This is a genomic window from Parafilimonas terrae, assembly GCF_900115755.1.
In the GTDB taxonomy this organism is placed as follows: Bacteria; Bacteroidota; Bacteroidia; order Chitinophagales; family Chitinophagaceae; genus Parafilimonas; species Parafilimonas terrae.
In genome coordinates this window covers 1-57671 of sequence record NZ_FOXQ01000016.1, presented here as the reverse complement: position 1 = coordinate 57671, position 57671 = coordinate 1, and the positions used below count along the sequence as shown (strand labels likewise).

The following is a 57671-nucleotide window of genomic DNA, read 5'->3' as shown; positions in this document are numbered from 1 at the left end:
ACATAGCTTATGAAATTGTTCCCGGTATTACAGCCGCATCAGGCGCATCTGCTTTTACAGGCGTGCCTTTAACGGCAAGAGGTTTTGCCAGCGGCGTGAAATTGCTAACACATTTTAATAACAGTATTATTGATAAAGAAAGCTGGAAGCAATTGGCAGCATTTAAAGAAACGCTTGTTTTTTATATGAGCAGTAACAATCTTGCTTCAATAATTGAACAGCTTATTAATGCAGGCGCTGATAAATCAATACCTTTTCTTGTGATTGAACAGGCTACAACGCCTAACCAGCGTGTGCATGCATTTACGTTGCAATCTTTTCCCGCAGAACCCATTCAGTTTAACAGCCCTTCCATAATAATAATGGGAAAAGTAGCAGGGTTACATGAAAACTTTTCATGGTATAAAAACAATAGCGTTGCCGGCGAAAATTATTTCCGCAGTGTTGAAGAAGCAACAGCATATCTCAAAATAAATCCATTTATCACCAGGCCTGTTGAAGGCGCACAAAAAATTACTGAAAATGTTGACTGAACAAAAATTCAAATCATTTAAAGATTTTATCCAGGATTCATCAAGGGATGAAATAATCTGGATGAGCGGCTACCTGGCAGGCGTGTCAGATAAAAATACAACGGCAACGCCACCGGCACAACCTGAGATTGTTGCATCAACAGAAAAGCTGGTTATTACAGTAGTATATGGAACAGAAACAGGCAACTCGAAAAAAATAGCTGCAAAGCTTGCATCGGTTTTAAAAAGCAAGCAGCATAAAGTAACGCTTAAAGCATTGGATCAATACAATGTTGCCAACCTGCAAAAAGAAAGCACGCTGTATGTTGTAATGAGCACACATGGCGATGGTGAAACACCATCTGCAGCTAAAAAATTCTACGACCATCTGTATGCAAAACAGCATGACCTTTCTAATTTAAAATATGCGGTGCTTGCGCTGGGAGATAGCTCATACCCATTGTTTTGCAAAGCAGGTGAAGATGTGGATACACGCCTTGATGAACTAGGCGCCATAAGGCTTTTGCCGCTTGAAAAATCAGATCTTGATTTTTATCCTGTTTCCGAAGCATGGATAAGTAATATCGTAAATCATCTTCCCACAACGGCTAATTTGCTGGCGCCAAAACCGCAGCCCAAACAGGCAAAAAACGGAAAGCATTTTTATAAAGGTGTAGTACAATCGCACATCAACCTGAATGATAAAGGCTCATTAAAAGAAACATTCCATATTGAAATTGGCACAGAAGAAGCCATTTATTATTTGCCCGGCGATTCTTTGGGTATTGTGCCTGTAAACACTGATGAGGACGTGCAGGAAATACTATCCCTGCTTTCAGCAGATAAAAACAAAACAGTAACATATAAAGATGAGCAATTCACGCTGCTTGATTTGTTTAAGACCAAGGTAAACATCCTGCACCTGCCTGTTCGCATTATAGAAAAATATGCAAAGCTTATTGAATCAGAATTACCATTGATAAGGCTTGATCTTAAAAATATTTTGGCGCTTTATCCTTTAACGAAAAATATTTTACTCGAAGATTTCATTGCTATCCTCGAGCCTATTACGCCAAGATTATATTCTATTTCATCATCGCCGTATGCGCATGGCAATAATGAAATCCATATTACCGTTGGCCGCAATAAATTTTGGGTGAATGATAAAGAAAAATATGGCTTTTGCAGCAGTCATTTTGCAGGCTTGAATGAAGGCGATGAAGTAACGTTTTATATCAACTCAAATGATAACTTCCGCCTGCCGCTGCAAGATAAAGATGTAATTATGATCGGGCCCGGAACAGGCATTGCACCATTCCGCTCATTTCTTTTTCACAGGGATGATGAAAGCGCACCGGGAAGAAACTGGCTGTTCTTTGGCGATCAGCATTTTCATAAAGACTTCTTATACCAGAGCGAGTTGCTTTCTTTATTCGACTCCGGTTTGCTTACCAGGTTAAACACAGCTTTTTCAAGAGATCAGAAAGAAAAAATATATGTGCAGCACCGCATGCAGCAGCAATCAAAAGAATTGTTTAACTGGATTGAAAGCGGCGCATACATTTATATCTGCGGCTGCAAAGACACAATGGCTAAAGATGTTGAAGCAACATTAATTAATATTATCAGCCAGGAAGCAAACATTAATGAAGAACAGGCAGCAGGCTATTTAAACAGGCTGGAAGATGAAGGAAGATTTGCAAAAGACGTGTATTAAAGCAGCCCGTTTTTTACATACGACTTACATTAAAAAATTTAACCGGTTAACATAACTCATACCACTAATGTCAGAATCAGTAGTAGAAAAAATCAAAAAAGAAAGTAAAGGCCTGCGCGGCTCTTTAAAAGAAAGTTTATTGGATGAACATACAGGCGCTATACGCGAAAGCGACAGGGCGCTTATAAAATTTCACGGCATGTATATGCAGGATGACCGTGACCGCAGGGATGAACGCGCTGAGAAAAAATTAGAGCGCTTATATTCTTATATGATCCGCTTACGCTTGCCGGGCGGCCTGCTTTCAGCAAAACAATGGATTGCTTTACATGAAGTAACCAATAGCTATACAACCGGTGTTATAAAAATTACAACAAGGCAAACGGTGCAGTTGCATGGCATTTTAAAACATCACATTAAACCCACCATAAAAGATTTTAATACCGTTAAGCTCGACAGCATTGCAGCCTGCGGCGATGTAAACCGCAATGTTATTGCAAGCGCTCATCCGCGTTTCAGCGCTGTATATGAAGAAATATTTTCTTATGCCGGAAAGCTGAGTAAGCTGTTATTGCCCAAAACACATGGTTATTATGAAATATGGCTTGATGAAGAAAAAATTTCTCCTGAACTTGAAAAAGATGAATTATACCAGGACAGGTATTTTCCGCGCAAATTTAAAATAGCTATTGCCATTCCGCCTTATAATGATGTGGATGTTTTTACAAACGATGTAGGCCTTATTGCTATTGTAGAAAACAACGAACTGGTGGGTTTTAATGTAAGCGCAGGCGGCGGCATGGGCGCCACACATGGTAATGCTGAAACGTATCCAAGACTTGCTTCCATGCTGGGCTATGTAAAAAAAGACGACTTGTTTAAAGTGGTTTATGAAATAGCGACAACCCAAAGAGATTTTGGCAACAGGAGCGACAGGAAACTGGCACGTCTTAAATATACCATTGACCGCATGGGCGTTGATGTATTTAAGAAAGAAGTGGAAACAAGAAGCGGCATACCATTCGAGCCCGAAAAAGAATATGCGTTAACCATACGCCACGATGAATATGGCTGGCATAAAAATCATGAAGGGCTTTATTATTACACTGCCTTTATTGAAACCGGCAGGGTATATGATGGCGATAAGGTGCAGTTTAAAAAAGCATTCTACGAGATAGCAAAGACGGGTAAAACACAATTCAGGTTTACCTGCAATCAAAACTTAATTATAAGCGATATAAAACCTGAAGACAAAGATGAAATTGAAAATATACTGCAGCAATATGGCGTGATACAGGCCACACAAAATGCTTCGCCCGTAAGGCGCAATGCCATTGCCTGCGTGGCTTTAAACACCTGCCCGCTTGCATTTGCAGAAGCGCAGCGCTACCTGCCTTCATTAATAGATAAAATTGAAGATATTCTTGACAGGTATAATTTAAACAACGAAGAATTGCATGTGCGCATGACGGGTTGCCCCAATGGCTGCGGCAGGCCTTATGCTGCGGAAATTGGTTTTGTAGGCACCGCATTGGGCAGGTATAATATTTATCTCGGTGCTGATGCACTTGGCAAACGTTTAAACAAATTGTACAAAGAAAACCTTGAAGAGCCGGAAATATTAAGTACGCTCGATGCATTGCTTAAAGATTTTTCTGCCAACAAAAACCTCAATGAATCTTTCGGGGATTACGTAATAAGAAAAAAGATTGTGTAACAACTTATTCCGGCGCCAGCCGGCGAATGCAGGAACCGCTTACAATTTTCAAACAATTTTTTTGCAGGTTCTTTCTCGTCGGCCTGGCTCAATTTTTTTTAAAAGAATAAAAGAATATTTATGAGCGCTGATAAAAACAATCTCTTCCCGGTATTCTTCAAGCTTGAAGAATTGCGCGTGCTTATAATAGGCGCCGGAGAAATTGGCTATGAAAAACTCAATACCGTTTTACATAATTCACCCGCAGCGAATGTTACTGTGGCTGCCAGTTTTATTAAAAAAGGAGTACGTGAACTTGCTTTCAAACATAAGCATGTGCAGCTAATACAAACATCGTATCATCCTGAATTATTAGATAACAGCGATTTAATTATAGCGGCAGTAAATGATATTGATCTGGCAGAACGTATAAGAAAAGATGCAAAACAAAAAGGCAAGTTGCTGAATGCCGCTGACAAGCCTTCGCTGTGCGATTTTTATCTGGGTTCTGTTGTCACCAAAGGCGATGTAAAAATTGCCATTTCAACCAATGGCAAATCGCCCACACTGGCAAGAAGGTTAAAGGAGTTTTTTAACGAAGTACTGCCCGAAGAAATTGAAAGCCTTACCAACAATCTTAATACAATAAGAAACAATATTCAAAGCGGGCTAAAGGAAAGAATAAAGAAATTGAATGAAATTACGGCATCACTGGTTGAAGACAATGAGCAGACTATATGAGTAATAAATGCAGCGCTGCTATGTTCCTACCTTTATTAAAACACCAATGCCAATAACTGATTTTAACTGCAATCGCGGCGAATTTGCTTTGGGGCCGAATACGCGTACATCGTCATCATATATCATATCCACATTCCACGTTACTGCAAATTTTTTACTGAACTTGGCTGCAAATAAATTCGTCATATATACATCCACATTAAAAGGGTTGTGCTCATAATTTGAAAACAGGTCTATCCTTGAATTATAGGTTATAGTTTTAGTGAAATTGCTGTTGAAAATAATTGTTCCAAAAGCACCCACCTGGCTTAAAAAATGCTTGCCGCTGTCAACGCCGTAAGCTCCAATTTTTGAAAGTGTTGGGTTCAGCATTACAATCCATCTTGATGATACGGGCGAAACGAATATAGACAGGTTTTTTACCGGCTTATAATCAAACCCCGGGCTAAATAAAACATAGCCTGGCGAAAATGCAGTTGAAGAAAACACAGGATACTCGGGGTTTGCATAAGTATATCCGTCAAAAAACTGCGTTCGCAAACTAAATAAGCCCGTAACAGAAACTTTAGAACCCAGGTAATATCCAAGCTTTGATAAAAAATCAAGCCGGTCATCACTTTTACGTGTGCCTAAAGTGGTTGTATGAATGTAGCCGATATTTATATCAAGATTATTATCCCAGGTTACCTTATTTTTTTTATAAAAGGCATGGGCATTAGCATACATATTCATGGTCACGGAGAAATTATCACCGCCTGCGGCCCAGTCTTTTAAAGCACTTTGCGCCACGTTTAAATTAAACATGCCGCCTTTTATCCATTTCTTCTTAAGTGTATCAGGCACATCCTTTTTAATAGTGCGGCCTGCTTCGGTTTTAAGAATCGTTATTGTAGGATCCTGCGCTTTTAAATTAAACTCAATAAACAATATGAGGAATGCAAGAAACCATTTTCTCATCATGCTGCGTGTGTACTTACGTTGCTTGGAATGCTTACAAAAGTCTTAAAATAATTCTTGTATAATGTTCTATACATGTTAAAAATTTAGCCACAATTCTTTAACAAAATTTCACCAGTTTGTTTATAATAATTTCTTGATTACTTTTGCACCACAAGGCGGATTTGTTTATTGTTCGGCCTTAAAAATTCAGAACTAATAAACGCACAAACTTCACTATTAAGTTTCCCTACGTTTATAATTCAGATTATTTTTTGGTTGCCGGCCAATGAACTCCGGTTGAGTTTCGTTGTGTCACTCCCTTGTACTGCAGTGCTAATGGCATCTGTGGTTTCAATTTCAAATCATCCTGTATGAACATTAAAGAACTTTTAAATCAACGCATCTTAATAATTGATGGCGCCATGGGCACTATGATACAGCGTTATAAATTATCAGAAACAGATTACCGCGGCGAACGTTTTAAAGACTGGGGTTCGGACATAAAAGGCAATAATGATCTGCTTTGTTTAACGCAGCCGCAAATTATTAAAGCCATCCATAAAGAATACCTTGAAGCCGGTGCAGACATTATTGAAACAAACACGTTCAATGCACAACGGGTTTCACTTGCAGATTATAATATGCAATCATTGGCTTATGAAATAAATTTTGAAGCCGCAAAAATTGCGAGGGAAGCCGTTGAAGAATTTTCGGCCAGCTCTCAACCGCCAACCGTCAACCGCTTTGTTGCCGGCGCCATAGGGCCCATGAATAAAACATTATCGCTTTCTCCCGATGTAAATAATCCAGGTTTCCGCGCCTTAACTTTCGATGAAGCCGTGGAGGCTTATTATGAGCAGGTAAAAGGTTTGGCAGAAGGCGGTGTTGACCTGCTCTTAATTGAAACCATTTTTGATACTTTGAATGCAAAGGCAGCAATATTTGCTATTAAAAAATATTTCAGAGATGAGAAGAAAGCATCATTACCAATCATGATCAGCGGCACTATAACTGATGCCAGCGGCAGAACTTTAAGCGGGCAAACGCTGGAAGCATTTTATAATTCCGTTGCGCATGCAAAGCCGTTAAGCGTCGGTTTAAATTGTGCATTGGGCGCAAAAGAAATGCGGTCACACATTGAAGAGTTATCCCAACTGGCTTCCTGTTATGTTTCTGCCTATCCGAATGCAGGTTTGCCAAACGCCATGGGAGAATATGATGAACAGCCCGAAGAAACGGCCTGCTTTATTGAAGACTGGGCAAAAGAAGGATTTGTAAATATTGTTGGCGGTTGTTGCGGTACAACACCCGACCATATACGATCAATAGCAGAGCACGTAAAAAAAATTCAGCCCAGAACATTGCCTGTTGTTGAAAATATTTATGCTTAATATATGGCTATCATAAATTCCCAATCCCTTTTCAAGAATATAAAAATTCTTATTGAGGCTTCAAGAGAGCATGTTCTGCAATCAATAAATACTGCCCTTGTTGAAACCTATTATAACATTGGGAAACTAATAGTAGAATATGAACAGCAGGGAAAATCCAGGGCTACGTATGCAAACAAAACTTTACCCTCTTTATCAAAGAAATTAACTGCAATATTTGGCCGTGGTTTTTCTGTAGATAATCTTGAGTATATGCGCAGGTTTTATCTTGTATACTCAATTTCCGAGACAGTGTCTCGGAAATTGGTTCCGGGTTTATCAAATGCTTCAAAATCCGAGACAGTGTCTCGGAAATCTTCCACTTCTACTTTTAAATTAAGTTGGTCGCACTATATTTTCTTAATGCGTATAGAAAACGAACAAGAAAGAAAATTCTATGAAATAGAATCTATAAATGAAGGCTGGAGTTTAAGAGAACTAAAAAGACAATACGACAGTGCATTATATGAAAGGCTTGCTTTAAGCAGAAATAAAAAGAAAGTAAAAGAACTTAGTTTAAAGGGGCAAGTAATAAAATCTGCGAGTGATGCAATTAAAGATCCTTACATTTTAGAATTTCTTTCGTTAGCAGAACATGAATCTTACAGCGAAAGCGAGTTTGAAACAGCCATTATATCAAAGCTCGAAGACTTTTTAAAAGAGCTCGGAAAAGGCTTTCTTTTTGTTGGAAGGCAATACAGAATAACACTTGAGGAAGATCATTATCACATCGATCTTGTTTTCTATCATCGTATATTAAGATGCTTTATTTTGATCGATCTTAAAATTGGGGAATTAAAACATGCAGACATCGGGCAAATGCAGATGTATGTAAACTATTTCGATAAAGAAATAAAAGAAGCTACAGAAAACAAAACAATCGGAATTATTCTTTGTAAGAACAAAAAAGAAAGTATAGTAAAATACACGTTACCCAAAAACAACAATCAAATTTTTACAAGTAAATACAAGATCTATTTACCAGACAAAAAGGAGCTTCAGCAATTAATGGAATCTGAAGTAGAATATAAAATAACATTGCATGAGTGAGAATATTATTAAGCCCTACATGCGGCTCGCGGGTTTGGAATCTTTGACCATCAGGCCCGAATCAAATTTTGTAAATATTGGTGAACGCACAAACGTAACAGGTTCAAAAAAGTTTGCAAGGTTAGTTCGTGAAAACAAATATGAAGAAGCGTTAAGCGTTGCAAGGCAACAGGTGGAAAACGGCGCACAGGTATTGGATGTAAACATGGATGATGCATTGCTGGATGGCGTTCAGGCAATGACAACTTTTTTAAACCTGCTGCAAAGCGAGCCTGATATTGCCCGCATTCCAATAATGATAGATTCATCAAAGTTTGAGATTATTGAAGCAGGCTTAAAATGCGTGCAGGGCAAGTGTATTGTAAATTCCATTTCATTAAAAGAAGGCGAAGAAAAATTTATACGCCAGGCCGAAACCTGTAAAATGTATGGCGCAGCAGTAGTGGTAATGGCTTTTGATGAAAACGGCCAGGCAGATACATTGGAAAAAAGAGTAAGCTTCAGCGAAAGGGCGTACAACATTCTTACAGAAAAAGTGGGTTATGATCCGCAGGATATTATTTTCGACCCCAATATATTTGCCATTGCAACCGGCCTTGAAGAACATAATAATTACGGCGTAGATTTTATAGAAGCCACCCGCATCATTAAACAAAAAATGCCCCTCACAAAAGTGAGTGGCGGTGTAAGTAATCTTTCATTCTCCTTTCGCGGTAACGATCATGTGCGTGAAGCCATGCATAGCGTATTTCTGTATTACGCCATCAAAGCAGGCATGGATATGGGCATTGTAAATGCAGGGCAATTGGTGGTGTACGATGAAATTGAGCCTGGATTAAAAAAACTATGTGAAGATGTTATTCTTAATCACAATAATGATAATAACGAAGCCACTGAAAAACTGATTGCTTTTGCAGACACCGTTAAACGCAAAGGAAAGGAAGAAAAGAAAGATGATGCCTGGCGCAACACACCTGTTGAAGAAAGGCTGAAACATTCGCTTGTAAACGGTATTACAGATTTTATTGAAGCGGATACCGAAGAGGCAAGACAAAAATATCCGAAACCTTTAACCGTAATTGAAGGCCCGCTGATGGATGGGATGAACGTTGTGGGTGATTTATTCGGAAGCGGTAAAATGTTTTTGCCGCAGGTAGTAAAAAGCGCAAGGGTGATGAAAAAAAGTGTTGCCTACTTAACACCGTTCATTGAAGAAGAAAAGAAGAATAACCCGCAGCCCGGAAACGGCAATGCGCCCCGTGTTCTTATGGCAACCGTTAAGGGCGATGTGCATGATATTGGTAAAAATATCGTTGGCGTTGTGCTGGGTTGTAATGGATATGATGTGATTGATTTGGGTGTGATGGTTCCGGCGGATAAAATTTTAGACACCGCCATAAAAGAAAACGTTGATATAATAGGCTTAAGCGGATTAATAACACCTTCATTGGATGAAATGGTGCACGTGGCGCACGAAATGAAACGCCGCAATATGCAGCAGCCTTTATTAATTGGCGGCGCTACCACATCAAGAACGCACACTGCAGTAAAGATTGCACCGCAATATGATAATGGCGTTGTTCACGTATTGGATGCATCACGCAGCGTAACGGTGGTTACAAATCTCCTGAATAAAAAACAGAAAGAAGAATTATTAGACAATACACAAAAGGAATATGAAGCGCTGCGCAAACAGTTTTTAAATAAACAGGCGCATAAAGTATTGATCAGTTATGAAGAAGCGGTTGTGCACAAAGAGCAACTGAACAGTGAAAATTATACACCGGTCAAACCTAATGTTGATGGCATAAAAGTGTTTAAAGATTTTGACCTTGCTACCATTGCAGATTATATTGACTGGGGACCATTCTTTATTGGCTGGGAAATGCCGGGCAAATTTCCCGCAGTATTATCAGATAAAAATTTTGGTACAGAAGCTACGAAACTGTACAATGATGCGCAGGCTTTATTAAAGAAAATAATTGACGAGCATTGGTTCACGGCTAATGGTATAATTGGTTTCTGGCCGGCAATGAGCAATAACAAAGACACAGTTACCTTACAAACAAAAGATGGAGAAGTTAAGCTTGAATTTTTAAGACAGCAATCGAAAAAGGCCGCAGGGCAATTTAACTTTTCACTGGCTGATTTTGTAAGCCCATACGCAGGAGAGGTTACTGATTACATGGGTGCCTTTGCCGTTACTATTTCAGGCGCAAGACAACACATTCAAAAGTTTGCAGCGGAGAATGATGATTATAACAAAATAATGGTGCAGATATTAGCAGACCGCATGGTAGAAGCTTTTGCAGAATGCCTGCATCATAAAGTGAGAAAAGAATATTGGGGTTATGACAAAGATGAAACGTTTTCCAAGGAGGAATTAATTCATGAAAAATATAACGGTATCCGCCCGGCGCCCGGTTATCCGGCCTGCCCCGATCATACTGAAAAAATAAAATTGTTCAATCTTTTAAATGCTACAGAAAATATTGGCATTACACTAACGGAAAGCCTTGCCATGGATCCGCCGGCATCTGTTTGCGGCTGGTACTTTGCACATCCGCAAAGTCATTATTTCGGGCTTGGAAAAATTGGTAAAGACCAGTTGGAAGATTATGCAAAAAGAAAAAATATGAGCATGGAAGAAGCAGAAAAATGGCTAAGCCCAAACCTGGAATAACATTATTTATTCTTTTGCGAATCTTTCCATTGCTGCACACCGGCAGGATCAATAATAATAGCTATAATACCAAAACGCCATAAATTGAAGGCGCTGTTATTATAGCAGTTATGGTTTGTTTTTGATCAATAATGCTAATAAGAAAAATACCGTGGCTACGCCGATATAAATTGCCATAGAAACAATACGGGCAACACCATATTGCTGCATTGCCATAAGAGTTCCGAGCAACAGTTGAACCGCTGCTAATACAAAAAGTATATTCCTTGTTTTTTTTACAGGTTTATCATAGCCTCCATTTGAAGGATCGTTTTCTTGAAGCAAATCAGTATTGGTTGAATTTTCAGCAGTTGTATTTTGGTTCATGATGGTTGATTTAAAACAAACTTAATTTTTTATTTTAAATATTATATTCACTTGTTTAAAATAGTTCAACATTTAATGAACGATACATTACAATCTGCCCTGGAAAAAGCAAAACATTATTGCGCTTACCAGGAAAGATGCCACAGCGAAGCGCGTGATAAATTATACTCATTGGGCTTGCACCGCAATGAAGTTGAGCAATTGCTCACGCAACTTATAGAAGAAAATTATTTGAATGAAGAACGTTTCGCCATAGCTTATGCAGGTGGCAAATTCAGGATAAAGCAATGGGGGAAAGAAAAAATAAAGTATGCTTTAAGGCAGAAAAGGATCAGCGATTATTGCATTCGCAAAGCATTATCTTCAATACCAAATACTGATTACAATAAAACATTTAATACTGTTGCCGGCAAGAAATTGGCTACCCTGAAAAGCGAGAAAAATATCTTCATTAAAAAGAGAAAAATAAAAGACTTTTTGCAGCAAAGAGGTTTTGAATTAAAGTTAATCAATGATTATTTAAAAGAAATATGATTTAGTCCATAAACAGAAACCTGCTGCACCATTTGATATTCCCCACTCCAGCCAACCAGCGATTCATTTAATGTTGAAAATAAAAACAGTATTTTAAATAAGAGCGGGAAGCCGGTTCTTTTATAAAGACATGATGGTAAGAGCCACGAACTAATATATCCAAAAATAAAATCCCCGGCATTTCAAAACACCGGGGATTTTATTTTTATAAGAAATAGTTTCCTTCCTCATTCACGTTCTACGATCCACGTTTCACGTACCCATATTCACCACTCACAATTCACTACTCACTAATTCAGCGGCCTTAACCAGATATTCCTGAAGCTTATCGGTTCGCTCGGATCGCCGTGAGACTGTAATTTAATGGGTGAAGGGCCATGCGCTTTATAATAAGGCAGGCCTATATATCTTGTAACACCGCGTAAAGCAAAATTGTCCTGCAGCAATACGCCGTTGTGCAAAACAGTAACATGCGCAGAATCGGTTAAATTACCGGATGCGTCAAAACGTGGCGCATGCCAGATAACATCATACGTTTGCCATTCGCCCGGTTTTTTGCAGGCATTAGCCAAAGGAATTCCTTGCTTATACATAGCGCCGGTTTGGCCATTCACGTAGGTTTTATTGTTGTAGCAATCCAGCACCTGCAACTCATAACCTTCATCGCCCATGCTGAGATTGGCAAGAAAAATTCCACTGTTGCCGCGTGCCTGCCCGCTGCCATGTATATCTGTTGGAATACGCCATTCTATGTGCAACTGGTAATCTTCAAAACGTTGCTTGGTTATAATGCCGCCCGATTTTTTATTCACGGTAAATGCGCCGTCTTTTACAATCCATTCAGCAGGTTTGGTGCTGTCTTTATCACTGTGCCAGGCATCAAGGTTTTTACCATCAAATAAAACAATAGCGTCAGAAGGAGCGTCGCCATAATTTTTTCCCGGTGTCACAACCGGCGGAACTGGCTTGTAAAATTCTGTGGCTTGCGGCTTCGTTGTATCGCCTACATAGCGGAGCGTCGCCGTCATCTCAGTAGTGGAATCTACCTGGGCATTAGCAATCATTATACATACAAAACAAGCAGCGGTTAAAAGGATTTTCTTATTCATTTGTAATTTTTGATTTTTTTATTTGTCAAATGTAATTCGCTATAAATTTATTTGCAGCAGCTTAATAGTTATAACAGCGTGGCTTATTTCATTCCTGGATATTTGTTTTTATGTGTTGCAACATACAACACAGTTATGATAAAATTCTTTCGAATTTGTTTGATATTTTTATTGCCAGCCAATTAATGCTATGAAACACGGTTGCGTCGCATTACCGTCATCTGCATCTTTTCATGGCATCTGCAGTTTCAAATTCAAATTTGCGTTATCAATGATGCGCCCTTCACATTCACGTTTCACATAATAGCTGCCGTATAAAACCTATTGATGACACAGCCCTGCTGAATTAATTACTGCAGCCGGTAATATAAACTACACTTTTGGCAATTCATATCCATTATGATATTTGGCAAGGAGCAAATCATTGGCCTCATTATCGGTAAAGTTTTTCTTTGCATCGTCCCAGTAAATTTTTTTGCCAACCCTGAAAGCAATATTGCCCATCTGGCAAACCGTTGCCACATGTGCCGCTGCCTGTACCGGGCAATGCAGGTCTTCTGTTTTGCGTGATTTAATTACATCTAAAAAATTCTGTGTATGCAATAAAAGGCCGTCATCAACTTTTGGCTGGCGGGCAACGGCTTCCATTTTATTGCTGCCATTTATTACTTCAGGAATTACTTCCCATCCGCCGCGGTCAACTACCAGCGTTCCATTGTTGCCAATAAAAGCCACACCATGATCGCGCTGGTAAGGCCCATCGTTTATACCGGTGGCATGTTCCCAGAGCATATTAAAATTGCCAAAATCATAAACCGTAGTAAGCGTATCGGGTGTTTGTTCGGCGTCATCGGGATAAGCAAATTTGCCGCCGCTGGCCATTATGCTTTTTGGAACAGTTGCTTTTGAACCAAGCAATGCATAGTCAATCATGTGCACACCCCAGTCGGTCATAAGGCCGCCGGCGTAATCCCAGTACCAGCGAAAATTAAAATGAAAACGGTTGGGGTTAAAAGGCCTTTTTTCAGCAGGGCCAAGCCACATATTATAATCAACACCGGCAGGCGCAGGGCCATCAGGCTGCACAGGAATTGATTTCATCCAACCCTGGTAAGCCCAGGCTTTTACGAGGCGCACATTGCCCAGCTTGCCTGAGTGCACAAACTCCATGGCATCAGCATAATGTTTATTGCTGCGCTGCCATTGGCCCACCTGCACTACCCTGTTATATTTTTTTTGGGCATCAATCATTCGTGCACATTCCACTATTGAATTGCCAACCGGTTTTTCACAATAAACATCTTTGCCTGCTGCACAGGCATCTATCATTATTTTGCAATGCCAGTGATCGGGCGTGCCGATAATGACTGCATCTATATCTTTATTCTCCAATAACTTCCTGTAATCGCTGTAAGCCGTTACGTTTATGTTTTTTGCTTTCAGCTCAGCAACACGTTTATCCAATACATTCTTATCAACATCACATAAAGCGATGCATTCTGCTTCAGGATGTTTGATCATGGTGGTGAGGTCGGCCCAGCCCATACCATTTATGCCTATGGCGCCCACACGGATTTTATCGGCTGCTGAAACTTTTTTTGTGGCTGCTGACAATGTTGTTGGAATCAATGCAGCGCCAGCAAGGTACATTGATGATGATTGAAGGAAATGCCTGCGTTTCATGTTTTTGTATTTGTTACATCAGGTTATGAAAAAAAGTATTACACACAATTATTGGTTTCAAACTTAAGTGCAGCAAGCATTTGAAGCTTATTTACAATTGCAGGCAATACATTTAATGATGGCTTAAATATACAGTTGAATTTATTTAAACAAGCATGTTTTAAATAATTCCCCGCTTTAAATATCAATTTTTAATAAGCAAAGGGAACGTTTGATCATTTTTCTCGTCTTATATTAACACGGCGTCAATAAGCTCAGGACCAATTATCAAAAAATAACCTTACTTATTGCTGCTATACAATGCTATATGTATAAGCAACTTACTTTTTATAGAATTGCTTGCTTAAACGCGTTGCTTGCTGTATCCCTATTCTTTATAAGTGATGCTTCTATTGCTGTTTATATTAAAATAGCCATCTGCCTTATAAACGCAGCTTTTATTATAATAAACTTTAACCTGCTTAAGATTATACAACAAGGCAATAGAAAGCTATTTACGCAAAGAAAAAAATTGCTGATGTTATTCATCTGCAGCATGTACCTGCTTACCACTTTATTATCGTTATATTTTAATCTTCCTGTTATAGCTTTTTTTATACTGGCATTAATTTACGCTTTAGTCGCTTTGGTAATTTATGCGCACGCTGCTTCCATTACCTTTTTCAAACAAAAAATATTAAACGGAAACCGGCGTATTGCAGTAATAGGTTATGATGATAAAGCCCGTGAATTTGCTAAAAAATTAAAACTAAGCCTTTATCATAACATGCCCGGGCATTCGGAGCATAACACCAAAAATGAAAGCGGTAAAGGCGAACTTTTATCAGAGTACATAAGCTTTGCCAGGAAAAACCGCATAAGGGCCCTGTATGTTTCCATGCAGCATGAAGAGCACGTTCCTATTGCCGCTTTAACCAGGGAAGCCGAGAAATATTGCATCAGGGTTAATTTTATTGCACCTGATAAAAATTTTGAAACAGGCGTTTATCATGTTAACCACTTGGGCGGGATGCCTGTATTGGAACAATATAAAGAGCCTCTGAAATCTTTTTATAAACGGCTGCTTAAGCGAACCTTTGATTTACTGGTGAGTGCCATTGTTATTGTTTTTGTGCTTTCATGGCTTATACCGCTGGTAAGCCTGTTAATTAAACTTGACAGCAAAGGGCCTGTTTTTTTTGCACAGGTCCGGTCGGGACGGGATAATAATCCTTTTACATGCCTCAAGTTCAGGAGCATGCATATAAATGAAGTTTCCAATACCTGCCAGGCCGCTAAAGAAGACAGCAGGATAACAAGGGTCGGCAGGTTTTTAAGAAAAACAAGCCTTGATGAATTCCCTCAATTTTTAAATGTATTTATGGGCGATATGAGCATTGCGGGGCCCAGGCCGCACATGCTTTATCACACCGAACAATACAGCAACGCAGTAAATCATTACATGGTAAGGCTTTATTTAAAACCCGGCTTAACGGGCTGGGCGCAGGTGAATGGATTCAGGGGCGAAATAAAAAATATACAATTCATGGAACAGCGTGTTGCACATGATATATGGTATATGGAAAACTGGAGCCTTTTGCTTGATATTAAAATTATGATCCTTACATTTATTGCTATTTTAAGAGGAGATAAAATGGCTTATTAAAATGCTTTCCAAAAGCTTTTATCGTTGCCGGGAAAATATATTTAATACACTAATAATTTTTATACAACCTTATAAATTTTTAAAAACTTTTTATTCATTTGTATTCGTACCCAATAGCAAAAACCGGCTAAAGAAATTACAGCAAACACAACGATTTCAACAAAGCCCTTGCTTGCTATAAAAGATTGCTTATCCACATGAACTCAAAACTACTGCTCATTGCAGGGAACTATTACCCTGAACCTACAGGCATTGGCCGTTATAACAGCGAAATGATAGACTGGTTAGCCGATAACGGGTTTGAATGCACCGTAATTTCTACCTATCCGTATTATCCTTATTGGAAAGTGCAGCCGCCGTATAATAAGCGCAGTAAAAGATTTACCAGGGAAGTAAAAATTACAGCGGGTAATAATAAAATAATGGTTTACCGCTGCCCGCATTACACGCCGGCAAACCCCACCGGTGCAAAAAGAATGTTGTTTGATTTTACATTTTTTATTTCCGTCATTTTTAAACTTATCAGCCTTACCGGCAAAAAGTTTGATTACGTAATGACGGTTGCGCCGCCATTGCCATTAGGCGTAGCCGCTGCTTTTTATAAATCTATATCAAAAGCGAAATTTTTATACCATATACAGGACTTGCAGGTGGATGCTGCAAAAGAACTGAATATGATTTCTTCTAAAATGCTGCTTGGCATATTGTTTAAAATTGAAAGTTTCATTTTAAGGAAAGCCGACAGGATAAGTACTATATCAAAAGGCATTCAGGAAAAAGCACAAACAAAAACAGATAAAAAAATATACCTGTTTCCTAACTGGACCAATACAAACCATTTCTATCGCATAAAAAATAATGAAGCCTTAAAGGAATCCTTCGGCTTAAAGCCTTATACACCGGTTATTTTATATTCAGGGGCTATTGGTGAAAAACAAGGGCTCGAAAATGTATTATGGGTTGCAGAGAAGTTTAAGCAGGAACAAAAGCAGGCCCAATTTATTATTTGCGGCACCGGCCCCTATAAAATGGAGCTGGAACAAAAAGCTGCTGAAATGAAGCTGGACAATATACGCTTTCTGCCGCTGCAGCCGGAAGAAAAACTGAACGAATTTTTAAACACGGCAGATGTGCATCTTATTATACAAAAGGCCGGTGTAGCCAATCTTGTTATGCCGTCAAAGCTTGGCAATATTTGTTCTGTTGGCGGGCTTGTTGCAGTAACTGCAGAAAAAGGCTCGGCTTTGTATAATACAGTTGTGAATAATAATCTTGGCCTTGTATGCTTGCCTGAAGATATAACGGAATTAAAGAAATGCTTTGAAAAAGCACTTGCAACAAATGATAATACGCTGCAAATAAACGCAAGAAGCTATGCAGAAAAGCATCTCTGTCTTGATAAAATAATGCAACAATATGTAACTGAAGTTTTAGCTGTTAACCTACTCATTCCTGAATTACAATTATCCCTGGCAAAATAATTCAGCAGGAAATCCCGTTTAAGTACTTATCATTTTTATAAGTACTTTTACCGCTTCAGCAAATCAGCCTCCTGAATGAGCAACACACAAAATGCTAACAAGCTGTTACTTTTATTCTGCCTTATTTTGCTTTTATCTGCTTTAAACCTAAACGCCCAGGCGCCGGTTTTGCGTGTTACCAATGATTTTAACCAGCAATCTGTTTTATACAATACCGACACTTTTGCGCATACCGCATGGAAACCGGTTCTTTACACAGATTCAACTTATCAAAAAAGTAATCAAACCTGGCTTTACCGTAAATTTTTTGAAGAGCATTTACTGCAGGTACAGCAGCCTGATTTTAATATTTTCGGCGATATAATTTTTGATGAATTTGCAGGCTCAACCCATCGTAAAATCCCAACGTCAACTAATAATTCCGACAAATCAGGATTTATTTATACCAATACAAGGGGCTTTCAATTAAACGGGAATGTTGGCGATAAATTTTATTTCCAGACGGAGCTGTATGAAAACCAGGCTAACTTTCCGGGCTACGTAGATAGCTTCATAAGAAAAAACCGGGTGGTACCGTTTGAAAACCGCTACAAAGGGTTCAATGATAAGGGTTTTGATTTCAGTTATTCATCTGCAAAACTTATTTACACGCCCAGCAAACACGTTCTCTTTGATCTTGGTTATGGAAGAAATTTTATAGGCGATGGCTATCGCTCTTTATTGCTCAGCGATTATAATATTAGTTATCCTTATTTCCGCACGGCTTTAACCTTTGGCAATTTTCAATATTCTGTGATGTATTCAGAATATATGGTTGAAAGAGATAACAGTATTTATGCCGCCGGGTTTCCGCGCAAATGGGGCCAGACTTATCTGCTCGACTGGCATGCCACCAAAAATTTAAATATCGGCATTTTTAATGCGGTGGTTTCTTCAATGGAAAATGCAGATCGCGAAACTAACTTGGGCTTAACACATTTTAGCCCCATCATTTTCGCCCATGCATCTGAATCGCCTTCAGGCTTAAAAAATAATGACATCTATGGTTTGAATGTAAAATATACAATCGTGCCCACCGTTACAGCTTATGCGCAATTTATGCTGGATAAAAGCGGCAGTGAAGACTGGGAAAAACGAAACGGTTTTCAAATAGGCGTTCGTGCAGGCAACCTGTTTAAGGTAGATAATTTAAATGCGCAACTTGAATTTAATACGGTAAGGCCATACAGCTATGCATCGGACACAATTACCACAGCCTACATTCATAATGGTCAGTCACTCGCCCATCCGCTTGGCGCCAATTTTAAGGAAGGCCTTTTGGTGGCTGATTATACTTATAACAGATGGTATGCAAGGGTGGAAACTATGGTGGCCCGTTACGGCAACGATTCATCAGCTTTAGTTAACTATGGCCGCGATATTTTTAAGCCGCTTGACACGCATACAACAAGCGGCAACGTTAAAACAGGCCAGGGCTTAAACACAAAGCTCTTCTATGGCGATGTTAGGCTGGCTTATATTTTAAACAAAAAAACGAACCTGAGATTAGAAACCGGCGCTGTTTACAGGAAGGAATCCAATAAATTAAGCAATTACAAAGACCTGTATTTTTATTTTGGCGTTCGTTTTACTTTCCGCAAGCTTATTTATGATTTTTAAATACAATGCTTTGAAAAAACTGCGGTATTTATCAATATGCTTTTTCGCTTTTTTGGGCACTGGCAGTTTACTGCATGCACAGCAAATACCCTTGAATCAAAACGTTCAAAACAGGTTAAATGAATTATTGATAGATGCCGACTCTTCTGTTTTCACCGGTTTTCGCTCTCAAAACTGGCTGGAACTCGAGCGGTTGAACATCATACATAAATCAACATTGCAAGACAGTGTTTTCGGTTTGGGATCAGCTTTAAAGGGCGACCTGATGAACACGAATATGGTAAGGGCAGTTGGCCCCAACAGCGTTTTTACGCTCGATCCATATCTTGATGCAGGCCTGGGTAAATCAAATGAAAAAGATGGTGTATTGGTAAATTTTGGCGCCGGTATAAACATGCAGGCCACTTTCAATAAAAAGCTGTCATTCAATCTTGGCATAATTACTAATCTGAATGAATATCCCCAATACTTAGATAGTATTATTTATGCAAAATATAACCGGTTTGACCCTGCATCAGGCAGGTATATTATCCCGGGAGAAAACTCGGCTAAACTTACAAATGGCAACAGGTTTGCTTATACCAATTTCAATTTCAATGTAACCTATACACCTAATAAATATCTTTTAATAGCCGGCGGCTATGGTAAAAATTTTATTGGTGACGGTTACAGAAGTTTGCTGTTATCTGACAATGCCAACAACTATCCTTATGTGCGATTGCAGGCGCGGTTATGGAAATTAACCTATAATGTTTTGTATAATCATTATACCAATAATTTCTGGTATGAAGTTGATGGAAGGCCGCAGCCTAAATACAGCACCATTCATTACCTCGGCTTTAATACAAAAAAACTGCAGGTAGGTTTGTTTGATGCAGTAACCTGGATTGCAAAAGATACCAATTTCAACAGGGGCTTTGATGTGCAATATCTAAACCCAATCATTTTTACAAGGCCGGTTGAGTTTACACTTGGCTCACCTGATAATGCGATGATGGGCCTTAATGTGAAATATAAAATATATAAAAAAGGATTTGTTTATGGCCAGGCGGCTTTGGATGATATATTTATAAAAAAATCGCTGGATAATCATTCTCAATTCTATGGCAATAAATATGCTTTCCAGTTAGGTATGTGGAATAAAGACATTTTTAATGTGCAGGGTTTATCGCACAGGCTGGAATGGAATAGTGTGCGCCCTTATATTTACGGTCATGGGGTAGGCAACAATATCAGCCTAAACTACACGCATTTTTATCAATCGCTTACCACACCTTTTGCGGCCAACTATAACGAAGTTATTTCGCTGTTTAATTATTCCAATAAACGCTGGTATGGTTCACTTGAGAATCTTTATACAGTACGTGGAGAAAACCCCGGCGTTCCTTATAATAATGGCGAAGATTTATGGGGAGGCGAAGAAGGCATTCCGCAATTTGGCACTAAAACAGGCCAGGGCATTAAAACAAAATATTCTTACAACCAGCTTATTGCAGGCTATCTTATAAACCCCGCAAACAGGCTGGGGGTACAGGCGAGTATAGCCTACCGCAGCAGGAAGTCTTCCATTGTAAACCAGTCTGAATTTTATTTTTCTTTTGGTATTAAAACCAGTCTTTACAATCTTTACCACGATTTCTAATAATCGTTACAGCTAATGCATTTTAGTTTTTCGTATAACAAAAAGAAAGTGCTCCAGGCGCTGCGTTACCACTTTATTGCTCAGCGGGAAATAAAGTTATTGTTCATTATTATTATTTTATTCGACATTATTTCCGGTGTATTATATTTTTCGGGGAAAATACATCCGCAGCCATTTTTATTAGGCGCTTTTATTTGGTTTTTCTTTCTCATTTCTTTCTGGTTTTTAATGCCGGCCATTGTATATAAACGTTCACTCACTTTTAAAGAAAGTTTTACTATTTACTTTCAGCCCTCATATATAGCGCTGGAAAATGATAAAGGAAGAGTAGAATGGGAATGGAACAGGTTCAGCAATTATTTTGAAACGCCTTATTTTTTTCATCTTTATTTTTCGCCAAAATCTTTTTTTCTTGTTCCGAAGAATAATCTTGGGAGCGATGAAACATCTGGCGTGAGAACGCTGCTGCAGGATAATATCAGGAAAGGAAAATCATAGGTCTTTTTCCATCAAATAATGCGGTATTGACACTTCAATAAATTCCTCGCTCATAATTGTGTACCCAAGTTTTTCATAAAAACCAGTGGCAGTTTTACGGGCATGCATAACCATCTTTTTATAACCTCTGTCCCGGGCTATATTTTCAGCAAACTGCAAAATAGCACGGCCCACGCCTTTGCCTTGCAGCCCCGAAATCACAGCCATCTGGCGCAGGCGTAAAACGCCTGGCGCACTTTCTGTGAGAAGGCAGCAGCCTTCAAGTTTATCTTCATCAAAACATCCTATTAAAATATCGCTTTCTTCTTCAGCCAGTTCATCATCACTAAAATTGAGGCCAAGCGGTTTGCGTAAAAGTAATTGTCTCAAAGCGATCATTTGTTTATAATCGTCAGACCCATGATCAATCACTTTTATAGCCATACACTTTTTATTTTAAGAAAGAAAGTTATACAAAATTTAATTTTATAACACGGTATAAAAGGCAGCAAAAAGATGTTGAAATAAAACTAAAACAAAAATTATCGAAAAAATTTATTTTTGGGTAAAAATTATATTTTTGCCCCGTAACAAAACTTTTTAAAATGTCAGACATCGCTACCAGAGTTAAAAAGATTATAGTAGATAAATTAGGCGTTGAAGAAGCTGAAGTAACTAATGAAGCTTCATTTACGAATGATCTTGGAGCAGACTCTCTTGATACAGTTGAGCTAATTATGGAATTTGAAAAAGAATTCAATATTTCCATTCCCGATGAGCAGGCTGAGACAATTACAACTGTTGGCCAGGCCGTAACTTACCTGGAAGAACACGCAAAATAATTTTACTCGTCACTAAATTTAATGCGCCTGTTGTGTGTTTGCATAACAGGCGAATTTTTAGTTTTACCCCTCTAACAAATGCCAAAATACGATAGGATTGTAATAACCGGAATGGGCGCCTTAACTTCAATTGGCAATAATGTTAATGAATATTGGCAAGGCCTCATAAATGGTGTTTCAGGAGCTGATTATATTAATACTTTCGATACATCAAAATTCAAAACGCAGTTTGCCTGCCAGGTTAAGAATTTTGATCCGCTGAATTATATCGACAAAAAGGAAGCACGTAAATTAGATCCTTATGCACAGCTTGCCATAGCTGCCGCAGACGAAGCGATGGCTGACGCCGGCCTTGAAACAGAGAATTACGATCCGGACCGTGGTGGTGTTATTTTCAGCAGTGGCATTGGTGGATTCCTTAGCTTCCAGGAAGAATGCATTAATTATGGCACAAATAGCAGGACGCCAAGGTTCTCTCCTTTCTTTATCCCTAAAATAATTTGTGATATAGGCGCAGGTCATATATCCATACGATACAATTTGCGCGGGCCAAATTTTGCCGTAGTAAGCGCCTGCGCATCCAGCAATAATGCCATGGTTGAGGGCTTATATCATTTACGGCTGAATAAAGCTGATTTCATATTATGCGGCGGCTCTGAAATGGGCGTTTGCGAAGCAGCTTTGGGTGGTTTCAGCTCCATGAAAGCGCTCAGCGAAAGGAATGATGACCCTAAAACCGCAAGCCGCCCTTATGATAGAGACCGAAATGGTTTTGTAATGGGTGAAGGTGCAGGCATCCTGGTGCTTGAACGCCTGGACCATGCCTTGAAAAGAGGCGCCAGAATTTATGCTGAATTAGCCGGAGGCGGCGCTTCTGCAGATGCCTACCATATTACCGCACCGCATCCTGAAGGCTTAGGTGCAAAAAAAGTAATGATATCTACATTGGATGACGCTGATATGTCGCCATCTGAAATTGACTATGTAAATACACATGGCACATCCACTCCACTGGGCGACCTTGCTGAAGTAAAAGCTATACAAAATGTTTTTGGGGAACATATCAAAAACATCAATATCAGCTCAACAAAATCTATGACCGGGCATTGCCTTGGTGCAGCCGGCGCCCTTGAAGCCATTGCCTGCATAAAAAGCATAAACGAAAGTATTGTACCCCCTACGATCAATCATTTTACAGACGACCCTGAATTTGATACCGATATAAATTTTACTTTTAACAAGCCGCAAGCCAGAAAAATAAGGGCTGCTTTAAGTAATAATTTTGGTTTTGGAGGCCATAATGCCTGTGTTGTTTTTAAAGAATATATACCGTAATATTTGATACAGCATTTGTTCAAATCAAGCAAAACAAGCCGCCTTGAAAAGCAGCTTAAAAACGTGCTTGGCATAAAGCCCGGTAATTATTTTTTGTACTACACGGCGCTAAGCCACCGTTCAGTAAAGGAAAATGCTGATGAAAATAATGAAAGGCTTGAATTTTTGGGCGATGCTGTTTTAAGCGCAGTTGTTGCAGACTATCTCTTTAAACGCTATCCTTACAAGGGTGAAGGCTTTCTTACTGAAATGAGGAGTAAGATGGTAAACCGGCAACAGTTAAATGATATTGCGCTTAAGATGGGTATAAAAAAACTTACCCTCTATAATAAATTCGACAATTTTCTTAAAGGAAGCCAGATTTTTGGCAACACGCTCGAAGCTCTTGTCGGCGCCGTGTATTTAGATAAAGGCTATAAAAAAGCCCAGCGCTGGATTATACGCCAGATTATTTTGCCCTATGTGTTTGTAGAAGACCTTGAGCAAATAGATATCAATCTTAAAAATAAGCTCATTGGCTGGGCAAGCAAAAACGGCAAAAAACTCGAGTTTGAAACTGTACATGAAAAACTGGACGGCAACAGGCGTGTTTTTACTATTGCCGTAGTACTGGATGGCAATGTTCTTTCCCAGGGAAAAGGTTATAATAAAAAAGACGCCAGCCAGCTGGCAGCACAGTCGGCAATAGAAAAACTTGGACTATAAGACACCCATTCCAAGCTTTTTTGTATCTTCAACCCGTTTATAATCAAAAGAAATCCACTATGAAAGCAATATTACCTGCACTCATTATACTATTGCTTTTTATAACCTGCAACAAAGATTATCATCCCCGAACAATCGATGACAATCAGCCCGGCGGTGAAGACACATCCGGCGTGCCAACTGATACGGTTTCCGACATTCCATTCGATACGGCTTCATCTATCCCTTTAAATGATCTTGGCAAAAACCTGTACATGGGTTATGTGGGAGGATTATACCCAAATGGCCTGAATGAACCATCGGGACAATATGCACAGGATTTACTGGAAGCCAGTAAAGCTATCATTCCCAGGGATGAAAATGGCAATCCTTCCGGCGATGGTTATATCGTATTTATTTCACTGGGTGCGAGCACTGGTGGTAAAAATATGACAGCGCTTATTGATAAAACGAAAGATAATCCTGCTGTAAATCCGAAGCTTAAGTTGATGAATGGCAACCAACCTGCAGGCCGGGCGCCACTTTTTATTATTGCCGACAGCACATCAGACTACTGGACGCATGTATTGAGCATAATTAAGTTGCACAATTCAACCCCTAAGCAGGTGCAGGTAGCGTACCTGGAAACTGACGACAGCGTAACCGCGAGAAAATTTCCTGAAAGGCCTGATCTTGTTAAACTTAAAATTGAAACCTGCATGCGCACCATGAAGGCAGTTTTTCCAAACCTAAAAGTTTTGTATGTTTTAGGCAGGCCGCGAACGTTTAATATTGGTCCCGCCTGGAATACCGAACCTTCACCTTATTATTTCGGATGGGCATGCAAATGGGCTATTGAAGATCAGATTAACGGGAAAGACAGCCTGAGTTATACCGGAGAAAAACCATTAGCGCCAATGATTACCTGGGGCTTTTATCAATGGGCCGACTCCCTTCCCCGCAAAACCGATGGCTTTTACTGGCGAAGAACTTTAAGCAGCGATGGCTTGCATGCCAACGATGAAGGCCAGGATTCACTTTCAAGCCGCTTTCAGCGATTTTTGTTTAGCGATCCCTATGCAAGCCTATGGTATGCCCGCCATTAGCCGATAAAAGAAATGTTTGTCAGAACTTTATTTTGCTTCTTATTGCTATTTTTAGGCCTGTGATTATTACTTATTAAACATTCAACATGAAAAAATCCACCTTTTTAGTCATTTGCATCTTTTCCGGCCTGGTTTTTACACAGGCTAAAGCCAATACATTATTCATGCAAAAAGATACGGTGGCCAATAACGAATTAACTCCGCAGGAAAAGGCTGACGGATGGCAATTGCTTTTTGATGGTAAAACATTAAGCGGGTGGAGAACATTTAAAAATAAACCGGGTGGCTGGAAAGCGCAGGACGGCATGCTTTGCAGTTTCACAGCAGATAACGGCAATGCCGACCTGATAACCGATGGGGCTTACAAAAACTTTGAATTGAGCATTGACTGGAAAATATCTCCTGAAGGCAACAGCGGTATCTTATACCTTGTAACGGAAGATTATGATCAAACATTTTTAAGCGGGCCTGAATACCAGCTAATTGATGATGATAACTTTCCTGAAAAAATAGAAGAATGGCAAAAAACCGGCGCCAATTATGCTATGCAGCCGCCTTCAATTAAAGCGGCCAATAAACCCGGCGAATGGAATACAACAAAAATTATTGTAAAAAATGGCAATGTGGAACATTGGCTGAATGGTAAAAAAGTGGTGGCTTATACCTTGTGGAACGACGAATGGAAAAAAGAAAAAGCCACAGGCAAATGGAAAGATGCGCCCGGCTATGGCGCTTCCAATACAGGACATATAGGGCTGCAATCGTCACACAGCAGCGTTGAATCCAGTGGCGTTTGCTTTAGAAATATCAAAATCAGGCAGTTATAATTAGACTTTGTTTTTATTAAAGGTTTTATCAACAACCGTGTATAAAATACATATTTTAATTTGGGTTACTTTTTCTTTGCAGCATTATTAACACTGAATCAAAAAAACATTTCAACATGGTACAAAAAACCTATTACAAAACAAAAGACTACTCAAAAGTAAAATTCACTGTAAATTTTGATAATGCAGAAACTGTTGAAATATTGGGTTTGAATGGCGACTGGCAAAATTCAGTTGTAATGAGCAAGAAAAAAGATGGCAGTTTTACCTGCGATATTACTCTTCCCAAAAACACCCATCACGAATTTAAATATCTCGTAAACGACAATATCTGGTTAAACGAGCCCGAAGCCGATGGTGAAAACCAAAATATCTTCGGAGGAAGCAACAGCGTGATAAACATTTAATTAAGCCGCTTTTCTTTTATATACACATTTTAACGGGTTAAGGCTGAAAGAATTTATTTGTATTGAGATACAATTTCTTAATTCATTAATTTCAGCCCATGATATCTTTTATCAGGAAGATGGCGCGTTATATGTTGCCTGCTACAGTGCTTTTTACAGCCTGTAATTCCAATAAGCAAAAAAATGAACCTACTGAAGTTATTGACAGCACATGGCTGCTGCCATTTAACAAATTAGATTCAGTAAACCCGGTAATGCAGCCTGGCGACCGTGTATTCAATTGTCCCATTCAGCAAAAACCGGTTAAATGGGAAGCAAAGAATGTTTTTAACCCTGCTGTTGCGGTTAGGAACGATACCCTATTTATGTTATACAGGGCACAGGACAGCGCCGGGTGTTCCCGTATCGGGCTGGCGAAAAGCGTTGATGGCGTACATTTCTTGCGAAATGATGCACCTGTTTTATATCCTGAAAATGATGCTTATAAAAAGTACGAATGGCCCGGCGGCTGTGAAGATCCACGCCTTGCAGAAGATAGTTCGGGAACTTATTATATTACTTACACAGCTTATGATGGAAAAGTAGCCAGGCTGATGATTGCCACATCAACAGACCTTGTTCATTGGGTGAAACATGGCCCTGTTTTCAGCGATAGCCTGTATAAAAATATATGGTCGAAATCTGGTTCAATTGTATCAGATTACAGGAACAATAAAATAATTGCTTCTAAAATTAACGGCCTGTATTATATGTATTGGGGCGATAAATATATATGGACCGCCACTTCAACAGACCTGATACATTGGACGCCTTTGGAGCAAATGCCCGACAATAATTTAGATTCAGTATATGCCGGCAACAACATTTCCACATTACAGGTTGCCGTGCCCGTGCGTAAACATACATTTGATTGTGACCTTGTTGAAAGCGGGCCACCGGCCATGCTTACAAGCAAGGGTATATTGCTTATTTATAACAGCAGGAATATTCCGTCGATTGGAGATACCAGCTTGCCGGAGGGCACTTACACTGTTAGCCAGGTGCTGCTGGATAAAAACAATCCTTCCAAAATAATTAACCGGATGGATACTTACTTTTTAAAGCCTGAACAGCCTTATGAATTTTCCGGCGAAGTAAATAATGTTTGTTTTGCCGAAGGCCTGGCTTTTTATAAAAATAACTGGTGGCTTTATTACGGAACAGCTGATTCAAAAATTGCGGTTGCACAAAAAAAGAATTGAAATGGCATTTAGTGCTGAAGTAAATAAAAACGGAAATTCTACCGTTGTTCTTTTATCAAACGATGCAGAAAAAACAAGCGCAGAGATATATGCATTCGGAGCATTGCTTAATAACTTCTCATTAAACGGCCTCAATGTAATTGATGGCTTTTCTTCTCCCGAAAATGCAAAAGAAGATATTACAAACGGATTTAAAAGCGCCAGGCTCAGCCCTTTTGTTTGCCGGCTGGCAGATAGTAAGTATAGTGTAAATAATGAGCAATATACCATCAACAAATTCTCGTTAGGGAATGAAGCAATTCATGGTTTGCTGTATGATGCTGTTTTTACTGTAACAGACTATGGCGCAGATGAAAATGCGGCTATCGTAACACTTCAATATGATTATAAACAAACAAATGAAGGATATCCGTTTAAATATTCCTGCATTATTATTTACAGGCTTGAAAGCAAGGGTAAATTATCCGTTGAAACAATTATACAAAACAATACTGCTGATGCAATGCCGCTTTGCGATGGGTGGCATCCGTATTTTACATTAGGTTGCAAAACAGATGAACTGCTGATGAAAATAAACAGCAATAGGATGGTTGAGTTTAATAACAACCTGCTTCCAACAGGAAAAATTATTGCTTACGATAAATTTCAGCAGCCGGAATTAATTGCCGGAACAGCACTTGATAATTGTTTTTTACTGAATGAAAACGATTTGCCGGCGTGCACCTTGCACAACAATACTTCCGGTTTGCAGCTAACCATCCTGCCGGAAAAATCTTATCCTTACCTGCAGTTGTATATACCGCCACACCGCACCAGCATTGCTATTGAAAATTTAAGCGCTGCGCCGGATGCCTTCAATAATAAAATGGGCCTTATAATGCTGCGGCCTGGGCAAAGCACTTCTTTTAAAACAAGTTTTAAAATTATAATTGAATAACGGCGGTAATACTTATTTCAACGTTTACATTTTTAGGCAATGTTTTAACCGCAACTGTTTCCCTTGCCGGGAAATCGCCATCAAAATAACCCGCATATATTGCATTCACTTCGGAAAACAAAGCCATATCGCTTAAAAAAATACTCGTTTTAACCACATGCTGAAAGGTGAGATTGGCTTCTTTTAAAATAGCATCAATATTTGCTAAAACCTGCCGGGTTTCTTCAGCAATACTGCCGGTAACCAGTTCATTTGTTTGCGGGTTTATGGCAACCTGCCCGCTTATAAATAAAAACCCACCGGCCTTTACCGCCTGGCTGTAAGGCCCTATTGGCGCCGGCGCTTTTTCAGTTTGTACAATTTGTTTTGACATGCTTATTTGATATTTAAGAACAACAAATTTACCGTCAAAACATTTATAGGTTATATTCTTTAAACATCTCTGTTAGCTGCATAGTATTTTTGTTTTGAAATTACGTTATGCATATTGCTATTCGCGCTGCTGCTGCACAGCAAAAAGAATTAATGGAAAAAGGCTTCCCGGAAAACATAACCGTGCAATGGATAGAACCGGCTGGCAAGCTTTCCGGCATTATTGCAGATGTTTTTTTTGACCTGTGTTTTGATGATACAAATATTTCAGCAAATGAATTAACAGATAATGCGCTGGTTTTTGTGCATGCTGTTAATTGTGTTGGCCCGCAAATAAATAAGCCTGATTATGTACGGCTGAATGCCTGGCCCGGCTTTTTAAACCGTTCTGTTATTGAACTGGCATGCAGCCATCCGGTAACAGTGCAAAAAGCTGAGGCTGTACTTAAAAAACTTAACTGGCAATTTATTTGGGCTGAAGATGATTATGGTTTTATTGCAGCACGCATAATTGCCATGATTATTAATGAAGCTTATTTTGCGCTGGAAGAAAATGTGAGCACCAAACAACAAATTGATATTGCGATGCGGCTTGGTACAAATTATCCTTACGGCCCTTTTGAGTGGGGCGAGAAAATCGGGTTGAAAAATATTTATAATCTATTAAGCCGGCTCGCAGAAAAAGATGCGCGTTATACAATAGCCACATTACTTGAACATGAATCTCAACAAACTTAAATATCTATTTTGGCTTTAATCCTCAGCATTAATACAGCATTTGAAACAGCCTCGGTTATCCTGAGTGCCGGAGAAGATATTTTGTTTGAAATGCAGCATGCCACTCAAAAAGACCATGCTTCGTTCTTAGAGCCGGCAATCAAATCAGTTGCCAGGCAGGCTAATATCAATTTAAAAGATATTGAAGCATTTGCAGTAGCAAATGGCCCGGGCAGTTATACAGGTTTAAGGGTTGGCCTTTCATCTGCAAAAGCGCTGTGTTATGCCCTGCAAAAACCACTTATTCTGCTCAACACACTTGACGTAATGGCGCTGGCGCTAAAACTCCAGGCGCAGGTTGCTGAAGAAAATGTTCTGTATTGCCCCATGATTGATGCGCGCCGGATGGAGGTTTTTACTGCTTTGTATGATAAAGACCTCTCCTTACTAAAAAGTTATTCATCCGAGATTTTAAGCGAATCTTTTCTTGAAAAGGAAATAAAAGAAGGATTTTTTTTAGTTATCGGAGGAAATGGAAGCGAAAAGTTCAAAAAAATAACAAATTATAAAAAAATAATTGATGTAAATCCGCTTTCTATTTCCAAACCCTTAATAATTTTGGCTAATAAAGCTTTTTTAAAAAAGGCGTTTTCAAACGTGGCTTACAGCGAACCTCTTTATTTAAAACCTGTTTATTTTAAAAAATAATAACCTATATACGAAACAGGCACAATTTTTATAATAATTTTCCCATATAATGTAATTAACCTCTTTATGAATGTTACACCCCAATTTCTTGTGATAACTGAAAAATCCACAGGTGAAGAACTAAGGCTCGATTTCCTGCGATTAAAAAAGGCTGCAACTATTTTGCGTGCCTTAAATCATAAACTAAGGCAGTTGTTGGTAAAACTGATCGATGAAAATCAAAAAATAACTGTTACAGAAATTTATGTAAACCTGCGGCTCGAACAGTCAGTTGTATCGCAGCACCTGGCCATATTGCGCCGTGCAGGAATAGTATTAACGCAGAGAGAAGGAAAATTTATTTTTTATTCGCTTAACTACAAGCGTTTGAAAGAAATAAACAATTTTATTGAACAACTGGTTAGTTAAACTTAAACGCTTTTTTTAGGACGGTTGTACCTTTGTTCAAATTGTATTTATGTACATTGAACAATTATATACTGGCTGTTTAAGTGAAGCCGCATACTACATTGAAAGCGAAGGCGAGGCGGCAATTGTTGACCCCATGAGGGATATTGAAGGTTATATTGCGCTTGCCAAACAAAGAAATGCCACTATAAAATATATTTTTGAAACGCATTTTCATGCAGACTTTGTAAGCGGCCACCTGGATTTAAGCAAGGCTACCGGCGCCCCCGTTATTTATGGCCCGAATACCAAAACAGCGCTGCCCGTTCATATAGCAAAAGACGGCGAAATATTTTCGCTTGGCAAATTACAGATTGAAGTATTGCATACGCCCGGCCATACGCTGGAAAGTTCCTGTTACCTTTTAAGAGATGAGAACAATAAAGACCATGCAATTTTCACAGGCGATACCTTATTTGTTGGCGATGTAGGCCGGCCGGATCTTGCTCAAAAAGATGAAAGCCTTACGGCAGATGACCTGGCAGGTATTATGTACGATAGTTTGCAGCAAAAAATTATGCCACTTTCGGATGAAGTAATCGTATATCCTGCACACGGCGCAGGCAGCAGTTGCGGAAAAAATATAGGCCCCCAAACATCCAGTACCATTGGTAATGAAAAGCAAAACAATTATGCTTTGCAGGCTGTCAATAAGGAGGAATTTATTAAAGCCGTAACCGAAGGCCTCTCTGCTCCGCCTCAATATTTTCCTATTAATGCCAAAATAAACAAGGAGGGTTATGAAAGCATAGACGCCGTGCTTGAAAAAGCTTTGAAACCATTAAGCGTGCAGGAAGTAAAAAACCTGGTGAATAATGATGAGATTATCCTGCTTGATACGAGGCCCGCAGCCCAGTTTACTGCCGGCTTTATACCCAATTCAATATTTATTGGCCTGGATGGCAGGTTTGCCGAGTGGGCAGGCAGCATTTTACCTTTTGATAAAACACTGTTATTAATTACAGAGCAGGGCAAAGAAAAAGAAAGCGTGGTGCGGCTTGCCCGTGTTGGCTTCAGCAGGTTTGCCGGTTATATTGATGGTGGTTTTGATGCATGGAAAGCTACCGGGGGAGATATTGATATGGTTATTAATGTAGAGGCCGATGAACTGGCAATGGATATTCCTTTTGATGAAAAGTTAGTGGTAATAGATGTAAGAAGAGAAACCGAATTTGCCGACGGGCATGTGAAGGATGCTGTAAACATTTCGCTGGACAGCCTTACCGACCCGGGAAGCATGGCCAATATTGAAGACGATCAAAACCTTTACCTGCATTGTGCAAGTGGCTTCAGGAGTGTTATTGCAGCTTCTTTGTTAAAAAGGCAGGGCATTCACAACCTGTACAATGTGCTTGGCGGCTGGAATAAAATTAAGCTTGAGGAAAAAATTGAGACAGAAAAGGAAAAAAGCATATTGAATTAAAGCCTGGCCACTATTCTTCAGCAAGGTTAAGGGGAACTTCTATGGTAAAAGTGCTGCCTTTTCCAAGCGTGCTCTCAACCCTTATTTTGCCTTTATGCGCATCTATAACACTCTTTACATAACTCATTCCCAGGCCAAACCCTTTTACATTATGGATATTGCCGGTATGTGCGCGGTAAAATTTCTCAAATATTCTTTTAACCGTTTCCTTGCTCATTCCTATTCCATTATCCTGCACCTGTATAATAAAATGCCTGGCAGTTCTGTGGGTTACCAGCTTAACCACCAGGTTTTCATTTGAATATTTAATTGCGTTATCAATAAGATTGGAAAGTATATTGGTAAAATGCACTTCATCCACTGTTACGGTGTCGTTGGTTGCATTCAGCAGCAGCTCTATTTTACCATTTTTTTCCTGCAGTTGCAGCTGATAGTTATCTGCAATTTGTGTTAATATTTCATGAATATGCACCGGCACAAGGTTAAGCCTGAACTCCTGTTTTTCCATTAATGCTGCCTGCAGTATGGTTTCAACATGCTTGTTCATTCTTTTGTTTTCATCTTTTATAATATTGTTGAAGTACTGCCATTTGGCTTTATCATTAATAACCTTATCGTTCTTTAAGGCATCTACGGCAAGCGAAATAGTAGCAAGCGGCGTTTTAAATTCATGCGTCATATTATTAATAAAATCGCTCTTTATTTCACTCATTTTTTTCTGGTTAAGCATGGTTCTTACCGTAATATAAAAAGCAGCTATTATGATTACCGTAAACAATACAGAAAAAACAATCATCCACGTGAGCGACTGCCATACCTGCGATTTAAAATCGGGGATAATAATAAAAAGATGTTCGTTTGCCAACAGGCCGTCAAAGTTTGAACCTGATTCGGGTATAATCGGGATAACCCTCCTGCGAAAATGGGTGGTATCGGCTGATTCTTTATCAAAGTGTTCGCTTTGCATTTCAACCACAAAATCATCTGAATTGGAAGTAACGGCAAATTCAAAACGCAGGTTCTCCAAACCTTCTTTATTAAAAGCCTTAACCAGTTTACTTTGTATATCGCCAATGGTATAGCGGTCAGAAATGGTTGGCATGCGGGAAATGCTGAACGATAAATCGTTTGGTAATAGCTGGAAACCTGGCCGCCTGGCGCCCAGCTTCATGCCGCCGCTCATTACATGCTTGCTTAAGTCTTCCGCCACATCAAGGCCAGCCTTATCAACCCTGTCAATAAAGCGCTCCTGCTGAATTAAAAGCTGGTTTTTAAACCAGTTAATCTGTATTAAAATTATGCCGGTAAGCGATAAAGAAATCAATACAATGATGATGGGGAAAACACGTTTCATTCGTGCACTTTTGTTTTTTAAATGCCTCATGTAACCTCGCCATAACATCTCCCTGTGTGAGAAAAATTTAGCATGCTCGGTTTCATTACTAAACAAAGATATTTGCTGTATCAGCCTGCTGAAAGTAGTAAATTATCTTTATCAGCAATTTAACTGATTAATTTTCTGTTTCAGAAAACAAAGTTTAGCTTGTTTTAATTACATTCAATTATGGAAAAATTAGAGCCGGGAACAATATTAATAGCTGATCCCTTTTTAAAAGACCCGAATTTTTTACGAACAACCATCTTTTTATGTGAGCATAAGGCAGAGGGAAGCTTTGGTTTTGTGCTTAACCGCCAGCTGGACTATGTAATAGGCGACCTCATCAGCGATCTTGAAGGCTGCAGTTTTCCCGTTTTTTATGGCGGGCCGGTGCAGCAGGATACCGTTCATTTTTTGCACCGCTGCCCCGGTTTAATCAGCGGCGGCGAAAGAGTTACCGGAGATATTTTTTGGGGTGGTGAATTTGATGAACTGGTGGAAATGCTGCAAAGCGGCAGGCTGTCAAGAAACGATGTGCGCTTATTTTTAGGATATAGCGGCTGGGCCGAAGGCCAATTGCAGGAGGAAATGAATATAAAAACATGGCTGGTAACTTCCGGCAATTCCGAACTGGTTTTTGACACCAAAGCAGATTCAGCATGGAAGCAGGCTTTAAAACAGTTGGGCGGCCAGTATGAACAACTAATAAATTATCCCATCGATCCGCAGTTAAATTAACGGAAGCGGAATAACCCACATTTTACAGGAAATTAGTTTTAATGAGCTTTGAGCACCAACATTCAGGCAAAAAGGGCAAACGTTTGAGCTTTGAGCAGAAACGTTCAAGCTAAAAGAGAGAATGTTTGAGCTCAGAGTATGAATGCCGGAGCAAAAAGGGCAAACGTTTGAGCTCAGAACTCGAACATTCAGGCAAAAAGAATAAACTTTTGAGCTTTGAGCACAAACGTTCAAGCTAAAAGAGAGAATGTTTGAGCTCAGAGTATGAATGCCGGAGCAAAAAGGGCAAACGTTTGAGCTCAGAACTCGAACATTCAGGCTAAAAGGGCAAACGTTTGAGCTTTGAGCACAAACGTTCAAGCTAAAAGAGAGAATGTTTGAGCTCAGAGTATGAATGCCGGAGCAAAAAGGGCAAACGTTTGAGCTCAGAACGCGAACATTCAGGCAAAAAGAATAAACATTTGAGATAAAAGCATGAATTATTAGCCTGGGAACAGTGTTTTCCGGCCTCATTGCAGCCAAAGTATAATTCCCAAAAACAACAATAGCAGCTACTCAGACACGGTTATCGTTTTCACATTTACAAACTCCATTATGCCGTGCTTGCTCAGTTCTCTTCCATAACCGGATTTTTTTACACCGCCAAAGGGCAGCGCCGGTTCAGATTTCACCATTGAATTAATAAACACAGAGCCGCTGTTTAATTTTTTTGACAACATAATGCCCCTTTCAAGGTCTTTCGTCCAGATATTTCCACCCAGGCCATAGCGGGAATTGTTAGCCAGTGCAATGGCTTCCTCTTCACCCTTTACCCTCGTAATGCTGAATAAAGGCCCGAAGGTTTCTTCATCAAAGGCAGGCATGCCGGGTTGCACATTCAATAATAAGGTGGGTTGATAATTGCAGCCGCTTCTCGTTCCGCCCAAAACAATTTCAGCGCCTTTTGCTACGGAAGCTTGTAATTGAACCTGCAGTTTTTCGGCCAAATCCAATCTTGCCATAGGCCCTGTGGTGGTTGAAGCATCAAAAGGGTCACCTTGTTTCAGTTTATTAATTTCCTGTTTCACGGCTTCTGTAAAATCATCCGCCACTTCATCTGCTACCAGGAAACGTTTGGCGGCAATGCAGCTCTGCCCTGTATTTTGCATGCGGGAAGCAACTGCAACAGTGGCTGCCTTTTGCACATCCGCATCGGACAAAACAATAAAGGCATCCGAACCGCCTAATTCCAAAACCGATTTTTTTATATGGGCCGAAGCAATAGCCGCCACGCTGCTCCCCGCTTTTTCACTGCCGGTTAAAGAAACGGCCTGAACAATATTGCTGGAAAGGATTTTTTCCGTTATATCCGTATCTGCAATTAAAGATTGAAAAACACCAGGTGCTGCGCCCGCATCTTCAAACAATTGCTGAATTGCCAGCGAGCAGCCGCAAACATTTGGCGAATGCTTGAGCAAAGCCACATTACCGGCCATTAGCGTGGGCGCCGCAAACCTGAACACCTGCCAGAACGGAAAATTCCAGGGCATGATGGCAAACACAGCACCGATGGGCTGGTAAGCAATAAAGCTTTTTTTGTAACCTGTTTTAACTATTTCATCCTGCAAAAACTGTTGGGCATTTTCAGCATAATAATTACAACCCAAAGCGCATTTTTCCACCTCCGCCACCGCTTCTTTTAGAACTTTGCCCATTTCACTGGTCATAAGCGCTGCGAACTTCTCCTTCCTTTCCAGCAACAGCCTTGCAACATTCTTCAGTATTTCGGCACGGTATTCAAACGGCTTGCCGCTCCAGTGCGGGAATATTTTTTCTGAAAGGGTCAATGCATTATCAATGGCTGCATTATCCATTATTTTATATTCGGCTATTTCCGTCTGATCGAATGGAAAGATGGATTTAAATGATTTCATTTTTCAAACAATTTTTAAATCAACCGGTAATGAAACAAATACAATAGCATGCAAGGCAGGTATGCCTTGCGATACATAAACCGGGCAATAACAATGCTAATAATCTATTACCTGCTCCACGATTGTTTCAGGCAATTCACGCCATTCGTATTGCTGGTTGCGCAACTGGGGTTCAAAACCAGCTTCTTTAATAGCCTCCTGCATGGTTTTGTAAGTAAACCGGTGCGGGGCGCCGGCAGCGCTTACTACGTTTTCCTCAATCATAATACTGCCAAAATCGTTGGCGCCGGCGTGCAGGCAAAGCTGCGCCGTTTGTTTGCCAACCGTTAACCAGCTTGCCTGTATATTTTTAATGTTAGGCAACATAATACGGCTCATGGCAATCATTCTTATATATTCTTCGGCTGTAGTAAGATTATGTACACCGCGTATGCGTGCCAGTAGCGTATCCACATCCTGGAAAGTCCATGGAATAAAGGCAAGGAAACCTTTGGCATTTTCCGGCTTCATGGCTTGCACTTCGCGGATACGCGCCAGGTGAATAAACCGTTCTTCTATAGTTTCCACATGGCCAAACATCATGGTGGCGCTGGTAGTAATATTCAATTCATGCGCCTCATGCATAATGGTCAGCCATTCATCCGCACCACATTTGCCTTTGCTTATCAGCCTTCTTACCCGGTCAATTAAAATCTCAGCGCCGGCGCCCGGCAGTGAATCAAGCCCTGCATTTTTTAATTCGGTTAAAACTTCACGGTGCGGCTTTTTTGACAGCTTGCATATATGGGCCACTTCGGGCGGCCCTAAAGCATGCAATTTTATAGTGGGAAACTCCTGTTTAATCTGCCTGAAGGTATTTGTATAAAAGTCCAGTGACAAGCCGGGATGATGGCCGCCCTGCAGCAGCAATTGATCGCCGCCATATTTTAATGTTTCCTGTATTTTTTTACGATACACAGGCATATCAGTTATATATGCTTCCGGGTGGCCGGGTATGCGGTAAAAATTACAGAATTTACAATTGGCCACGCATACGTTGGTGGTGTTTACATTACGGTCTATTTGCCAGGTAACCTTTCCGTGTGGCACCTGCTTTTTGCGCAGCTCATTGGCCACCTGCATTAAGTCGGTTAATGGCGCATGTTCAAAAAGATAAACGCCTTCTTCAACACTTAAAAATTCAAAACCTAAGGCCTTTTGGTACAACGTTGCAACATTCATCTTTAGGAGGTTGTCTTTTATTAAACGATTGCTGTTTTAAAATGCAACGGCAAAATTACTGAAGAATATGTTGTGCTGCTTAACGGTTTGAAACTAACCAAACGCAGCTTTATATTTACATCAGAGGTTTGGATTTGCCTTAAAGCTAACGTACTTTCATAACTGCAATAACACCAATGAACCATTATTACAGGAATAATACTAAACTATTGAAAAATGCCACGGATTTTAAGCGCAACATAAAATTTATCTATATTCTGATTCTTGTTTTTTCAGGTATTAAGCTCGCAGCACAGGAAGAATTTGTACCGCCACCGGCAAAAATCATCACCTCTTTCGCTTTTACACAATTAACCGGTGGTATTATTATTATACACGGCACATTAGACAGTTTGCAGGACACCCTGAATTTTGTGCTCGACACCGGCAGCGGCGGCATATCGCTCGATTCAACAACCTGCACATATTATAATCTTAAGCTTGAACCAAGCGACCGCATTGTGCGTGGCATTGCAGGTATGAAATATGTTTCATTTGCCAAAAATCACTCGCTTAACCTGCCCGGCCTTACCGTAACCAATCTCGATTTTCATATAAATGATTATGAAATTTTATCCAGCGCTTATGGCATGCATATAGACGGTATTATCGGCTATAGTTTTTTCCGCCGTTATATTGTTAATATTGATTATGATGAACAGCTGGTAAGAGTTTACACCGTAGGCACTTATAAATACCCGAGGGGCGGCCATCTTCTAAAACCTCAGTTTTCAACCTTGCCTATGCAAATGGCAAGTGTAAAAGACGCCAATAAAGTGTTCGCCAAATTTTATCTTGATACCGGTGCAGGCTTGTGTATATTGATGAATGATGACTTTGCAAAAGACAGCGTTATTTTTAAAAAGAAAAGAAAAATGTTTTTATCGCAGGCCGAAGGCCTGGGCGGAAAAACAGATATGATGCTCTCCGTGGTAAAAGAAGTTAAAATAGGGCCTTACCGGTTTCGTAAAGTGCCGGCCTATATTTTTTCAGACGATTATAATGTTACCAATTATCCTGTTTTAGGCGGCCTTTTGGGAAACGACCTTCTCAGGCGGTTTAATGCCTGGATAAATTATCCATTGCAGGAAATTTATATCAAACCAAATAAGCATTACCTTGATTCATTCGACTATTCTTACACTGGCCTCGGTATTTATTTAATAAACGGCGCCATTACGGTTACTGATATTATAAAAGGCTCTCCTGCTGAAGCTGCGGGGTTTCAAAGTGGGGATATTATAGTGGGTATGGAAGGTAACTTCAGCAATAACATACAGGCCTATAAAATTTTACTGCAAAATGCACGCACAAAACTGAGGATTGTTATTATGCGCAAGGGCCAGCCCCAGATAATTTACCTGAAAGTTAAGAGCATACTGTAAGTTTGCTTTGTTGCAAAAGCTGCAAGCTCAGTACAACTAAGCTGGAGCTTCCTTGCTGCTATGATTGCAATTTTTAAACTGTAGAAATTCCATGATACATTATAACCGTTTTGTTTTAGATAATGGCCTGCGCGTTCTGGTGCATGAAGATAATACAACGCCAATGGCTGTTGTAAATGTTTTATACGATGTGGGCGCAAGGGATGAAGAACCTTCAAAAACAGGGTTTGCCCATTTGTTTGAACACCTTATGTTTGGCGGCAGCATTAATATTCCTGATTATGATGAACCGCTGCAGCGTGCCGGCGGCGAGAATAACGCCTATACAACAAACGACCTCACCAATTATTACTGCCAGTTGCCCGCTGAAAATATAGAAACAGCTTTTTGGCTGGAAAGCGACAGGATGCTGAGCCTTGCATTCAGTAAAAAAAGCCTGGATGTGCAACGTAAAGTGGTAAGCGAAGAATTTAAAGAGCATTATATCAATAAACCTTATGGCGATGCCTGGCATAAAATGCGGGAGCTGGCTTATACAACGCATCCTTACAGGTGGATGACGATAGGAAAAGAGCTTGGCCATATTGAAGATGCCAAACTGGAAGATGTAAAGCATTTCTTCTTTAAGCATTACAGGCCCATGAATGCAATATTGGTAGTAGCCGGGAATGTGAAAACAGATAACATTAAACGCCTTGCAGAAAAATGGTTTGGCACCATTGAGCCTGGTGTTAAATACCTGCATCATTTACCTGCCGAGCCAAAGCAAACAATTAAACATGCGGAAGAAATAAAGGCCGATGTTCCTCTGGATGCATTTTATGCAACATGGCATATTCCGGGAAGGCTTGATGCCGGGTATCATGCAGCAGATTTAATAACAGAAATCCTGGGTGGTGGCGCCTCATCCCGTTTATACCAGTCGCTTATAAAAGAGAAGCGGTTATTCAGCAACATTGAATGTTATCATTTTGGCAGCATTGATCCGGGCTTGCTCTCCATTGAAGGGAAGCTTGTAAAAGGTGTATCGATGAAAGCTGCGGAAAATGCCATTGCCGAAGAATTAACCCGGTTAAAAGAAAATATCATAAGTGAAGAAGAACTTCAGAAAGTAAAGAATAAAACAGAAAGCATTATTGCATTTGAAGATATTTCGTTGATGAGCCGTGCCAGCAGCCTGGCATATTATGAATTGCTTGGAAATGCAGATTTAATGAACCAGGAGCTTTCAAAATACCAGGCTGTAACGGTGCAGGATATTCAGCATTACAGCCGGGAAATCTTTGAAGATAATAACAGCAACCTGCTGTATTATTATAGCAATAATTAAAGAATAAGTTGGTTGGTTGAATAGTTTATTAATTGAAAGGTTAAGGAACCAAAAATTTTGTAATTGGGTTAGGGTTGAAAATAAACCTGTGAACAAGTGAACCCGTGAACTTTTGAACTTTTTAATAACTACCTGAAGTTATCGTCATTCAAATCATCGTCATCATCGTTATAATTCATCTGGCCCAGGTTCATCATGCTGCCAATAAGGTCTTTAAATTCTATTTTCCCTTCAATAACTTTTTTACTGATAAGTGAATAAGCAGCAAGGCCATGCAAAACAAACTCCATTAATAAAGCATTTTCTTTTTCATTGGCATGCGGAAAATATTTTTTTACAAAGCCATATAAGCCATCCACTTTATACAAAGCATTTATTTTATCGGCATCTTTTGCATCCACCATTACATCTATATGATTGCCTGCATCAAACCATTTTGTTATAGCTTTATATGGATTATCATTTTCTCTTTCAGCCTGTGAAGCTTTGCCCGTGGTCCTGCGCTTTTTTAATGTTTCAGGATTTGGAAAATAAGTAATGAACTGCGAACGGATGGCTTTATCAAGCAAATTAACCGCCACCTGGTAAGGGCCTTCCTGTTCACCTTCATATACCAGTTCTATCTTACCGGTTATAGATGGAATAATGCCAACCAGGTCGCTTATCCAGATTTGTGTATGCTGCTCATTGTTACGAATACTTCTTCTTTCGGCGCTGCTGTAAGCATTTTCCATAGCAGCAATGGGCAACCTTGCGCTCACTCCGCTTTTCTTATCTACATACTCGTTGTTACGCGCTTCAAAAGCCACCTGTTCAATCAGGCGCTTCACCAGGTCACTTATAGTTATAAGCGATTTTTGATCTTCAAGAATATCCGCTTCCTGTTCCGTTATTTCCAGGGATGTTTCAATCGTTTTCGGATAATGCGTTAATATCTGGCTCTGAATCCTGTCTTTTAAAGGCGTAACAATACTGCCGCGGTTTGTATAGTCTTCAGGATTGGCAGTGAATACAAATAAGATATCTAAGGGCATTCTTAATTTAAAACCACGTATCTGTATATCGCCTTCCTCAAGAATATTAAACAGCGCTACCTGTATACGTGCCTGCAAATCTGGAATTTCGTTGATAACGAAAATGCTGCGGTTACTGCGCGGGATAATGCCGTAATGGATTACCCTTTCATCTGCAAAACTTAAACGGAGATTGGCGGCCTTGATTGGATCAATGTCGCCAATTAAATCTGCAACGCTTACATCGGGTGTTGCCAGTTTTTCACCATAACGCTCGCTGCGGTGCAACCATGTTATAGGCGTTTCATCTGCATGTTCTGCAATAAGGTCTTTAGCATATTTGCTTAAAGGGTGCAGCGGGTCATCATTTACTTCGCTGCCTGCAATTACCGGGATGTATTCATCCAGCAAATCGGTCATTTGCCTGGCCATACGTGTTTTTGCCTGGCCGCGCAAACCGAGGAATAAAATATTGTGGCGGCTCAACAAAGCTCTTTCCGTATCGGGAATTACAGAATCTTCATAACCGATAATTCCTTTGAAAGTATTTTCTTTATTGCGTATGCTTTCAATAAGATTCTTTCTTATTTCATCTTTCACAGAAATGGATTTATAACCACTTCTTTTTAACTCGCCTAATGTTTTTATCTTGTCTATATTCATTATTAATTTTTTTGCCACAAAGGCACTAAGACACTGAATTTAATTACCTTCTCTAATTATACAACAAATCTTTTAATTCCATTTTTAATCACAGGGGTATTAAAGTTGATCAGAAAACCTAAACGTTTATTTGTAAGCTTAAGATGACTTATTACCTGAGCCTGCCACAATGGATTTACTAAATCGACTGCTTTTAATTCGCAAATTATTAAATCTTCAACCAAAACATCTAACCTTAACCCTTCATTGAAAACAAGATTATCATAGAAAATGGGAATATCCACCTGCCTTTTATGTTCAATGCCTTTTTTACTCAATTCATGACAAAAACATATTTCATATACTTTTTCAAGTAACCCCGGCCCAAGCTGCTTATGCACTTTAAATGCACAATCAACTATTTCCTTAGCCAAATATTCTTCTTGTTCTGACAACATATCCTTAACTAATTTTGCCACTAAGGCACCAGGGCACTAAGTTTTTTTATTTTAAATGTTCAACCAAAAATCTTCGTGGCTTTGTGACTTCGTGGCATTTAATTTTGCCACCAAGGCGCCAGGACGCTAAGTTTTTTTAGTTAAGTCACCAACCAAACCTTCGTGGCTCTGTGACTTCGTGGCATTTAATTTAGCCACTAAGACACCAGGGCACTAAGTTTTTTTATTTAAGTGTTCATCCAAAACCTTCGTGGCTTTGTGGCAAACTTTAATACACTGTTTTTCTTTTACCGCTTTCAAAATCCCGGAAGATGAAGGCGCCTAGTTTGTCCAGCGATGCAAAGAATGCTTTACCATTATTGGTTTCCGTAAACTCTGTTACAAAACGCTGCAAATAAGGATCGCTTGCTATCATGAATGTAGTAATAGGGATTTTCAGCTTTTTGCATTGCGCGGCCAGGTTTAAACATCGATTGGTAATTTTCCTGTCGAGCCCGAAAGCATTTTTATAATAACGGCCTCCAATTTTTAAACAGGTGGGCTTGCCATCGGTTATCATAAAAATCTGTTTGTTGGGGTTTCTTCTGCGGCGCAGGATATCCATTGCCAGCTCAATACCTGCAACGGTATTGGTATGATACGGGCCCACCTGCAGGTAAGGCAAATCTTTAATTTCAACCGGCCAGGCATCGTTGCCAAATACCACAATATCCAGCGTGTCTTTAGGATATTTTGTAGTGATAAGCTCACTCAGGGCCATAGCCACTTTCTTTGCCGGCGTAATCCGGTCTTCGCCATACAAGATCATGCTGTGTGAAATATCAATCATCAGCACAGTGGATGTTTGCGCCTTAAAATCTGTTTCGCGGATCTGCAGATCATCCTCATGCATCTGAAAGCTTTCTACGCCATGATTGATCTGGGCGTTGCGAATGCTTTCCGTAAAATCAATCTGCTCCAGCATATCGCCAAACTGGAATGGCCGGTAATCAGGACTTATTTCATCACCCTGCCCGGGCTTATTGGTTGTATGATCGCCCTGTTTACTTTTTTTAAGTTTGCCGAATATTTCTTCAAGGCTTTTTTTACGAATGCTTTGTTCGCTCTTAGCGGTTATCTGTAAAGCGCCGGTTTCACTATTATCTTTTATGTAACCATTACGTTTCAGGTCATCAATAAAATCGCCCATACCATATTCATCATCTGTAAGCTGGTACTTTTTATCCAGCTCATTCATCCATTGCAGCGCTTCATCGGCATCGCCGCTGGTATAGGTAAGCAATTGCATGAAAATATCAAGCAACTGCTCAAATTTGCTTTTACCATTCGCTGCAGGATCAAATTTTACAAACCTGTTTCCAATCATAACGTGTAAGCTACATAAAAAAATGAAAGCCTTCAACCTTTGAAAGGGAGAATTTAGTTTTCTTTAATAAGAAAGGTACAGCAGCAACTTTCAGTTGTGCTGAAGAGAAAGATAGTTATGCCTGCGCGGTGGGGCCGCCGAAATTAAGAGGGATTTCAACCTGTTCAAGGTCTTGTATTTTCCCGTGAACATTTTCATAACGCTCAATATTTTCCTGCATGGCACGCATGAAACGTTTGGCATGCATAGGCGTAAGGATGATGCGGGATTTTACTTTGCTCTTGGGCGTGCCGGGCATTACATTCACAAAGTCTATTACAAACTCGGCGTGGCTGTGCGTTATAATGGCAAGATTGGCATAAGTTCCTTCGGACACTTCTTCACTTATTTCTATGTTGAGCTGGTTCTGCTGCTGCTGAGGCTGATCTGCCATAACCTGTAAATTTATTTCTGCAATGTTAGCGATTCTTCAACAATACGCTCATCACCGCTTAAATTTTTATAGCTGCTTTTAATATAAATATCTTTTGTAAGCGGGTTGAAGGTGGATGTTATAATGGTAAATGACCCGGGTTGTACCGAGTTTTTTGCCACGTCATTTACACCAACTATAAAAGTTCCGTTTGTATAGGTTAACAGGTATTTCCAGCCGTTTGAGCCAAGTTCTGCGTAGTCAAGCTGAGACTGTGTGGAAGACACCGGCGCCAGGTTTTTGATTAACTTGGTAGTGGCTGTATCGCTGATGGTACCGCCGGCGGCATCACCATCATAACTTGTTTTAAAACTGGTGGAAGCATAAATGCCGGCCAGTTTATTACCTGAAGTATGCAGGTATAAAACCCGCCTGCTTGTATCCAGCTTATACTGGCTTATGGAAGTTATAACTACAGGCAGCATATAGTCTTCGCCACCAAGAAACTGTTTATTAAGCTTTACGGGAATGGTATCGTAAACGCTTTCTGTAGTAGCAGTAATGCTGGTTTGAAAACTATAAGCAGTAGAAGGCATTTGTTGGTAATTGGTAAAATGCACGGAATTATAATACTGGCGGGATGAATCTTCCACGCTCAACATAATGGTAACCTCTTTTGAAGGCAGGTAGGTGGAGGATATAATCATATTGAAGGTAAGCGTATCGGCAGAGGGGAATAAGATCAGGTTATCATCAAACCCGGCCGGGCCTCCATTTACAAAATAAAAATTGGGTGTTGTATCTATAGAGTTAGAATCCTTTTTGCAGGAAGCAAACGCAATCATCAAAGCAGCGGCTGCAATAACAGGCTTGAAAAAACGCATGAGGGAATTTTCGGCAAATCTATGGTTTCTTGAATATGGTTGTAAAATCGGGTGATTTAAGATATGTTAAGATGTAGGTCAGTTATGGAAATCTTATAGATAATTATAATAATAAAAGCCGTTTCAAACAGAAACGGCTTTTATTAAACGAAGATTCATGATTACGGCCTTGGCCCAACGTATACATACTTTTCAGCGAATTTACAACGTACGGAAGTTCCGGGCTGAAGCATAAAATAGCTTACATTCAGCTCCTTTGGAGTGCCATCTGCATCGAATGTCATTTTATTTTCGCCTGCCGGATCAAGTTCTGCACTTCTTCCGTTGCTGGAAGGTTGACCATAATAATTCACAACACTCAAAACATTGCCATCCGCATCAAAGGTAAATACCGGTGCAAAACTGCCATAGTATGAGCCGCTGCCACCAGCATTGAATGCATAGCCAAATGTTCCACCATTCAAATCCGGTTCATAGTATGCATTTGAAGCTGGCCCGGTAGTAATCAAGTCAGCGGTTTTAGGATAGGTAGCTGTAAAAGTAGAATTCGTAAGATCAACAAAACTACCTGTTACCGTAAATTCACCATCATAAATATTTCTTACAGTTATAGAATATAAAGCAGATCCAAAATTACCGCTTACTTCACCAACAGAAGTTGAAGTGATTTTTAAAGGAAGCGCATAAGCAGCATTAAAATCGTAATCATTCGAAAGTTGCGCTTCTATTACAGCTTGTGCCGTTTGCTTACCTTTCGGTATAACCAACGTTATTGGAAAACTTGTTTTAAAAAGAGACGCTGGGGGTGCTATATAGTTAGCACCATCAACACTATGCGCAGCATTATAAGTAGCGAGTAATGATTCGTCTATATCTACAGTCACCGTAATATCCTGCGGCGCCATTTCATCACCTGCGTAATTAACGTTAACCTTAAACGACGCAGTATCACCGGTCTTTAATGATCCTAGATCAATTGCAAACCTGGGTGCGGCACCTCCACTGGGATTTGTAGCTATGGACCCGGTGTTTCCAAATTCAGTAACATTATCTGACAGGCCGGTATCAAGTGTTAACGAATCGTCTTTTAAACATGAAGTAAACATCATGCTCGTTAACAATAATAGCGACCCTCCTATTTTAAATAGTCTTTTCATAATATGTATTTTGTATGCATTAAATTTTATCAGTTACTTAAACAAATCAGTTAGGATCCCAGAAGATCATTGAATTAAATTCACTTATATCCTTGGGTAAATTCGCATTGTTATAAGACAATTCGCTGGTAGGATATAATACCCTTGAAGGCAGTTTATCCGGTCTTGTACTAACAGACTGTAAAGAGGCAAATGTCTTGGTCCCGTCAGTAGAGCCATTAACAATCTTTGGATATCCTGTACGCCTGAAATCATTCCAGCCCTGGTCAGAATTCACCATATTTAATGCAATATATTTTTGAGTGATAATTGCTTCGAGACGCTGATCATTTGAAGATGCATTTTCATAATGCACCAGGTAATTATCACCATTCAGATCTTCACTAAGATAAGCTTCATAGTCTACCTCAGGATCCCAGCCGTTTAAATCATAAGAACCATCACGCAATCTGTAGATGTATTTGTAAGAATCCAGTATGCCGTTATAAAAATAATCCTGGGCGCTTCCGCTTACGCCAAAACCGCCCTTCAATGCTGCCTCCGCTTGTAAAAAGTCCGATTCAGCCAGGGTGATAATTGGCATAGCCATACTTGAGCCTTTCAAAACACCAATATTGTTTTCCTGTTCTTCATAAGGCGTTATCCAGCTTCCCGCTGCCGGCGCTGAAGGTACGCTTGTGCTTTCGTAGCCCAATTGATTGGTGCCAAAAGAAGAGCCGCCAAAATTATTAAAAATGGCATATCCTCTGTAATCATTCAATTTTGAGCCGTCGTAAAATGCAGCTATAAACTCAGTTGGCATCCATGCCCTGTTAGCAGTGCTCCCGGTATAGGTATATCCCCAGGTATTCCATTTTGGGTTTTGCTTGCCGTCAGCCTTTTGATAGCCGGGGTTGATGACAGCATCGGTGGTCAGAAAGCCAACAGGATCATAGCTGTTGCTAAAACTGAGGCCGCCTGATTGTCCCCTTAAAGCAATACGCAGTTTTACTGTATTGGCAAACCTTTTCCAGTTGTCCATATTGCCCTTAAACATAACATCATTATCAGAAAATTCCTGGATGTTACCTACAGAAGCTCCGTCATTGATCAATTGGATCGCCTCATCCAGTAAAGCATAAATGCTTTGGTAAACATCCTGTGCTTTATCATAAGTAGGCGTCAGGTTTTCTGTTTCTTTAAAGGCCTCTGTATAAGGAACGTCATTATAAGTATCCACTAAAAGCTGAAATTCATAAGCTTTCATAATTTTCGCCGCAGCATTATAATAATCGTAATCTTCATTGCCTTCTGTATTATTAATTATCCACTGGTAATCGGCTAAATTATCGTAAGCCTGGTTCCAGCAATTCTGGTAATCATCATTACCCAGGTTATAGGTAACCGAAGAACCAAAGCCGCCGTATCCTCCTGCATTAGCCATGTATCCACCTAACTGGGCGCCCATTGAATTATAAGTGTTTACTACATTCGCTGTAGCGGTAAGTGCCTGTGAAAGCACCAATTCAGGCGTTGAGGTAGTTGCAGAATTTGGATTCTTATTTATATCAAGATATTTTTTACATGAGGTTAGGCTAAACACCAGTACCATGCCCCATACACCTATATTAATAATTCTCTTCATTTGTATTTTTTTTCAATTTTAAATGTCATTTACACTGAGATATCTCTTAGAAGTTTATGGCTATTGTTCCACCATAATAGCGTGAAGGCGGCGCTGAGCTTATGCCTGTGATACCGATACCGTTGCTGGTACTGCTAACCTCGCTGTATTCAGGGTCAGTGTAAAAGTTTGTTTTCGGAAGCCAGATAAACAGGTTACGGCCCTGCACGCTTACATCAATTCCTTTTATGAAAGAAGCTTTTCTAAACAAGCTTTGCGGAAGGTGGTATGCCAGTGAAAGCTCTCTTAACTTCCAGAAAGCGCCTGAAGAAACATAGTTGGAAGACACATCCCTGTTGTTTTCGCTGGTCCAGAAACCGGCATTACCGTTTCCGTCGGTAAGTGTAATGTTGGTATTCTTAATATAAGTACCAGGGTGTGCCGGATCTTCATAAACTGAATTAGGGAATACAAAACGGCCACGGTTAAACAGGGTTGTTCTTATACCTGTACCTGCCCAGTCAACATCTGAACCGGAACCAAAATACATATTATATCCACCCCTGTACTGGAAAAGTCCTGTAAGTTCAAAACCTTTGTACTGAACATTAAAATCGAGGGTAAGCCTTTGTTTAGGCTGAGAATTTCCAAGTATTTTCAGTGTGGCGTCCTTTGTTGGCTCACCTGTTGAGGCATCTACAATTACATGGCCTTCATCGTCCCTTACAAAATCAAAACCCATAATTACCGGGAATGCCTGTCCTGCTACTGCATAAATACCGGAGCCATCGCCGTAACCAGCCAATCTTATTTGGTCAACACCATTACCAATTTCGATAACCTTGTTATTCAGGTAGCTGAAGTTACCACCTACCGTTACACGCCAGTTAGCGGTTCTTATAGGAGTAACATGTAATTCCGCTTCCAGGCCTTCACTCATGGTTTCGCCCACATTGGTAAGGTAGCCGCTGCCACCGGAAGTATAGGAAAGACCTGTAGTAACAGTTTGATTGTTTGTAACAGAATGATACCAGGTTACAGCAGAAGTAAGCCTGTCGTGCATTAAGCTGATATCGAAACCAAATTCATATTGTTTAGTGATTTCAGGCTGTAGTGAGGCAGATACGATGGTATTATCCAGGCCAAAACCGGGAAGACTGCCATAAGGGAAACCGCTCTGCTGAGAAAATGTTCTCTGCAATTGGTAAGCACCAAAGTTGGTATTGTTTCCAAGGTTTACCTCGCCCACTTTTGATACACCGCCGCGAAGTTTTAAGTAAGTGATTGTGTTACTGTTTTTAATGGCGTCAATAGCCTGGCTGGCTACAAAGGAAAGGTTGGCTGAAGGGTAGAAGAATGACCTGTTTGCCGCAGGCAAAATAGAAGACCAGTCATTTCTGCCGGTAAGGTTTAAAAATAAATAGTCTTTATACCCTACCTGTAAGGTTCCGTAAACGCCCATGATGCGTGCCAGGTAACTGGCTTCGCTGGCGCCCGGGATACCTACCAGGTTACCCACATTATAAAGGTCAGGTATTACAAGAGGTGAAGCGGAAACGCCTGTTCCTTTATACGCATTCTGATTCCATTGGCCGCCGCCCACTAAATCAAATGAGAAATCATTTGCCTTTTGCTTTATTTCAAAATAAATATCGCTCAGCAAATTCATGGTGTAATTTTCATTATCAGAAACACCCGCTGCAATATCTGATTTTGAGTTGCTGCTTGACTCCTTCGCATATTCTGTATACTTGAAGGAATTATTCCATGATTTACCGTATTGATTGGTTTTGGTAATACCCTGGCGTGCAGTAAGGCTTAACCACGATAAAGGAGAATATTTTAATTCCACATTACCTACCAGGTATTCATTTCTTTCATCCCTGCGGTAGTTATCCAGCTGCCAGTAGGGGTTCAGATACCATGGATTATAATAACCATTGGGATTAGCCAAAGGATCTGTTTTCCAGTTGGCATACCTTGTAATGTCAATATTTGAAGGCATGTTCAGCATATTATTATATATGCCGTTCGTTTGGGTAGTGATGTCATAATTATTCTGCGTATAACCCAATGAATAATTCACTGCCAGTTTATTACCGTAGATTTTTCTTGAACCGTTTACACGCAAAGATGTCCTGTTAAACTTGTCTTTGGGTGTGGTTCCCTTTACCGATGTATATTGTCCTGATACATAAATAGTGGAAACCTCATCACCACTGCTTAAAGAGAAATCTGTCTGGTTGGTAATACCTGTTTTCCAAAATTTTTCACGCGTATCATTTCCTGTATACAACTGTGTTTCTTGTGTGCCGTCTTCAAGCGGTACACCAAGAGGGCGTGTAGAACCGTCAAAATGCGGCCCGTAACTTTGGTTTTCTATAGAAGAAAAATTAGGCTGGCCATTTTCATCATATCCGTAAGAACTACCGCCCTGGCCATATGACATTTGATTTTTTGGGAAAAAAGCAACATGCTCACCGGTAGTTGTATTAGCCACGCGAATGTTTGTGCGGCCCGCAGTTCCTTTTTTTGTAGTGATGATAATGGCACCATTGGAAGCCTGCGAACCATACAATGCAGCGGCGCTTGCGCCCTGCAGGATATTGAACGATTGAACGTCTTCCGGATTGAGGTTATTTAAGATAGAGTTTGGCACGATTACGTTATCCAGCACTATCAAAGCTTCATTATTTCCTGTAAGCGACCTGTTACCTCTCAAGATGATACGATAGCTGGGATTAACGCCGCCGGTAGTTCCCTGGATGTTTAACCCGGCCACTTTATCCTGCAGGCCACCCGCAATATTGATAGCTTTACCTTTGGTAACGGCGGCGCCCGTAATAGCGGTTTGGGCAGAGCCAACTTCACTTTTCCTTCTGGTGATACCACCTGCGGTTACTACAACCTCGCTTAATTCCTGGTTAGTTCTGGTTACAGCAACATTAATATTGCGGGAATTACCAACCGTTACTTCCTGGTTGGCAATGCCAACTGCCGAAATAACCAGTATATCGCCCGGTTTAGCCGCAATACTAAAATTAGCATTGGCATCTGCCGCAACGGAAGAGCTGGTTCCTTTTACATTTACTGTAGCGAAGGGAACGGGGTCGCCATTTTGGTCTCTCACTGTTCCGCTTATTCTTTCCTGCGACCAGGCCGCAAGCGTAATAAGCATAAAACCAAGTACACTTAGAATTCTTCTCATTTTAGACAATTTTTGATTTTAAACGTGTGATTATAAAAGAATGATGAATAAGCAGTTAAAAAACTTATTTGATAAATCCATTAATTTTTCTCATTTACGATTTGAACAAAAATCAAAAAAAATACGTAGAAACAGTACTTTTTGCTGAAATAATTTTTTTACCGCATTAAAGTAACTGTTCCCTTCAGCTGGTGAATCCTTTTATCATTTGGATTCTGATAACGGCCCTCCATACAACCTGGTATCTTGATAAAATACAGTTGTTACCGTGTATCTCCGGCGTTTGGATATGTACGCCGCGGGTTTAGACAAATTATTTTCCCGTGATGCTGCATCGCCAGGTTTCATTTTGCCGGATCCATGCTTTATATCAGCAAAACGCTAAAGATTTATGCCTGCAATTCTACCTGTGAATATAAATGCCGTTCTTCCTAAGTGCATAATACCCAAAATAAAAGCAGGATATTAACTCCTGCTTTTATAAGACATTTATCTAAAACTTATCCCAGAAAAGTTTCGTACCCACCTCATCTCCGCCAATTGACGAAGAAGCGGCATCATAATTTGCTTTATTCAAATTAGGCTCCGTTGCAGGATAAGTATATCGCACAGGATATACGCTTATAGCAGAAGGAGGTGCTTCTAATTGTGGGTAATCCAACCTCCTCTGTGCAACCCATGAGTCAAACCCTCTTGTATAATAAGCAATCCAGGCCTGCACACCAATGCTTTTTTTCCAATTGGCTTCATCAAATTTATTCGCGGGGTCGCTTAAATAATCGCTGGCATCAGCGCTGCTGCCGCCCCATTGTTCAATTGAAGCTGTAACACCTTTGTCATACCAGGCCTCTGCTGTGCCTCCAACATTCATGTTCCGGGCTGCAGCCTCAGACAACAGAAGCGCTACTTCCGAATAACTGATCACCTGGGCAGGGAAATCCGGGGCCAGGCTGGCTGCCGAAGCATGAGAAAAGCTTGAGAATGAATTTCCGGCCCCGGGAGTGCCTCCTTTATAAGTATTACTTACAGAAGTAAAATATAAAGGCAATCTCGGGTCGTCATGATTCAGCATTGTGTCAATTATGGTACTGGCAATAACAAAATCATTTCTCCCGCTTTGAACGAGGTTAGTCCATATCGGGTTTACATTAGGAGGTGTTTCCGTATAGGCAAAAGTTGCATTCTCCTCATTTCCACTGATTACATTTTTTGCCGCTGCCTCAACAAGTGACTTTGCTTTAGCCTGGTCCACATCTGCTATATTAATAGCCAGTTTTAATAAAATAGAATTGGCTGCTTTATACCATAAAGAAACATCACCTCCGTAAACCAGGTCTGCAGAACCAAAACTTTCCCCTGACACATCCATTTCTCCAATGGCTGTTGAAATTGTATCAAGAAGGGCATTATAAACATCAGCCTGCTTATCGTAAACCGGGGTCAGGTTTTCTGCACCAAGCAGCGCTTCAGTATAAGGAACATCACCAAAAGTGTTTACCACTGATGAGAAAGCGTAAGCCCTGAAAATTTTGGCTATAGCTATTTTATTCTGGTAAGCTATTTTATCAGACTCAAGCAGGGCCGGGTCTGATGCCTGTTCACGCATTAAAGAGATACTCCTGTCGAAATCCATTATCACATCCCTGTACAGTGTATTCCACCAGTTTAAGGGTATGTTTCTGTTTCCCAAATCATATTGGCTTTCCTGCGGATAGGTGGTTTCAGCCCAATACTGGGTGATCAACTCAAATATGCCCGAATTAACATTCGGGGTTGTCATAGCATCCACGAAGGCCTTTTCTGCATTTGAGAACAACATCTCACCCTGAACGGTAGTGGCTACCTTCGGGTTTTCATTAAGCTTAGTCATGTCCTTTGTACAAGATGCCAGAACACCAAGCACCACAATTACAAAAAACATTCTATTCTTTATTATATAGTTCATAATAATATTATTAGAATTTAAAGTTTAGATTAAGGCCTATCATCCTGTAAGTTGGATAACTGCCAACCTGGAAGCCCTGGATGTTACCTGCGCTTGGCCCTTCTTCCGGGTCTGAATCAGGCATATTTTTGTGAATTATCCATAAATTCCTTCCATACACAGAAATATCTATTCCCTTAATTGGATTTAGTTTGGATATTAATTTAGATGGTAAGGAATAAGATATGCTTGCCTCTCTTAACTTAACATAGCTTGCATCGTATATATAACCTGCATTAGGAAAACTATTGTAACCATAGCCCCTTAACCCTGTAATTAAAGCATAGGTGCCATTCGGCTTGCCATCTTCGGTAACGCCGGGAAACTTAATGCCGCCACCGTCTTCCACGGCATCACGAATCGGGTTTCCCTTATCATTCAGGCCTGCAGTATTTGCAGTTAAACCAGTGCCCTGGCCATACCATTGGTCAACGGAATAAAGATCACCGCCCTGTTTCATATCAATTAAGAAACTAAGCGATATCCCTTTGTACGTAAATGTGTTATTAATACCGCCATACCATTTTGGCTGTATATTGCCTATGATATTATTAGTAGTGGAGGAAACCTCATAATATCCGTCGCCATCAACTGTTTTCTGGCCATCTGTATAAATATAATCGCTGCCTTTTAATACGCCCATTGGCTGGCCTACTACGGCATTAAGTGTAACACCTCCCTGGAAAGACCCCATTAAAATGTTCTCCGTTCCGCCGGTAAGGCTTACCACTTTATTTTTCGGATTGGTCCAGTTTAATGCCATGTTCCACGAAAAATCTTTTGTTTTAACAGGAATAAGGTTTAAGGATGCTTCTATACCCTTGTTTTCAACCACACCTGCATTTATAATCTGTGTGGTGTAACCGGTAGCGCCCGAAATGGTAACAGGAATGATCTGGTCAATTGTATTTGTATGATAATAAGTAACATCAAAACCAATCCTGTTTTTAAGGAAAGAAGCCTCAATACCGGCTTCATAGCTCCTGGTTTTTTCCGGCTTTAAATCAGCGTTCTTTTTTGTGCTGTTAACAGAGAAAAGCGGCACCGTGCCAAAAGGGGTTGGCTGTGTATAATTGTCTACCAGGTAATCAAACGGGGCATCTGCACCAACTTCTGCATAGTTCAACCTCAATTTTCCAAAATTCAGCCAGGTTGCATCAGGCAGCAGTTTTGAAAATACAAACCCGCCTGAAGCAGAAGGGTAGAAATAAGCATTGTTTCCTTTTGGCAAGGTGGAAGACTGGTCCCTGCTGGCTGTTAAATCTAAAATCAACATTTCTTTGTACGCCAGTGTAATGCCTCCAAATACACGCCCTATTTCTCTTTGCTGGTCTTCTTCGGTTGGCGCTTCTATAGGGTTTGCAGAATTAGCCAGGTCATATATTCCCGGAATTATCAACCCGCCATTCGTAATCGCAAAGGTGGATTTAAAGTAATTTCTCCTCAGGTTGGTACCAACTACTGCTTTAAAGTTTAAATTATCAGATATGTTTTTATTAACCGATGCAAGGAAGTCGTAGTTATATTCTTTATAACTATTATTATATTTTGAATACGCCCCTATATTGATAGATTCATAACCATTGCGCTCTTCCTGCAGGTTCTCATAAGTGTCCAGGGAAACCCTGCCCATCAAATTCAACCAGTTGTTTACAGCATAGTTAAGCGTGATATATGAAATATACCGGTACCTTGAATCCGTTTCAAAACTTTCATAACGCACATAATAAGGGTTATCCCAGTAAATGGGGCCAATATCATTAGGAGGGTCGGTCATATTCCACGTGATATTTTTATGCGTTCTTTCATAAGCAGCTTTTTGATCCATCACATCAACATTCATTTGCCACCATTCCCTGAAGTTGGTTGCCAGGTTAAAAGCATCATAACCACTGCCATATCTTCCCAGGCCGGAGATTTTAGAGAAATTGGTAGCCCCGGTTATGGTAAGTTTATCGGTTATTTTATAATCCGCCTGGAAATTCACAATATCTTTTTTCAGTTTACTGTTGGGCAATATTCCTTTATCGTCATTATGGGAATAACCCAGTTTGTAAGTAAACTTATCATCACCTCCCTGTACGATCAGGCTGGCAACGGCAGAAACAGGGTTTTGAAAAAATGCCGTCGGGTCATGCTTTGCTGCCACCCAGGGCGTTGCCTGCAAATAAGTGGGAGAAGTAGGATCGAAAGCAGTCCATTGATATACTTTTAAGTTGGGATCAAATTTTGCCCCAAAGGAAGCATCTTCAGTTGTTGGTACAACCAGGTCTTCAACCCCATCTCCATTTGCATCCAAATACCAGAAATGGCTATCCGGTGATGGTGGTGCATCGGAATAAGTGTAGTAATCCGGGTCATAATAGCCGGAGCCATACTGCCGCTGGTATTTAATCCAGGTGCTTTTATCCATATTACCTGTAGAAGCCCCTAAGTTTAAGGTTATGCCCAACCCGCTTTTGCCTTTCTTGGTAGTAATCAGGATTACGCCATTGGCGGCCCTTGAACCATACAGCGCACTGGCTGCAGCTCCCTTAAGCACATTTACAGAAGCAATATCTTCAGGATTTATGTCAGATCCCTGGTTCCCATAATCATACCCTGCAAAACCCTGCTGGGTGCTGGAAGAATTATATGTTGAATTATTCACAGGCACACCATCAATAACAATCAATGCCTGGTTATCGCCGGTAATTGACCTGGCGCCTCTTAATATGATATTCGTAGAGCCTCCCAGGCTGTTATTGGTTTTAATTTGAAGGCCGGAAACCTTACCCGACATTGAGTTGGCAAAATTGCTGTTATTCGTCTTTGTCATTTCCTCTGAAGTCACGGTTTGGGCGGCATACGGCAACTCATTCCTGTTTCTCCTGATGCCCAGCGCAGTAGTCACCACCACGTCTGTTATAGTACCCGAAGTCCTGTTAACAGTGGCCGTTACTACAGGATTATTTCCAACGGTAATTTCCAAAGGATCAACTCCAACCGCAGTAATTACAAGCACATCGCCGCTTTTGGCAGGAATTGTAAAATTTGCATTCACATCAGCTGCAACCGTAACTTTTGTACCTTTTACATTAACTGTTGCAAAGGGAACGGGATCTCCGTTCTGGTCTTTCACCGTACCGCTTATTTTACCCTGCGACCAGGCCGCAACGCTCGTAAGCAACACCATGATAAGCATACTTACTGTCTTTCTCATTTTGGACAATTTAATTTATGTGTGTGATTATAAGGATCAAAAAAAGTGTTATGTAAATAACTTTGGCTATGAAAAATTAACCCTGCAGAAAAATTGTAACGAAGTATTTAGCCGTTTCCTTAATTATCTCAATTTATATTGTTCTCATTTCGACTTTTTGCTATGAAAGCATAAGCGTGTAAAGAAACGGTTAAGAAAAATCCAATATTCCGTTAAATCACAATGCCTTTAAGACAAACAGGAAAGAGGAAGTGCTGCATAAAAGTATTGAAAGTCACCGCCTTATACAAGCAATGACTTTCAATCAATAAAATATGCTTATTAAAAAAATGTATTTCAGGCGCAGGAACAAACGCTTGTTAGCCATTTGTTAAAGTATGCTATAATAAATATTTTGCATAAACATGCAGCAATAAAAAGAGACTGCCTGGTTTGGCAGTCTCTTTAATTTTTACCGGTTACCCATAAAAACATGGGTATTTTATTTTCACCTCGTCTGATCAGGCTCCTATCCTTTCTTTTTCGCCTTAAACACAAAATCGCCAAAAGAACCTGCAGACACTGTATGCACAAGCCGTATGCTCCTTCTCCGCAATGTCTCTTTAGCAAAGCCATGAGCACAGGAAAGGACATTGCGGCCTACGGAGTACAAAAGCCCCTCTTTTCCCGTAACTTCAACCATGCCTGTACGTAAAGCCATACCAGAAAAAGACGGAGCCTGTTTTATAACCTTTGACAATTTTGACGAAGCAATTGCCAAATTGAAAAGCAAAAGTTCATAGTTAATTTATAATCTCCTTGACAAAAAAGCAGCATACAACATTCGCATTTATGCAAGCATGGCAGACGTGCAAACAATGAGCGGTAAAATATATTTCATCTGTAGTTCCGGCAGAAAGAATTCTATTGGGCGATAGTAATAACAATGAACTTTAAATTATAAATTTGGCAGCGGTTCGGGCAGACGGGAATTCTAATTCCATGCCTGCATAAATGCGTCAACGTTATGTGCAATGCTATATGAAAACCCTACTCTATTTTTTATTTACTGTTTGTAGTAGTTTGACATTTATTAGCTGCCAAAGACAAGAATCAAATAATACCTTGCCATTGGCTTTGTTCGACACCTTAAAGAACCAAATCATTTTTGTCACCGATAGTTCTTTTAAGCAAACTCCTGACTATAATTTAAACATTACAAGACTTGATTTCTTAAATCTTAGTTCAGTTATTGTGTAGGCTTCCCATTTTCAGTACGAATCAAAAGTAGATTTTAAATCAGTTGATTGAATATTATTATTAGTATTATAACCGGATGTGGTAATGTG

General features: G+C 40.0%; 47 protein-coding genes (1 of these 47 running past the window's edge). 28 read left to right on the top strand and 19 right to left on the bottom strand.

Going from position 1 to position 57671, the window contains the following annotated elements:
- The 4 genes from cobA to BM015_RS19280 form a co-directional block, all read left to right on the top strand.
- Positions 1-533: the 3' portion of a uroporphyrinogen-III C-methyltransferase gene (gene cobA / locus BM015_RS19295; RefSeq protein WP_090662642.1), read on the top strand. It extends 361 nt beyond the left edge of the window; only the last 533 of its 894 coding nucleotides appear in the window; its start codon lies beyond the left edge, outside the window; its stop codon occupies positions 531-533.
- A complete protein-coding gene (locus BM015_RS19290; protein ID WP_090662640.1) occupies positions 523-2229 on the top strand; it encodes a diflavin oxidoreductase in 1707 nt (568 codons plus the stop codon). Before cobA ends, BM015_RS19290 begins: the two co-directional genes overlap by 11 nt.
- A gap of 67 nt (positions 2230-2296) precedes the next feature.
- Positions 2297-3946: an NADPH-dependent assimilatory sulfite reductase hemoprotein subunit gene (locus BM015_RS19285; RefSeq protein ID WP_090662638.1), complete on the top strand. Its 1650-nt coding sequence runs from the start codon at positions 2297-2299 to the stop codon at positions 3944-3946.
- Positions 3947-4066: 120 nt separating this feature from the next.
- Complete coding sequence (locus BM015_RS19280; protein ID WP_090662636.1) at positions 4067-4666, top strand: precorrin-2 dehydrogenase/sirohydrochlorin ferrochelatase family protein; 600 nt, start codon at positions 4067-4069, stop codon at positions 4664-4666.
- 18 nt (positions 4667-4684) lie between these two features.
- On the opposite strand, the gene BM015_RS19275 is transcribed toward BM015_RS19280, so the two are convergent.
- Positions 4685-5626 carry a DUF3078 domain-containing protein gene (locus BM015_RS19275; protein WP_245751510.1) on the bottom strand — a complete coding sequence of 314 codons (942 nt, stop codon included), beginning with the start codon at positions 5624-5626 and terminating at the stop codon, positions 4685-4687.
- Positions 5627-5976: 350 nt separating this feature from the next.
- On the opposite strand from BM015_RS19275, the gene BM015_RS19270 reads away from it, so the two are divergent.
- From BM015_RS19270 to metH, 3 genes are read left to right on the top strand one after another with little or no spacing between them, the layout of a single operon-like run.
- Entirely contained in the window at positions 5977-6996 is a 1020-nt protein-coding gene (locus BM015_RS19270) for a homocysteine S-methyltransferase family protein (protein WP_090662632.1), read from the top strand.
- A gap of 3 nt (positions 6997-6999) precedes the next feature.
- On the top strand, positions 7000-8085 hold the full coding sequence (locus BM015_RS19265; protein ID WP_090662630.1) for a PDDEXK nuclease domain-containing protein: 1086 nt from the start codon (positions 7000-7002) through the stop codon (positions 8083-8085).
- Entirely contained in the window at positions 8078-10768 is a 2691-nt protein-coding gene (metH, locus tag BM015_RS19260; RefSeq protein WP_090662629.1) for a methionine synthase, read from the top strand. The genes BM015_RS19265 and metH overlap by 8 nt, the downstream gene beginning before the upstream one ends.
- 108 nt (positions 10769-10876) lie before the next feature.
- Here the strand turns inward: metH and BM015_RS19255 are convergent, their stop codons facing one another.
- Positions 10877-11134 carry a hypothetical protein gene (locus tag BM015_RS19255; RefSeq protein ID WP_090662626.1) on the bottom strand — a complete coding sequence of 86 codons (258 nt, stop codon included), beginning with the start codon at positions 11132-11134 and terminating at the stop codon, positions 10877-10879.
- Positions 11135-11209: 75 nt separating this feature from the next.
- On the opposite strand from BM015_RS19255, the gene BM015_RS19250 reads away from it, so the two are divergent.
- The gene (locus BM015_RS19250) at positions 11210-11668 is read left to right on the top strand and encodes a regulatory protein RecX (protein WP_090662624.1); all 459 of its coding nucleotides are present in this window, start codon (positions 11210-11212) and stop codon (positions 11666-11668) included.
- Positions 11669-11958: 290 nt separating this feature from the next.
- Here the strand turns inward: BM015_RS19250 and BM015_RS19245 are convergent, their stop codons facing one another.
- Positions 11959-12777: a 3-keto-disaccharide hydrolase gene (locus BM015_RS19245; protein ID WP_245751508.1), complete on the bottom strand. Its 819-nt coding sequence runs from the start codon at positions 12775-12777 to the stop codon at positions 11959-11961.
- Positions 12778-13149: 372 nt separating this feature from the next.
- Complete coding sequence (locus BM015_RS19240) at positions 13150-14460, bottom strand: Gfo/Idh/MocA family protein (RefSeq protein WP_090662620.1); 1311 nt, start codon at positions 14458-14460, stop codon at positions 13150-13152.
- Between the two features lie 307 nt (positions 14461-14767).
- On the opposite strand from BM015_RS19240, the gene BM015_RS19235 reads away from it, so the two are divergent.
- From BM015_RS19235 to BM015_RS19215, 5 genes are all read left to right on the top strand, one after another.
- A complete protein-coding gene (locus tag BM015_RS19235; protein ID WP_090662618.1) occupies positions 14768-16105 on the top strand; it encodes an exopolysaccharide biosynthesis polyprenyl glycosylphosphotransferase in 1338 nt (445 codons plus the stop codon).
- Positions 16106-16302: 197 nt separating this feature from the next.
- Positions 16303-17586: a WcaI family glycosyltransferase gene (locus BM015_RS19230; RefSeq protein ID WP_090662616.1), complete on the top strand. Its 1284-nt coding sequence runs from the start codon at positions 16303-16305 to the stop codon at positions 17584-17586.
- A 75-nt stretch (positions 17587-17661) separates the two neighbouring features.
- Positions 17662-19245, top strand: a complete 1584-nt coding sequence (locus BM015_RS19225; RefSeq protein ID WP_090662614.1) for a hypothetical protein — start codon at positions 17662-17664, stop codon at positions 19243-19245.
- Positions 19246-19255: 10 nt separating this feature from the next.
- Complete coding sequence (locus BM015_RS19220; RefSeq protein WP_143075926.1) at positions 19256-20887, top strand: hypothetical protein; 1632 nt, start codon at positions 19256-19258, stop codon at positions 20885-20887.
- A 15-nt stretch (positions 20888-20902) separates the two neighbouring features.
- A complete protein-coding gene (locus BM015_RS19215) occupies positions 20903-21385 on the top strand; it encodes a YcxB family protein (protein WP_090662610.1) in 483 nt (160 codons plus the stop codon).
- On the opposite strand, the gene BM015_RS19210 is transcribed toward BM015_RS19215, so the two are convergent.
- Entirely contained in the window at positions 21380-21808 is a 429-nt protein-coding gene (locus tag BM015_RS19210; RefSeq protein WP_090662608.1) for a GNAT family N-acetyltransferase, read from the bottom strand. The genes BM015_RS19215 and BM015_RS19210 overlap by 6 nt on opposite strands.
- A 161-nt stretch (positions 21809-21969) precedes the next feature.
- Here BM015_RS19210 and BM015_RS19205 point away from each other — a divergent pair, with 161 nt between their 5' ends.
- From BM015_RS19205 to BM015_RS19170, 8 genes are all read left to right on the top strand, one after another.
- Entirely contained in the window at positions 21970-22206 is a 237-nt protein-coding gene (locus BM015_RS19205) for an acyl carrier protein (protein WP_090662606.1), read from the top strand.
- A 78-nt stretch (positions 22207-22284) separates the two neighbouring features.
- Entirely contained in the window at positions 22285-23541 is a 1257-nt protein-coding gene (gene fabF / locus BM015_RS19200; RefSeq protein ID WP_090662604.1) for a beta-ketoacyl-ACP synthase II, read from the top strand.
- Between the two features lie 3 nt (positions 23542-23544).
- Entirely contained in the window at positions 23545-24246 is a 702-nt protein-coding gene (rnc, locus tag BM015_RS19195; RefSeq protein ID WP_090662602.1) for a ribonuclease III, read from the top strand.
- A 59-nt stretch (positions 24247-24305) separates the two neighbouring features.
- Entirely contained in the window at positions 24306-25331 is a 1026-nt protein-coding gene (locus tag BM015_RS19190) for a hypothetical protein (protein ID WP_090662601.1), read from the top strand.
- An 86-nt stretch (positions 25332-25417) separates the two neighbouring features.
- Complete coding sequence (locus BM015_RS19185; protein ID WP_245751506.1) at positions 25418-26158, top strand: 3-keto-disaccharide hydrolase; 741 nt, start codon at positions 25418-25420, stop codon at positions 26156-26158.
- Between the two features lie 116 nt (positions 26159-26274).
- Positions 26275-26565 (top strand): isoamylase early set domain-containing protein, encoded by a 291-nt coding sequence (locus tag BM015_RS19180; protein WP_090662599.1) that lies wholly within the window; start codon positions 26275-26277, stop codon positions 26563-26565.
- A gap of 98 nt (positions 26566-26663) precedes the next feature.
- Entirely contained in the window at positions 26664-27806 is a 1143-nt protein-coding gene (locus BM015_RS19175) for a glycoside hydrolase family 130 protein (protein ID WP_218148568.1), read from the top strand.
- A gap of 1 nt (position 27807) precedes the next feature.
- Complete coding sequence (locus BM015_RS19170; RefSeq protein ID WP_177191966.1) at positions 27808-28743, top strand: aldose 1-epimerase; 936 nt, start codon at positions 27808-27810, stop codon at positions 28741-28743.
- Here the strand turns inward: BM015_RS19170 and BM015_RS19165 are convergent.
- Positions 28730-29116: a RidA family protein gene (locus tag BM015_RS19165; RefSeq protein ID WP_090662595.1), complete on the bottom strand. Its 387-nt coding sequence runs from the start codon at positions 29114-29116 to the stop codon at positions 28730-28732. The two genes, BM015_RS19170 and BM015_RS19165, sit on opposite strands and share 14 nt — an antisense overlap.
- 107 nt (positions 29117-29223) lie before the next feature.
- Between BM015_RS19165 and BM015_RS19160 the strand changes: the two genes are divergently transcribed.
- The 4 genes from BM015_RS19160 to BM015_RS19145 all read left to right on the top strand — a co-directional run bounded on the left by BM015_RS19160 (position 29224) and on the right by BM015_RS19145 (position 32410).
- Positions 29224-29853, top strand: coding sequence for a 3-hydroxyacyl-CoA dehydrogenase family protein (locus tag BM015_RS19160; RefSeq protein WP_090662593.1), 630 nt, complete (start codon positions 29224-29226; stop codon positions 29851-29853).
- A 9-nt stretch (positions 29854-29862) separates the two neighbouring features.
- The gene (gene tsaB, locus BM015_RS19155) at positions 29863-30540 is read left to right on the top strand and encodes a tRNA (adenosine(37)-N6)-threonylcarbamoyltransferase complex dimerization subunit type 1 TsaB (protein ID WP_177191965.1); all 678 of its coding nucleotides are present in this window, start codon (positions 29863-29865) and stop codon (positions 30538-30540) included.
- A 66-nt stretch (positions 30541-30606) separates the two neighbouring features.
- Positions 30607-30948, top strand: a complete 342-nt coding sequence (locus BM015_RS19150; RefSeq protein WP_090662589.1) for an ArsR/SmtB family transcription factor — start codon at positions 30607-30609, stop codon at positions 30946-30948.
- Between the two features lie 49 nt (positions 30949-30997).
- Positions 30998-32410 carry an MBL fold metallo-hydrolase gene (locus BM015_RS19145; RefSeq protein WP_090662587.1) on the top strand — a complete coding sequence of 471 codons (1413 nt, stop codon included), beginning with the start codon at positions 30998-31000 and terminating at the stop codon, positions 32408-32410.
- Positions 32411-32420: 10 nt separating this feature from the next.
- Here BM015_RS19145 and BM015_RS19140 read toward each other — a convergent pair whose 3' ends face one another.
- Positions 32421-33764, bottom strand: a complete 1344-nt coding sequence (locus tag BM015_RS19140; RefSeq protein WP_090662585.1) for a sensor histidine kinase — start codon at positions 33762-33764, stop codon at positions 32421-32423.
- A 210-nt stretch (positions 33765-33974) separates the two neighbouring features.
- Here BM015_RS19140 and BM015_RS19135 point away from each other — a divergent pair, with 210 nt between their 5' ends.
- Positions 33975-34526, top strand: a complete 552-nt coding sequence (locus BM015_RS19135; RefSeq protein ID WP_090662582.1) for a YqgE/AlgH family protein — start codon at positions 33975-33977, stop codon at positions 34524-34526.
- Between the two features lie 551 nt (positions 34527-35077).
- Here BM015_RS19135 and BM015_RS19130 read toward each other — a convergent pair.
- Together BM015_RS19130 and mqnC are read right to left on the bottom strand one after the other, a co-directional pair.
- A complete protein-coding gene (locus tag BM015_RS19130) occupies positions 35078-36439 on the bottom strand; it encodes an NAD-dependent succinate-semialdehyde dehydrogenase (protein WP_090662580.1) in 1362 nt (453 codons plus the stop codon).
- Positions 36440-36535: 96 nt separating this feature from the next.
- Entirely contained in the window at positions 36536-37660 is a 1125-nt protein-coding gene (mqnC, locus tag BM015_RS19125; protein ID WP_090662578.1) for a cyclic dehypoxanthinyl futalosine synthase, read from the bottom strand.
- A gap of 176 nt (positions 37661-37836) precedes the next feature.
- Here mqnC and BM015_RS19120 point away from each other — a divergent pair, with 176 nt between their 5' ends.
- Complete coding sequence (locus BM015_RS19120) at positions 37837-39084, top strand: aspartyl protease family protein (RefSeq protein ID WP_090662576.1); 1248 nt, start codon at positions 37837-37839, stop codon at positions 39082-39084.
- Between the two features lie 91 nt (positions 39085-39175).
- A complete protein-coding gene (locus BM015_RS19115; RefSeq protein ID WP_090662574.1) occupies positions 39176-40414 on the top strand; it encodes a M16 family metallopeptidase in 1239 nt (412 codons plus the stop codon).
- Positions 40415-40542: 128 nt separating this feature from the next.
- Here BM015_RS19115 and BM015_RS19110 read toward each other — a convergent pair whose 3' ends face one another.
- The 10 genes from BM015_RS19110 to BM015_RS19065 all read right to left on the bottom strand — a co-directional run bounded on the left by BM015_RS19110 (position 40543) and on the right by BM015_RS19065 (position 56343).
- Complete coding sequence (locus BM015_RS19110; RefSeq protein ID WP_090662572.1) at positions 40543-42090, bottom strand: magnesium chelatase ATPase subunit I; 1548 nt, start codon at positions 42088-42090, stop codon at positions 40543-40545.
- Positions 42091-42146: 56 nt separating this feature from the next.
- On the bottom strand, positions 42147-42527 hold the full coding sequence (locus tag BM015_RS19105) for a GxxExxY protein (protein WP_090662570.1): 381 nt from the start codon (positions 42525-42527) through the stop codon (positions 42147-42149).
- Positions 42528-42795: 268 nt separating this feature from the next.
- Positions 42796-43893 carry a vWA domain-containing protein gene (locus BM015_RS19100; RefSeq protein WP_090662568.1) on the bottom strand — a complete coding sequence of 366 codons (1098 nt, stop codon included), beginning with the start codon at positions 43891-43893 and terminating at the stop codon, positions 42796-42798.
- A gap of 115 nt (positions 43894-44008) precedes the next feature.
- On the bottom strand, positions 44009-44326 hold the full coding sequence (locus BM015_RS19095; protein WP_090662566.1) for a DUF3467 domain-containing protein: 318 nt from the start codon (positions 44324-44326) through the stop codon (positions 44009-44011).
- 11 nt (positions 44327-44337) lie between these two features.
- A complete protein-coding gene (locus BM015_RS19090; RefSeq protein ID WP_090662565.1) occupies positions 44338-45189 on the bottom strand; it encodes a DUF1735 domain-containing protein in 852 nt (283 codons plus the stop codon).
- A gap of 161 nt (positions 45190-45350) precedes the next feature.
- Positions 45351-46346 (bottom strand): DUF1735 domain-containing protein, encoded by a 996-nt coding sequence (locus tag BM015_RS19085; RefSeq protein WP_090662563.1) that lies wholly within the window; start codon positions 46344-46346, stop codon positions 45351-45353.
- Between the two features lie 46 nt (positions 46347-46392).
- Positions 46393-47970, bottom strand: coding sequence for a SusD/RagB family nutrient-binding outer membrane lipoprotein (locus BM015_RS19080; RefSeq protein WP_090662562.1), 1578 nt, complete (start codon positions 47968-47970; stop codon positions 46393-46395).
- A 46-nt stretch (positions 47971-48016) separates the two neighbouring features.
- Positions 48017-51157, bottom strand: coding sequence for a SusC/RagA family TonB-linked outer membrane protein (locus tag BM015_RS19075; RefSeq protein WP_090662560.1), 3141 nt, complete (start codon positions 51155-51157; stop codon positions 48017-48019).
- A 493-nt stretch (positions 51158-51650) separates the two neighbouring features.
- Entirely contained in the window at positions 51651-53102 is a 1452-nt protein-coding gene (locus BM015_RS19070) for a SusD/RagB family nutrient-binding outer membrane lipoprotein (protein WP_090662558.1), read from the bottom strand.
- A 10-nt stretch (positions 53103-53112) separates the two neighbouring features.
- The gene (locus tag BM015_RS19065; RefSeq protein WP_090662555.1) at positions 53113-56343 is read right to left on the bottom strand and encodes a SusC/RagA family TonB-linked outer membrane protein; all 3231 of its coding nucleotides are present in this window, start codon (positions 56341-56343) and stop codon (positions 53113-53115) included.
- Positions 56344-57671: the final 1328 nt, after the last annotated feature.

Bases quoted from the DNA above. Each gene is read 5' to 3' on its own strand.
- BM015_RS19280 (WP_090662636.1), top strand. From the start codon at position 4,067: ATGAGCGCTGATAAAAACAATCTCTTCCCGGTATTCTTCAAGCTTGAA.
- BM015_RS19080 (WP_090662562.1), bottom strand. From the start codon at position 47,970: ATGAAGAGAATTATTAATATAGGTGTATGGGGCATGGTACTGGTGTTT.
- BM015_RS19205 (WP_090662606.1), top strand. From the start codon at position 21,970: ATGTCAGACATCGCTACCAGAGTTAAAAAGATTATAGTAGATAAATTA.
- BM015_RS19090 (WP_090662565.1), bottom strand. From the start codon at position 45,189: ATGCGTTTTTTCAAGCCTGTTATTGCAGCCGCTGCTTTGATGATTGCG.
- BM015_RS19140 (WP_090662585.1), bottom strand. From the start codon at position 33,764: ATGAAACGTGTTTTCCCCATCATCATTGTATTGATTTCTTTATCGCTT.
- BM015_RS19185 (WP_245751506.1), top strand. From the start codon at position 25,418: ATGAAAAAATCCACCTTTTTAGTCATTTGCATCTTTTCCGGCCTGGTT.
- BM015_RS19225 (WP_090662614.1), top strand. From the start codon at position 17,662: ATGAGCAACACACAAAATGCTAACAAGCTGTTACTTTTATTCTGCCTT.
- BM015_RS19065 (WP_090662555.1), bottom strand. From the start codon at position 56,343: ATGAGAAAGACAGTAAGTATGCTTATCATGGTGTTGCTTACGAGCGTT.
- BM015_RS19250 (WP_090662624.1), top strand. From the start codon at position 11,210: ATGAACGATACATTACAATCTGCCCTGGAAAAAGCAAAACATTATTGC.
- BM015_RS19265 (WP_090662630.1), top strand. From the start codon at position 7,000: ATGGCTATCATAAATTCCCAATCCCTTTTCAAGAATATAAAAATTCTT.
- BM015_RS19075 (WP_090662560.1), bottom strand. From the start codon at position 51,157: ATGAGAAGAATTCTAAGTGTACTTGGTTTTATGCTTATTACGCTTGCG.
- BM015_RS19170 (WP_177191966.1), top strand. From the start codon at position 27,808: ATGGCATTTAGTGCTGAAGTAAATAAAAACGGAAATTCTACCGTTGTT.
- fabF (WP_090662604.1), top strand. From the start codon at position 22,285: ATGCCAAAATACGATAGGATTGTAATAACCGGAATGGGCGCCTTAACT.
- BM015_RS19130 (WP_090662580.1), bottom strand. From the start codon at position 36,439: ATGAAATCATTTAAATCCATCTTTCCATTCGATCAGACGGAAATAGCC.
- BM015_RS19210 (WP_090662608.1), bottom strand. From the start codon at position 21,808: ATGGCTATAAAAGTGATTGATCATGGGTCTGACGATTATAAACAAATG.
- BM015_RS19120 (WP_090662576.1), top strand. From the start codon at position 37,837: ATGAACCATTATTACAGGAATAATACTAAACTATTGAAAAATGCCACG.
- BM015_RS19150 (WP_090662589.1), top strand. From the start codon at position 30,607: ATGAATGTTACACCCCAATTTCTTGTGATAACTGAAAAATCCACAGGT.
- BM015_RS19105 (WP_090662570.1), bottom strand. From the start codon at position 42,527: ATGTTGTCAGAACAAGAAGAATATTTGGCTAAGGAAATAGTTGATTGT.
- BM015_RS19165 (WP_090662595.1), bottom strand. From the start codon at position 29,116: ATGTCAAAACAAATTGTACAAACTGAAAAAGCGCCGGCGCCAATAGGG.
- BM015_RS19285 (WP_090662638.1), top strand. From the start codon at position 2,297: ATGTCAGAATCAGTAGTAGAAAAAATCAAAAAAGAAAGTAAAGGCCTG.
- BM015_RS19175 (WP_218148568.1), top strand. From the start codon at position 26,664: ATGATATCTTTTATCAGGAAGATGGCGCGTTATATGTTGCCTGCTACA.
- BM015_RS19070 (WP_090662558.1), bottom strand. From the start codon at position 53,102: ATGAACTATATAATAAAGAATAGAATGTTTTTTGTAATTGTGGTGCTT.
- BM015_RS19290 (WP_090662640.1), top strand. From the start codon at position 523: ATGTTGACTGAACAAAAATTCAAATCATTTAAAGATTTTATCCAGGAT.
- BM015_RS19235 (WP_090662618.1), top strand. From the start codon at position 14,768: ATGTATAAGCAACTTACTTTTTATAGAATTGCTTGCTTAAACGCGTTG.
- BM015_RS19160 (WP_090662593.1), top strand. From the start codon at position 29,224: ATGCATATTGCTATTCGCGCTGCTGCTGCACAGCAAAAAGAATTAATG.
- BM015_RS19245 (WP_245751508.1), bottom strand. From the start codon at position 12,777: ATGAATAAGAAAATCCTTTTAACCGCTGCTTGTTTTGTATGTATAATG.
- BM015_RS19095 (WP_090662566.1), bottom strand. From the start codon at position 44,326: ATGGCAGATCAGCCTCAGCAGCAGCAGAACCAGCTCAACATAGAAATA.
- BM015_RS19115 (WP_090662574.1), top strand. From the start codon at position 39,176: ATGATACATTATAACCGTTTTGTTTTAGATAATGGCCTGCGCGTTCTG.
- BM015_RS19110 (WP_090662572.1), bottom strand. From the start codon at position 42,090: ATGAATATAGACAAGATAAAAACATTAGGCGAGTTAAAAAGAAGTGGT.
- mqnC (WP_090662578.1), bottom strand. From the start codon at position 37,660: ATGAATGTTGCAACGTTGTACCAAAAGGCCTTAGGTTTTGAATTTTTA.
- BM015_RS19240 (WP_090662620.1), bottom strand. From the start codon at position 14,460: ATGAAACGCAGGCATTTCCTTCAATCATCATCAATGTACCTTGCTGGC.
- metH (WP_090662629.1), top strand. From the start codon at position 8,078: ATGAGTGAGAATATTATTAAGCCCTACATGCGGCTCGCGGGTTTGGAA.
- BM015_RS19180 (WP_090662599.1), top strand. From the start codon at position 26,275: ATGGTACAAAAAACCTATTACAAAACAAAAGACTACTCAAAAGTAAAA.
- BM015_RS19275 (WP_245751510.1), bottom strand. From the start codon at position 5,626: ATGATGAGAAAATGGTTTCTTGCATTCCTCATATTGTTTATTGAGTTT.
- BM015_RS19100 (WP_090662568.1), bottom strand. From the start codon at position 43,893: ATGATTGGAAACAGGTTTGTAAAATTTGATCCTGCAGCGAATGGTAAA.
- BM015_RS19215 (WP_090662610.1), top strand. From the start codon at position 20,903: ATGCATTTTAGTTTTTCGTATAACAAAAAGAAAGTGCTCCAGGCGCTG.
- BM015_RS19270 (WP_090662632.1), top strand. From the start codon at position 5,977: ATGAACATTAAAGAACTTTTAAATCAACGCATCTTAATAATTGATGGC.
- BM015_RS19190 (WP_090662601.1), top strand. From the start codon at position 24,306: ATGAAAGCAATATTACCTGCACTCATTATACTATTGCTTTTTATAACC.
- BM015_RS19255 (WP_090662626.1), bottom strand. From the start codon at position 11,134: ATGAACCAAAATACAACTGCTGAAAATTCAACCAATACTGATTTGCTT.
- BM015_RS19145 (WP_090662587.1), top strand. From the start codon at position 30,998: ATGTACATTGAACAATTATATACTGGCTGTTTAAGTGAAGCCGCATAC.
- BM015_RS19085 (WP_090662563.1), bottom strand. From the start codon at position 46,346: ATGAAAAGACTATTTAAAATAGGAGGGTCGCTATTATTGTTAACGAGC.
- BM015_RS19230 (WP_090662616.1), top strand. From the start codon at position 16,303: ATGAACTCAAAACTACTGCTCATTGCAGGGAACTATTACCCTGAACCT.
- BM015_RS19135 (WP_090662582.1), top strand. From the start codon at position 33,975: ATGGAAAAATTAGAGCCGGGAACAATATTAATAGCTGATCCCTTTTTA.